Consider the following 55334-nt stretch of genomic DNA (forward strand, 5'->3'; position numbering starts at 1 on the left):
ACAGGCAGAAGACCGTCAGGTCGATCTGCAACTGGCGGCCGAACGCAGCGCCTCAAGCGCCAAGGCACAGCTGGACAGCGCCCAGGTCCTGCTGCGCGCGCTCAGCCCCGATGCGCTGGGCCCCTATTGCGCGCCGCGCCTCACCGCCCTCGTTGGACGGCTGGAAGGCTATGAAGGCCTCTATCGCATCAGCCCCACGGGCGAAGCCGTCTGCGCTTCCGGTCGCACGGACGGTCTGCGTTCCGGGGTCGCGCCTGCCGCACAAGCCACATGGTTCCAGCGTCTGCGCAATGGCGAGGAACTGGTCGTCGTGCGTGCGCCGGACAGCGCGGGCTACCAAGGCGCGCTAATCGTGGCGACCCGCGCCGAACGGCCGATGGGCCGGTTCGACGGGGCCATGGTCGCCGTCATTCCCCTGTCTGAGCTGCAACCCGACATCACGGACCCCGCCCTGCCCTCGGGCTCGCAAGCCGCGTTAACGGACGGCGCCGGCCGCATCCTGACCGCCAGCGACGCCGACGCCTTCCGCCTGTCTGACGGAGACGATATCGCTGGATGGGTCGCGCGGGCTCGTGATCAAGGTTCGGCCGTGTTCGAGGCCAAGGACGCGCAGAACCATCGCCGCGACTATGCCGGCGCGGCGCTGGCGGGCGGAGACCTCTATGCCCTGCTGTCGGCGCCGGCGCCCGGCCTGTTGTCTTGGGCGCGGCTCAATCCCATCGGCACGCTGCTGCTGCCGCTAGGCGCCTGGTTAACGGCCTTTGCGGCGGTGATGCTGCTGTCCGAACGCATCTTCATTCGTTGGCTGGACTATCTTGAGCGGGTCGCGGCCATCTATGCGCGGGGGCGGTTCTCGGTGCGGCCGTTGCAGGCGATGAACGCCCCGGCCGAAATCCGCACCATGGCGCGCACGCTGGACGAGATGGCCGAGGCCATAACCGTCCGAGATCGAGAGCTGACCGACGCCCTGGCGGAAAAGGACGCGCTGATGCGCGAAATCCACCACCGGGTGAAGAACAACCTGCAAATCATCTCTTCCCTGTTGTCGATGCAGCAGCGCGCCCTGACAGACGCCCCGGCCAAGGCGGCGCTGGGCGATACGCGTCAGCGCATCTCGGCGTTGGCCCTGATCTATCGCACCCTCTACCAGAGCAACGACATCCGCCACGCCGATGCGCGCGAGTTCCTGAACGAGCTGGTGGGCCAACTGGTCGCGAGCGAGGCGGGACGCGGGCCTGTCGTCATCAGTTCGGTGGACGCGGATTCCCTGCACGTCGATCCCGACAAGCTGGCGCCTCTTGCGCTGTGGCTGGTCGAGGCGGTGACGAACGCCCAGAAGCACGCCTTCGCCGGCAGAGGCGGCGAGCTGAAGGTCCGCTTCCGCGTCCAGGGCGAGAAATCGGTGCTGGAAGTCGAGGATGACGGACCGGGCGCGCAGGCCGGCGCCGAAGTCGGGGTTGGCCGCACCCTGATGAGCGCCTTCGCCAAACAGCTTCGCGGCGAGACCGAGTTCGATACGCCCCCCGGCGGCGGCACCATCGCCCGCATGACCTTCGCCACGCCGGAGGCCCTGGCGCCGGTCGATCCGGCGGACAAGGCGCCCATCAACGGAACCGGAGCCGTGACGTCGCGTTGATGTGGCAAGACCGGCGGAGTTTCACCCCGGCTAACCTCGGAGCTTTCCTCATGCGCAAGATTTTCGTTCTGGTCGCCGCCGCCGCCGCCCTGACCACCGCCGCCTGCAACACCGTTGAAGGCGTTGGCCGTGACACCCAAGCCGCCGGCTCGGCCGTGACCGGCGCCGCCCAAGACGCCAAGAACTAATATCGACGACCGCAGCCTCGGCTGCATCGTTGGACTTGCAAGGCCCCGCATCGTCGGGGCCTTGTTCGTTTCAGGATTGCGATAGGAGCTTCCCGTGAACCAGACCGCCCGCGACGCCGGCCTTGCGCTGCTACGCCAGCACGCCCTGATCGCCGGAGAGCCCATTCCTGCGAACGGCGCCGGGATCGCCGTCGACGATCCGGCGACGGGCGAGATCATCGGCCATGTCCCCGACCTGGGGGCCGCCGAGACAGAGCAGGCGATCGCGGCGGCGGCCGAGACGTTTAAGACCTGGTCCCGCAGCGACCCTCATGAGCGCGCCGCCGTCCTGCGCAAATGGGCCACGCTGATCGACGACAACGTCGAGGGGCTGGGCGCGCTGATGGCGCTGGAGAACGGCAAGCCGTTCGAGGAGGCCAAGGGCGAGGTGACCTACGCCAACGGCTTCCTGAAATGGTTCGCGGGTGAGGCCGAGCGACTGATCGGCGAAACTCAGGACAGTCCGCTGGGCCATCTGATCCTGACCTATCGCGAGGCGGTCGGGCCGTGCGCCCTGATCACGCCGTGGAACTTTCCCGCCGCCATGCTGACGCGGAAACTGGGCCCCGCCTTCGCCGCCGGCTGCACCGCCGTGGTGAAACCGGCCAGCCAGACCCCCTTCACCGCCATCGCCCTGGCCGAACTGGCCTATGAGGCGGGCCTGCCCAAGGGCGCCCTGTCCATCGTGACTGGCGACGCCGCGACCATCGGCAAGGTGCTGACCGACAGTCCCGAAATCCGCAAACTGTCCTTCACCGGTTCGACCGGCGTGGGCCGCAAACTGGCGGAACAGTGCGCCCCAACGTTGAAGCGGGTGTCGATGGAGCTGGGCGGCGCCGCCCCGTTGATCGTCTTCGCCGACGCAGATTTGGATCTGGCCGTGGCCGAGACCATCAAGGGCAAGTTCAGGAACTCGGGCCAGACCTGCGTCTGTCCCAACCGTGTCTATGTCGAACGTTCGGTCTCAGAGACCTTTGCCGAAAAGCTCGCGGCGGAAGTGGCCAAGATCAAGGTCGGCCCCGCCTTTGAAGACGGCGTCAAGGTCGGCCCCCTGATCGAGGACAAGGCCATCGACAAGGTCGAGAAGCACGTCGCGGCGGTCAAGGCCGACGGCGGCCGCGTCCTGACCGGCGGCGCGCGCCATGAACTGGGCGGCCGCTTCTTCCAGCCGACCGTGACCTTGGGCGGCGACGACGAACTGTTCCGCGAGGAGGAAACCTTCGGCCCGATGATCCCAGTCTTCGCCTTCGATACCGAGGACGAGGTGCTGAGTAAGGCTAACGCCAGCGATTACGGCCTGGCCTCCTATCTGTTCACCCGCGACCTGGACCGCGCCATGCGCTTTTCCCGTCGGATCGAGGCGGGAATGTGCGGGGTCAACACCGGCCTGATCTCCACCGCCGTCGCCCCCTTCGGCGGAGTGAAACAGTCGGGCTACGGCCGCGAGGGTTCGATCCACGGCATCGACGAATATGTGGACATCAAGACGGTGACGCTGGCGCTGAGATAACGCCAGGCGCGCAGGTCTGTAATTCGCCGCGCTTCTGCGGCATAAGCCCGCGATGAAGTTCCTCGACCAGGCCAAGATCTATATCCGCTCCGGCAACGGCGGCGGCGGTTCCGTGTCGTTTCGACGCGAGAAATTCATTCCCAACGGCGGCCCCGACGGCGGCGACGGCGGGCGTGGCGGCGACGTCTGGATCGAGTCGGTCGATGGGCTGAACACCCTGATCGACTATCGCTACCAGCAGCATTTCAAGGCCCAGACCGGCCACCACGGCCAAGGCCGCCAGATGCACGGCGGCAAGGGCGAGGACGTGCATTTGAAGGTGCCGGTCGGCACCCAGGTGCTGGACGAGGACAAGGAAACCGTCCTGCTGGACATGGACACGCCCGGCAAGATGGAACTGCTGCTGAAGGGCGGCAACGGCGGCTGGGGCAATGTGCGCTTCAAGGGGCCGACCAACCAGGCGCCGACCTACGCCAATCCCGGCCAGGAGGGCCAGGAACGCTGGATCTGGCTGCGGCTGAAACTGATCGCCGACATTGGTCTGGCGGGGCTGCCGAACGCGGGCAAATCGACATTCCTGTCGGCCGCCAGCGCGGCCAAGCCCAAGATCGCCGACTATCCGTTCACCACCCTGGCGCCGAACCTGGGCATGGTGGACCTGTCGCCGTCCGAGCGGTTCGTCATCGCCGACATCCCCGGCCTGATCGAGGGCGCCAGCGAGGGCGCCGGCCTGGGCACGCGCTTCCTGGGCCACGTCGAACGCTCGGCCAGCCTGATCCACCTGATCGATGGCACCCAGGACGACGTGGTCGAGGCCTACCGGATCATCCGGGGCGAGCTGGAAGCTTACGGCGAAGGCCTGGCCGACAAGGCCGAGATCCTGGCGCTGAACAAGATCGACGCCCTGACGCCGGAAGCCCGCGAGGAAAAGGCCGCCGAACTGGAGGCCGTCGCCGGGCGGCGGCCCATGCTGGTGTCCGGCGTGTCGGGCGAAGGCGTGCCCGCCCTGTTGCGCGCCGCCTGGGCCGAGGTGAAGAAGACGCGCGGCGCCCTGGCCGGCGACAGCGACGCGGACCAGATCAGCGGCTGGCAGCCCTGATCAGGCCTCCGGTGCTGGTTCCGACTTGGGCCGGGCCCTTTTCGGCGCATCGGTCTTCTTGGTCTCGTCGGCATAGGGTTCGCCGTCGCCGGACAGCAGGATCGCCATCCAGCGTGAGCCCCTGAACTCGGCCAGGATGGCCATGGCCATGACCGCCAGCGGCGTGGACAGGAACATGCCGACCACGCCCCACATCTTGCCGCAGAACGCCAGGGCCAGCAGCACCACCACCGGATCGATGTTCTGGTTGTCGCCCTGCATGCGAGGCTGGATCAGATTGCCGACGATGAACAGGATGGCTTGCAGCCCGATCAGCAGGATCAAGGCCGGCCAGTAGCTGGGAAACTGCACCAGGGCGAACAGCGGCGGCGCGAGGCCCGCAACGGCCCCGCCCAGCACGGGGATGAAGCCGACGATGAAGATGACGAAGGTCCAGAACTCGGCGTTCTGAAGCCCGACCGCGCGCATCAGAATCCAGGCCACGACGCAGATCATCGCCCCCGTCACCGACTGCACCCAGATATAGCCCTCGACCCCGCCGCGCACGCGCTGGAACACCGCCACCGCCTCGTCGCGCTGGGCCTTCTGGGGGAACATGGCGACGATCTTCTTTCGAAAGCCGACCTGTGAGGCCAGCAGGAACCCGAGATAGACCAGGACGAAGAAGGCGCCCGACGCCACCCCCTGCACCTGGAAGGCCATGGAGGTCAGATAGCCGCGCACATCGACGCCGTTGATCAGGTCCTGGGCCGTCGGCGGATTGTCGAGCCGGACCAGCCCATAGACGTCGCGGATGATCTGATCGATGCGCGGGCCGATGTTCTGGGACACGCCCGAGGCCTCGCCGAAGAAGCCGGCGGCGCCGTTCACGATGATGGCGATGGAGGCGAAGAAGGCCAGGACCACCAGGGTCAGGGCGGCGATCCCGGCCCAACGGTGGTTCAGCGGCGTTCGCGCCTCGACCGAGCGTTTCACCCCGTCGATCATGATCAACAGGAAGATGGCCATGGCCAGCGGGGTCAGGATGTCTCGCAGCCAATAGACGGCGGCGCCGGCCGCCACCGTGGCGATGACGCCTAGGGCGTTGCGGGACACGGCCGAGGACGGCATGGCGACGGGGCTTTTCATGTCTGTGTTGTCGAACCGCCCGGCTTCGGCGTCAATCACTGTTCCGACCGCGTTTGGAACGCGCTAGACCTTGGCCCGAGACGCCCATCGGAGACCTTCATGACCGACGCCCTGCCCGGCCTGTTCCTCGGCCAGTCCGACGCCGACCAGCCGGAAAGCCTGCTCTTCAACCGCGCCAACCGCCACGGCGTGGTCGCCGGCGCGACCGGCACCGGCAAGACGGTCACGCTGCAGATCATGGCCCAGGGGTTCTCCGACGCCGGGGTGCCGGTCTTCTGCGCCGATGTGAAGGGCGACCTGTCGGGCATTTCCCAGGTCGGAACCCCGAACGAAAAACTGGTCGCGCGCGCGACCGAGATGGGCCTGACCCTGACGCCCCGCGCCGCCCCGACCGTCTTTTGGGACCTGTACGGCCAGAAGGGCCACCCGATCCGCACAACCGTGTCCGAGATCGGCCCCGTGCTGATGGCCCGGATGCTGAACCTGAATGACGTGCAGGAGGGCGTGCTGACCGTCGTCTTCCATGTGGCGGACAAGGAAGGCCTGCTGCTGCTGGATCTCGACGATCTGCGCAGCCTCTTGGTCTATGTCGGCGAGAACGCAGAGCGGATCGGGCGCGAGGTCGGCAATGTCGCCCCTGCCTCCATCGCCTCGATCCAGCGCGCCCTGTTGCAGGTCGAGCAACAGGGCGGGGCCGCCTTCTTCGGCGAACCGGCGCTGAAGCTGGAAGACATGATCCGCGTCGGTCTGGACGGCCGGGGCCAGGTCAATGTGCTGGATTCGACCCGGTTGATGAACAGTCCGCGCCTGTATGCGGCCTTCCTGCTGTGGCTGCTGTCGGAGCTGTTCGAGCAGCTTCCAGAGGTCGGCGACCCGGAAAAGCCGCGCCTGGTCTTCTTCTTTGACGAGGCTCACCTGCTGTTCAACGACGCCCCGCGCGCCCTGCTGGAAAAGGTCGAACAGGTCGTCCGCCTGATCCGGTCCAAGGGGGTCGGCGTCTATTTCGTCACCCAGAACCCAGCCGACATCCCCGACAGCGTCCTGGCCCAGCTGGGCAACCGCATCCAGCACGCGTTGCGCGCCTATACCCCGTCCGAACAGAAGGGGTTGAAGGCCGCTTCGCAGAGTTTCCGCGTCAACGCCGCCTTCGACACGGCCGAGGCCATTCAGGGTCTAGGCGTGGGCGAGGCCTTGGTCTCGGTGCTGGACGAGAAGGGCGCGCCGACCATCGTGGCCCGCACCAAGATTCGCCCGCCCGCCTCGCGCCTGGGTCCCGCGACCGACGCCGAACGCGCCGCCATCATGGCCGCCAGCCCGGTGCGCGGCCTGTACGACCAGGTGCTGAACCGCGAATCCGCCGCAGAAATCCTGGCCAACCGCCACAGCGCCGCCGATCAGGCCGAGGCGGAGGCCCAGGCTCAAGCGAAGGCCCAGGCCGACGCCGCCAAGGCTGCGGACATTCAGGCGAAGGCCGACGAGAAGGCTGAAAAGGAACGGGCCAGGGAGCAGGCCCGCGCCGCACCGCGTCCTGCGCCCGCCCCGCGCGCCCGCGCCTCCAACCGTCAGACCCCGATGGAGGCCCTGACCAAATCGGTCCTGCGCACCGCCGGATCGACCCTGACCCGCGAACTGATGCGCGGCATCCTGGGCGGGCTGAAACGGCGCTAGGTCCGGAGCAGGGTCTTGCAACAGGGCGGGGGCGAGCGCATCTCCCGCCCATGTTCATCCAGACCGAACCCACGCCCAATCCGAACGTGCTGAAGTTCCTGCCCGGCCGCGACGTGTCGCCGACCGCCGCGCTGGAATACCGCACCATCGACGAGGCGACGGCCTCACCCTTAGCCGAAGCCCTGTTCGAGCTGGAAGGCGTCGACGGCGTCTTCTTCGGCGCGGACTATGTGTCCGTCACCCGCCAGCCCCAGGGGCCGGACTGGTCGGAGATGAAGGCGCCCATCCTGGGCGTCGTCATGGATCATTTCGTCTCGGGTCAGCCGCTGACGCGGGGCGCGAGCGCCGAGGCCGACGGCCATGCCGAGGACGACAGCGAGATCGTCGCCGAGATCAAGGCCCTGCTGGACAGCCGCATCCGCCCGGCCGTGGCCCAGGACGGCGGCGACATCCTGTTCGATTCCTTCGACGAATCGACAGGGGTTCTGAACCTGCGCATGCGCGGCGCCTGCGCCGGCTGCCCGTCGTCGTCGGCCACGTTGAAAGCGGGCGTCGAGCAGATGATGCGCCACTATGTGCCGGAAGTGACGCGGGTCGAGCAGACACTCTGATCGCCCAGGCGAATTCGTTCTCGCCAGACACGCTGGCGGGCGCCATCCTAGGTTGGTGCCCCGGTTCATTCCTGATCCTGAAGTTCTCCGCCTCGGCGAAGCCCTCGCCGCCCTGCGTCGCGAGCACGGCCTGTCGCAGGCCGAAGCGGGCGCCCGGGTCAACATGACCAGCCAGGGTTGGGGCCTGTACGAATCCGGGCGTCGCCCCGGCCTGTTCCGGCCCGACGTGCAACGCCGCCTGACTGGCGCGCTCGACTCCAGTCCCGACGCCCTGGCGCTGCTGGTGTCCGGCAAGGCCGAACCGCCGACGACACCTGTTTCGACCGGCGTGGAAGGCCGGGGGCGCGCCTTCGACGACGGACCGGGTACCCTGAACCGTATTCAGGTCGACAACCGAGATCTGTCGCCCTGGGCGGAACCGGGCGTCCAGTTGGAATACGAGCCGAATCTGTGGCCCCGACAAGGCCAGGGCTGCGTGATCGAGATGTCGGACGGAACCACGCGAGTGCGGCTCTTCGAACGGGCTGATGAGCGTGAGATGCACGTGCGCGGGGCCGGTGGGCTGGACCGAACCGAGACCATAAACCGCCGTCTGGTCGTGCGAACCTCCGCAATCGTCGCCCGACTGGAGCGATGAAACGAAAACGTTGCCTTCTCGGTTAGGTTGTGAAACTGTCCGCTTATGGACAAGGCTGACGTTAAAACACGCAGGACGGCTCGCGCGGTCGAGCCTCTTGATGCTCTTGTCGGCGGGCGGATCATGGCGCGCCGCACGGCGCTCGGCCTGTCGCAGACGGCGCTCGGCGAAATGGTCGGCGTCAGCTGCCAGCAACTTCAGAAATACGAAGGCGGACGAAATCGGATTTCGGCGGCGCGTCTGCATCGCCTCGCCCTGGCCTTGGGACTTCCGGTCGAGGCCTTCTTTCCCGATCGACCCGAGGCGAGCGACAATCCCGAGCTTGTATTGATCCGGTCCCTGGCCACTACGCCTGAAGGTCGCGCCATGGCCGACGGCTTTTCCCGCATCGACGACCGCGCCGTGCGCCAGGCCCTGACGCGACTGGTGGAGGTTCTCGCCAGAGCGGCCTAGAAGGCCGTTCATGAGACTTCTGGTAATCGATACGGCGCTTGGCGCCTGCACGGCGGCGGTGTTCGAGGACGGCCGCCCCCTGGCCGTGCGGTTCGAACCGATGACCAAGGGCCATCAGGAGCGTCTGGGCGGTCTGGTGCGTGATGTGATCGCCGAGGCCGGCGGCGCGTTCGACCGTCTGGACCGGATCGGCGTCACGGTCGGGCCGGGGTCGTTCACCGGCCTTCGCGTTGGACTGGCTTTCGCTCAAGGATTGGGCGCGGCGCTGGATCGGCCGGTGGTCGGCGTCTCGGCGCTGGACGCCCTTGCCGCCTCGCTGGACGAGGTCGCAGGCCCCGTCGCCGCCCTGATCGACGCCCGCAGGGGCCAGGTCTATGCGCGCATGTTTTCGGACGGCATTCCCCTCGGCCCCGACGAAGCCCTGTCGCTGGAAGACGCGGCGCGAAAAATCGCTGAACTCGGGCCTGACGTCCGGCTGGTCGGCAATGGTGCGGCCGTGCTGGTCGCCGGCTTCCCCCCGCTGAAGTTCGCCCAGCTGGACGACCGCGTCGCACCCTCTCCAGAGGCGCTGGCTCGTCTGGTCGCCGCCGCAAATCCCGCGACTCATCCGCCGCGTCCGCTCTATCTACGCGCGCCGGACGCCACGCCGCCCAGCCGCCTGCCCGGCCAGCCACGCCAAACCCTCGCATGACCGAAACCGATTCGGCCCTTCTCGCCGACATCCATGCGGAGGCCTTTGCTGCGCCGTGGAGCGAGGCGGAGTTCGCGGACCTGCTGGCCCAGCCCGGAGTCTTGGCCGTGGTCGAGGCCAACGGGTTCATCCTGATCCGCGTCGTGCTGGACGAGGCGGAGATATTGACCCTGGCGGTTCGTCCAAAGGCGCGGCGGCTAGGCTTGGGCGGGGAGTTGGTCGGGCGGGGCGCCGTGGCGGCGACGGCCGCAGGGGCGGCGCGCCTGTTCCTGGAGGTGGCCGAGGACAACACCGGCGCCCGCGCCCTTTATGACCGCGCTGATTTCAGCCAGATCGGCCGTCGAAAGGCCTATTACGCCCAGGCCGACGGGGGCCGGACCGACGCCTTGGTGCTGGCCCGCGATCTCTCTTCGGATCAGAGCAAGGTGGCGCTTCCCTGATGCCGCTCAAGCCCCTATTCTAGCGCCATGGACCGGATCGAAAAACTTTGCGCCGACCGCGGCATGCGTATGACCGAACAGCGTCGGGTGATCGCCCGCGTGCTGTCGAACGCCGACGACCACCCCGATGTCGAGGAACTGTACCGCCGCGCCTCGGCCATCGACCCCCACATCTCGATCGCCACCGTCTATCGCACCGTGCGCCTGTTCGAAGAGGCGGGCGTGGTCGAGAAGCATGACTTCGGCGATGGCCGCAGCCGCTACGAAGAGGCGGGCGACGACCACCACGACCACCTGATCGACACCAAGTCGGGCGAGGTGATCGAATTCTTCGACGCCGAGATCGAGCGGCTGAAGTCCGAGATCGCGGAGCGGCTGGGCTTCCAGCTGATCGGCCACAAGCTGGAGCTTTACGGCGTGGCGATCGAGGGCGCCGAGCCGTCCAAGCGCGAAGGCCTGATCTTCACCCGCCACGCCGCACGGGTCGATCCCGCCGACGTGGATGCAGGCTGACCACCTGTCTTGTCGCCGCACGTCCGGGCGATCATAAGCCCCGGATGACCGAGACACTGGCTCCACACGCCGAGACGATGGCCGCGCCCGAGAAGCGTCTGTTCATCAAGACCTACGGCTGTCAGATGAACGTCTATGATTCGGAGCGCATGGCCGATGTGCTGCGCCCGCTGGGCTATGCCGTCACAGAAGATGTGAAGGCTGCCGACTTCGTCATCCTGAACACCTGCCACATCCGCGAGAAGGCGGCCGAGAAGATCTATTCCGAGCTGGGCAAGCTGCGTGAGATGCGCGACGTCCGGCGCGAGACCGGCGGCGACCTGACCATCGCCGTCGCCGGCTGCGTCGCCCAGGCCGAGGGCGAAGAGATCATGCGCCGACAGCCCGCCGTGGACATCGTCGTCGGCCCCCAAGCCTATCACCAGCTGCCCGAACTGCTGACTCGCACGGCGCGGGCGCGGGGCGAGCGGATCGGCGCCGACTTCGCCCCCGACGACAAGTTCGACGCCCTGCCGGCCGCGCGCTTCACCGAGGGGCCGACCGCCTTCCTGACAGTGCAGGAAGGGTGCGACAAGTTCTGCACCTTCTGCGTCGTGCCCTATACGCGCGGCGCCGAATGGTCGCGGCCGATGGCCTCGGTGCTGGAAGAGGCGCGGCAACTGGCCGGGCGCGGCGTGCGCGAGGTCACCCTGCTGGGCCAGAACGTCAACGCCTATGACGGCGAACGGCCGGATGGACAGAAGGCGACCTTGGCCGAACTGGCCTACGCCCTGGCCGAGATCCCCGGCCTGGACCGCATCCGCTATACGACCAGCCACCCCAACGACATGGCCGACGAACTGATCGCCGCGCACGGCGAGCTGGACGCCCTGATGCCCTATCTGCATCTGCCGGTGCAGGCGGGGTCGGACCGAGTCCTGCGGGCGATGAACAGAAAGCACGGCCGCCAGAAATATTTCGACCTGATCGACCGCATCCGCGCCGCACGGCCGGATATCGCCATCGCGGGCGACTTCATCGTCGGCTTCCCTGGCGAGACGGACAAGGAGTTTGAGGACACCTTGGATCTGGTGCGCCGCGTCAACTATGCGGGGGCGTTCGCCTTCGCCTATTCGCCACGCCCTGGCACGCCCGCCGCCGGCATGGGCAAACAGGTCGAGCCGGAGATTGCCAAGGAACGGCTGCACCGGCTGATCGCCTTGCTGACCGAACAGCAGACCGCCTTCAACCTCGCCCAGGCGGGCCGGACCCTGAATGTGCTGTTCGACAAGCCCGGCCGACACGGCCACCGTCGCCAAGCGATCGGTCGATCCCCATATCTGCAATCGGTCCACGTCGATGACGCGGATCATCTGATCGGACAGATCGTTCCGGTCGAGATCGTTGCGGGCCAGCAGAACAGTCTGATGGGTCGTCTCATTTCCCAGCAAAAGGCTGCTTGATGGCGCGTGAGTCCGAATTCGTCCCGTTGAATGACGCCGAGCTGCGTGCGGTCGTCGGGCCGAACAGCCGTCACGTCGCCCTGATCGAGGACGCCTTCAAGGTGCTGGTCGAGGCGCCGGGCGGCGGTGTCTCGGTCAACGGCGGCACGCGCGACCGCACCGATGCGCGCCAGGTCATCGAGGATCTGGCCAAGCGCGCCGCCCTGGGCGCCGAAGTCACCGAGGCCGATGTGCGTGCAGCCCTGGGCCAAGCCCGGGGCGGCAAGGGCACGCCGGGCATGGCGGCGGCGGGCGTGTCGCTTCCGGGCGGCAAGCGTGGCTCCATCGTGCCCAAGACCAAGGCCCAGGCCGCCTATCTGGACATGCTGGGTCGGTGCGAACTCAGCTTCGGCGTCGGCCCGGCCGGCACCGGCAAGACCTTCCTGGCCGCCGCCTATGGCGCGTCGCTGCTGCGGCGGGGCCAGGTGGACCGTCTGGTCATCACCCGCCCTGCGGTCGAGGCGGGCGAGAAACTGGGCTTCCTGCCGGGCGACCTGAACGAGAAGGTCGATCCCTATCTGGCCCCGATCTGGGAGGCGCTGAACGACATCCTGGGCGCAGAAGACGTGCAACGTCGTCGCGACAAGGGCGAGATCGAAGCCGCCCCCATCGCCTTCATGCGCGGCCGCACGCTGAGCCACGCCTTCGTCATCGTCGACGAGGCCCAGAACACCTCGCGCCTGCAGATGAAGATGGTTCTGACGCGCCTGGGCGAGGGCGCGCGGATGGTGGTGACGGGCGATCCGTCGCAGATCGACCTGCTGAACCCGCGCGATTCCGGCCTGGCCCACGCGCTTCGCATCCTGGACGGGGTCAAGGGCGTCGGTATCCTGAAGTTCGAGGCGTCGGACGTGGTGCGTCACGCCATGGTCGAGCGGATCGTGCGCGCCTATGACGCCGACGCGGCGCAGGGCCGTCCCGCCCCGGATCTCGAAGACCCCGCATGATCGAAATCGAAGTCGAGGCCGAGGCGTGGACCGGCGCCCTGCCGGAAACCGAAGCGGTGGTGGACAAGGCGGCCAAGGCGGCCATGGGCGCCGTCCAGGGCGACATCGTCGTCCTGCTGACTGACGATGCGGCAGTGCGCGACCTGAACGCCCGCTTCCGCGACAAGGACAAGGCGACCAATGTTCTGTCCTTTCCCGCGCCAGAGAACGCCGCGCCGCATCTGGGCGACATCGTCCTGGCCTACGGCGTCTGCGCGGCTGAAGCCCAGACCCAGGGCAAGACGCTGGCCGATCATCTGAGCCATTTGGTCGTTCACGGCGTGCTGCACCTGCTGGGTCGCGACCACGAGGACGACGGCGAAGCCGAAGAGATGGAGGCCGAGGAGCGCGAAATCCTGGCCCAGATCGGCGTCGCCGACCCCTATTCCGCCGAGCAGGACTGACCGATGTTTCCCGACGCCCTGCTGGACCGTTTCGCCGCCCCGATCCGCGCCCTGCCCGACAAGAAGCGCGCCCTGACGTGGCGTCTGATCCGCATCGCCCTGGCGTTGGTGGCCGGCGCCGGGACGGCCTTCGCCCATCCGCCGTTCGGGGTGCTGATCGGCCTGTTGGGCTATCCGCTGCTGATGATCCTGTCGGAGCGGTCGGACACGGTGCGCGGCGCCTTCTGGATGGGCTGGCTGGCGGGGTTCGCCTATTTCTTCGTCGGCTGCTGGTGGGTGGCGGAGGCCTTTTTCGTCAATCCCGAACAGGCGTGGATGGCGCCCTTCGCCGCCAGCCTGTTGCCGGCCGGTCTGGGTCTGTTCTGGGGCGCGGCCTGTGCGCTTTATCGGCGATTTGCGCCGCTGGGCGCGGTGCGGGTGCTGTTGTTCGCCGCCCTGTTCTGCGCCGCCGAATGGCTGCGCGGCCATGTGCTGACCGGCTTTCCGTGGAACCCTGCGGGCGCGACCTGGCGCGCGGGCGGCGGCATGTCCCAGTTCGCCTCGGTCGTCGGCGTCTATGGGCTGAGCCTGGTGACGGTCGCCGCGACGGCGGCCTTCGCGCCGCTGATCGGTCCCGGCGCCAAGCGCAGCCGACTGATCTCCGCCGGCCTGGGTGCGCTGGCCCTGATCGCCGTCGGGACGTTCGGCGCCGTCAGGCTGGCGCAAGCCGACCTGCAGTTCACCGACACGGTCGTGCGGCTGGTCCAGGCCGATGTGAAGCAGGAGACCAAATGGTCGCCCGAGGCCTATCGCTCCATCGTCGATCGTTACGTGGCCCTGACGGGTCAGGCGGCGGCGCGCACACCCGATGTCGTGGTCTGGCCCGAAGGCGCCCTGCCCGCCTCGGCCAACGACGTCTTCGCCTCGGCCGACGCTGAGGCCATCGCCGGCGCCTTGCGGCCCGGACAGACCCTGCTGATGGGTCTGGCGCGCGGCGAGGCGGACCCGACGGCCCCGGAAGGCGGCCGCTATTACAACAGCCTGTTTGCCTTAGCCGACGAAGGCGGGACGGGGCTGAGGGTCGCCGCCGTCTATGACAAGCACCGGCTAGTGCCATTCGGCGAATATTTGCCGCTGGGCGGGATCATGACCAAGATCGGCCTGCGCAGCCTGGTGCATATGCCCAGCGACTTTTCCGCCGGGCCCACGCCGGCGCCGATCTCGTTCCCCGGCGCGCCGCCGGCCCAGGTGCTGATTTGCTACGAGAGCCTCTATCCCGGCTTCACGCCCGGCGCCGCGGGGCGGCCGGACTGGATCGTCAACGCCTCCAACGACGCCTGGTTCGGCGCCACATCCGGCCCGCGCCAGCATCTGAATCTGGCCAGCTATCGCGCCATCGAGACCGGCCTGCCCATTGCGCGGTCCACGCCGACGGGCATTTCGGCCATGATCGACCCCTGGGGCCGGATCGTGGACGGCCAACGGCTGGACCCCGGCGTCATGGGGGTGATCGACGCGCCGCTGCCGCGCCCGACCGGCATCACGTCATACGGTCGGTTCGGCGACTGGCCGTTCTTCTTGGCTGCTCTAACGGCGTTCCTCCTATCCTTGTGGCCGTTGATTTTACGATCTAGGGTTCGTTCGAATCGGTTGGCGATCTGAAGCAGGGGACCCCGGATGGCGCGTGACAAGGACGAGGATCCGCATCCCGTCGATCGCTATGTCGGCCGTCGCGTTCAGGAAAAGCGGCTGGACCTGGGCCTGACGCAGACCGCCCTGGCCAAGGCCGTCGGCGTCAGCTTCCAGCAGGTGCAGAAGTACGAGAAGGGCACCAACCGCGTCTCGGCCTCGAAGCTGTTCGAAATGGCCGACTTCATGAAGGTCGGCATCCCCTTCTTCTTCGACGGCTATGGCGGCGCCTCGGTCGGCGTTGCCGAAGAGGCGCCGGCCTTCGACCACGAACATCGCCCGACCAAAACCAGCGTCGAGATCACACGCCTTGCGCCACGCCTGCCGCCGCGCAAGCAGAAGCTGATCCTGGACATGATGCGCGACATGCTGGGCGACGAAGACGCCCAGAACTAGGGTCTAGCTGACGGCGACGATTTCCGCCGACTGACCCGCAACGATCACCTCGTCGCCGACCCGCTTGCCCACCACGGCGCGGGCCAGGGGCGAGACATGGCTGACGGAGCCGGCCGCCGGATCGGCCTCGTCCTCGCCGACGATGCGCCAGGTCTGGGCGCGACCGTCCTCGCGCTCGATCGAGACTGAGCCGCCGAACCGCACGGCGCCGTCGTCCTGCGTCGGCTCGACCAACTGGGCCGAGGCCCGCCGGGCGGACCAGTAACGCAGATCGCGTGTCGCACGCGCCATCGCCGTGCGGTCGCTCTCGATGGAGCCCTTCACCTGGGCGGCGGTATAGGCGGCGCGCGCGGACGCCAGTTCGGCCTCGATCATCGCCAGCCCTTCAGGTGTGACCAGATTGGGGTGGGGCGAGATCGGGCGGTCCGCCAGGTCGGCGGCGGTGGCCTCAAGATCTTCTTCACGGGTGAATGCAACGCTCATGGTACGGAACATAGCGACGCTGCTGCCTATAGCCAGCGCCGCCGCAAGCGCGCAAAGCGACGCCATGCAACAGTCCCCTCGCCTGACGCCCTCTCGAACTGTCCATGTGATCGGCGCCGGTCCCGCCGGACTGATGGCCGCTGAGCGGCTGGCGCAGGCGGGGGCGACCGTGGTGGTGCACGAGCGGATGCCGTCTGTCGCCCGCAAGATGCTGATGGCCGGGCGCGGCGGGCTGAACCTGACCCATTCGGAACCGCTGGACCGGTTCATGACCCGCTATGGACCCGCCCAGCCGATAGCCGCCGCCTGGATCGACCGGTTCACGCCTACCGACCTGACCGCCTGGGTCGAGGCCCTGGGTCAGGAGACCTTCGTCGGGTCCAGCGGCCGGGTGTTTCCCAAGGCGATGAAGACTTCTCCGCTATTGCGGGCCTGGCTGGCGCGGCTGGAGGGGTTGGGCGTCGATATCCGCACCCGCTCGCGCTGGACCGGCTGGCGCGACGGGGCGCTGGCGTTCCAGACGCCGGAAGGCGAACGACTGGAACGACCCGACGCCGTGGTTCTGGCATTGGGCGGCGCAAGCTGGCCGCGTCTCGGCTCGGACGGGGCCTGGGCGCCTTGGATCAAGGAGGTCGGAACCGAAGTCGCGCCGTTCCGGCCCGCGAACGTCGGGTTCGACGTCGCCTGGTCCGAGCTATTGCGCGACCGGTTCGCCGGCCAGCCGCTGAAGGGCGTCGCCATCACCCACGGCGACAAGACGGCGCGCGGCGAGGCGATGATCGCCCGCTACGGCATCGAAGGCGGCGCCGTCTACGCCCTGTCGGCCGTCCTGCGTGCGGCGGTCGAGGCGGATGGAACGGCGCAGATTCGCATCGATCTAAAGCCGGACGTGGCGACCGGGCGGCTGACCGAACGTCTGTCCCAGCCGCGCGGCAAGGCCAGCCTGTCGAACCATCTGCGCAAGGCGGTCGGGCTCGATCCCGCCGCCGTCGCCCTGCTGTACGAAGCCGGCCCCCTGCCCGCCTCGCCTCGCGCCATCGCCGAACGGATCAAGGCCATGCCGCTGACCCTGACGGGCGTGCAGGGGCTGGAGCGGGCCATTTCCTCGGCCGGCGGCGTGGCGCTGGACGGGGTGGACGAACGGCTGATGCTGAAGGCGCGACCCGGCGTTTTCGTCGCCGGCGAGATGCTGGACTGGGAGGCGCCCACCGGCGGTTATCTGCTTCAGGCCAGCTTCGCGTCGGGCGTGGTGGCAGCCGACGGCGTCATAGACTGGCTCGACAGCCGCGACTGAGGAAGGCAGGGTCGGGCGGTTCGATCAGGAGTTTCCGATGCGCCACACCCTGCATGCCGTTTCAGCCCTGGCCTTGATGATGGCCTGTTCCCCCGCCCTGGCGCAGGAGCCCGCGCCGAACATCGACGCCGCGCGGATGAACGAATCGGTGCGGGTCCTAGCGTCGGACGAATTCGAGGGCCGCGCCCCCGCCTCGCCGGGCGAGGAGAAGACCGTCGCCTGGCTGGTCGAACAGTTCCGCGCTGCGGGCGCCGAGGGCGGCGGGCCGGACGGCGCCTTCGTCCAAGTCGCCCATCTGTCGCGCACACGCCAGGACGGCCCGGCGACAGTCGCCGCGACCGTCGGCGGCAGGACGATCAGCCTGGAACGCGGACCGGACGTGCTTGTCTCCAGCGACCGCCCGACCGACCACATCACCGTGACCGACGCGCCCGTGGTCTTCGTCGGCTATGGCGCGACGGCGCCTGAGCGCCAGTGGGACGACTTCAAGGACGTGGACGTGCGCGGCAAGGTCATCGTCGTCCTGGTCAACGACCCCGACTTCCAGGCGCCTGAGGGCGATCCGGTGGCGGGCAAGTTCGACGGAAACGCCATGACCTTCTATGGCCGCTGGACCTACAAGTTCCAGGAGGCGGGCCGTCGCGGCGCCGCGGGCGTGCTGGTGGTGCATGAGACGGCCGGCGCCGGCTATGGCTGGTCGGTGCTGCAGAATTCGTCGGCCGCGCCCAAGTTCGACATCGTCCGCGCCGATCCCGACGCCGAGCGCGCGCCCTTCCAGGGCTGGATCCAGCGGGCCAAGGCCGAAGAACTGTTCACCGCCGCCGGCCTGGATTTCGCCGCGCTGAAGGACAGCGCCCGCCGCGCCGACTTCAAGCCCGTCGTCCTGCCCGGCCTGACCATGAGCGTGGATTTCGGCCAGATCGCCGACAAGGTGGAGACCAAGAACGTCATCGCCCGCATTCCGGGGTCGGAACGCCCCAACGAGACCGTGATGTACGGCGCCCACTGGGACGGCTACGGCGTCGGCACCCCGAACGCCCAGGGCGACAAGATTTATAATGCGGCGGTGGACAATGCGACCGGCGTCGCCGCCCTGCTGGAGCTGGCCCACGCCTTCGCCGACGGTCCGCGCCCCAAACGGTCGGTCGTCTTCGCGGCCTGGTCGGGCGAGGAGGCAGGCCTCTTGGGCTCGACCTACTACGCCGCCAATCCGGTCTGGCCGCTGGAAACGACGGTCGCCAACATCAACGTCGATAGCCTGCTGCCTGGCACCGAGATCGACCCCAACGTCGTCGTCATCGGCAAGGGCAAGAACCAGCTGGACGACGTTCTGGCGCGCCACGCGACCCAGGCCGGCCGCACCCTGATCGCCGATCCGGCGCCCCAGGCCGGGGCCTTCTATCGCTCCGACCACTTCCCCCTGGCCCTGCGCGGCGTGCCGGCCCTGTTCCCCGCAGCGGGCTTCACCGGCGCCAGCGCGGCCAGCCGGGACTATGTCCAGAACCGCTATCATCAGCCCACGGACGAATGGGACGCGACCTGGAAAATGGACGCCGCAGCCGCCGACACCGCCCTGATCTATGCCGTGGGACGTGAGCTGGCGGACAGCGATCAATGGCCGGAATGGAACGCGGGCGCCGAGTTCGGCCCGGCGCGCGATGCTTCCAAGGCCTCGCGGCGCTAGGTCAGAGTTCCAGCTGAAGCTCGGGCGCGGCGGCGGTCGTCGATGCGCCCAGCGGCAGGTGAAGGATGAAGGCGGCGCCCTTGCCAGGTTCGCTTTCGACCTCGGCCCAGCCGCCGTGCAGTTCGACCAGGGCCTTGACCAGGGCCAGGCCGACGCCGGGGCCGCCGCGTTCACGCCGCACGAAGCGGTCGAAGACGTGGGCCTGCAGGTGATAGGGGATGCCGCGCCCGGTGTCGGACACGGTCAGGCGGACCTCGGCTGCGCCGGTCTCGGCCTTCAGCTCCACCGCCCCGCCCTCGGACACGGCGCGGGCGGCGTTTTCCAGCAGATGATCCAGGGCCTGGCCGATGCGGTGCTCGTCGGCGCGGATCGGCTTGAGGTCGGCGGGACAGGAGACGGTCAGGGTCGCGCCGCGTCCCTCGACCCGCGCACGAACCTTCTCGGCCGCCTGGCTCAGCAGGTCGCTGACGCGCATGTCGCCCAGCGACAGCTCCATCTCGCCGGCGTCGATCTGGGCCATGTCCAGCACGTCGTCGATGGAGCGGGCCAGCTGGCTGGCGGCGATGCGGATGGCGCCGGCGTGCTGGCGACTGCGCTCGGGCAGGTCGCCCATGGTCTCCAGCAGTTCGGAATAGCCGACGATGGTGGTCAGGGGCGTACGCAGCTCATAGGAGACGCTGCCGACGAACTCGCGTTTCAGCGCCTGGCTTTCGGCCAGGGCCTGTTCGCGCTGGACCAGGGCCTGTTCCAGCCCGCGCCGGGCGGTCACGTCCGAGAAGGCCACCAGGGTCGCGCCGTCCGGCAGGGGGCGGGTCTGCCAGGCGGCCACGCGTCCATCGACGGTGCGGCCCTCGCCTGAGATCGCCACACGGCTTTCGGGATCGGGATCGGCGACCCGCGCCTTCAGCCCCAGCCACAGGGCCGGATCGGGCAGGACCGCCTTGCACAGTTCGGCCAAGGCGTCGAAGTCCGACGCCGCCGCGATCCGGTCGACCGACAGGTTCCAGAAGGTCTCGAACGCCTCGTTGTGCAGCCGCAGCCGCCCGTCCGAGCCGAACACGGCGACCGCGTCGTTCAGCTTGTCCAGGGTCGCGCGCTGGACCTGGATCTGGGCGTTGAACCGGCTGCGCAGCTTCAGTTCGTCGGTGATGTCCGAGAAGATCAGCAATATGCCGCCCAGCGGGTGGGGCTGGCGCACGACCCGCAGGGTGCGGCCGTCCGGCAGCGACCAGCTGTCGTCGGGCGAGGCCTCGGACGCGCCGTAGAATTCCAGCTCGCGCGCCTTCCAGCCCGCGTAATCGACGACTTCGGGCAGGCTGCGACGCTGGCGCAGGCGGTCCAGAAGCTCGGCATGGGTCGGGCGTTCGTCCAGCCACGCCGCGTCGATGTCGAACAGGGTCTGGAAGGCGGTGTTGTGGAAGGCCAGGCGCTTTTGCGGGCCGAAGATGGCGACGGCGTCGGCCAGGTGGTTCAACGTCTCGTCATGGGCTTCGACGTGGCGGCGCAGGGTGTCGCGCGTCTCTTCCGCCTCGGTCACCTCGATGGCGAAGGCGGTGACGGCGCCCCCGCCCGCCGGTTCGGCGATGATGCGCCAGGCGCGCCGCGCCCCCCCGCCGGTCGTCCAGCGGAAGCCTTCCTGGCGCACGCCAAGCCGCGCGGCCTCGGCGACCAGGGCGTCCGCCCCGCGGTCGAACGACAGGCCTTCCTCGATGGCGGCTTCTATGGTCTCGGCGTTGATCTCGGCCAGCCAGGCGCGGTTGGCCCAGGCCAGTTTGCCGGTCCCGTCCACGACCCAGGTCGGCATGGGCGAGGCGTCGCCCAGCATGGCCAGGCCGCTTTCGGTCGCATCGGCGCCGGTCAGGGTGAAACGCGACGCGGGCGACAGCCGCAGCCAGGCCGAACCGCCGGCGACCCGCCCCTCGATCCGCCACCGCTCGACATCGTCCAGGGCGACCAGACCTTCGAAAGCCTGGCCGGACTGCACCAGGGCCTCGATCAGGGCGTCGTGGGTGATCTTGAGCTTGGTCAGGACGGCGGCGCCGACCTCGTCGCTGTCGCCCGCCAACCGCGCGATCAGTTCGGCCGAGCCGATGGGCGCGCCGGCCGCCTGACCCTCCGGCGTCAGGGCCAGGCTGACATCATCGAAGGCGCGCAGCATGGCGTCGTGGCGGCTGAGGTCCGCCAAGGCCTCGATCCGCTCGCGCTCGGCCTGCACAGCCGTCTCATTCAGCCGTCCGCGCAGCAGCAAGGCCCAGGCGCTGACGGCCATGGCCAGTCCGGCTGCGCCCGCTGTGGCGACATAGGCGATGTCGGCCTCGGCCATTCGTGTCCCTGGAGAAAGGTCTGCGCCCCGATTCGGTAACCATACCCCAAGCGCGCGAAAAAGCGGCAGTCTCGTGATCGCGTCATCGCGCCCCGTTGCGCCGCCCCCTCGGGACCGCGATATCGCAGTCATGACCGACGCGATCGCCCCCTCCCTCGACGACTTCGCCAGGCTGGCGCAGGAGGCGTTCGACGCCCTGCCGGGGCCTTTCAAACAGGCGGCGGGCGAGGTGGTCATCCGCATCGACGACTTCGCCGACGAGGCGACGCTGGCGGAGATGGAGATCGAGGATCCGTTCGAGCTGACGGGCCTGTATCACGGCGTGGACATCGGTCGGCGCGACAGCCTGGGACCGGCGGCCGAGCCGTCACGGGTCTTTCTCTATCGCCGGCCGATCCTGGACGAATGGTGCGAGCGCGGCGACGTGGGGATCGGCGAACTGATCGCCCACGTCCTGATCCACGAGATCGGCCACCACCTGGGCCTGACCGACGACGACATCCACGCCATCGAGGACGACGAGGACTGAAGCCTACTTCGCCGCCGGATAGGGCGTCGTCACCGCGCCGGAGATCATGCCGGGGATGGCCTCGCCCAGGCCCAGCAGGATGAACTGGATCGCCAGGGCGCACAGGATCAGGCCCAGCACGCGCACGATGATGGCCATGCCCACCTCGCCCAGAAGGCGGCTGAGCGACCCGGTCAGGGCGAAACAGACGAAGGAGACGGCGCAGGCGGCGGTAATGGCGGCCAGCGACCCCATGGTCCCCGCATAACCCAGCTTTGCCGCCTCGCCCGCCTGGATGATGACGGCGGATATGGCGCCGGGGCCGATCATCAGCGGAATGGCGAAGGGCACGACCAGGCGCTGGAAGCGCCTACGGGCATAGCCGCGCACGTCCTTGGTGTCGGCGAGCGCGTCCTTGTCGGCGAACATGGCCAGGAAGTCGCCGCGCGCCATGTCCAGCCCCAGGAACAGCAGCAGAATGCCCCCCGCGATGCGGAACGCCGCCAGCGAAATGCCGAAGAACTGCAGCAGGCCCAGGCCCGTGAACAGGAAGAAGGCCAGGAAGACGGCGGCGAAGGCGCAGATCAGGGCCGAGACGGAAATCCGCTGACGCAGGGTCGCGCCTGCCGTGGCTGCGGCGAAGATCGGCAGATTGCCGATCGGGTCCAGCAGGGCGAACAGGGTCACGAACAGGTTGACACCCAAATCGACTGCGTTCATCGCCTGCCCTCGCCCTCAATCCAACACGCCGCCCTGCCGACGCGCCCTCATGTCCGGCATAGCCGCTAAGCGCGAGTCCGTCGATGACCCAGACCCATACCGCATCGCCCAATCGCTTGCCTAACGAACGGATCATCTGCGCCCTGGACGTGCCGACCCCGGCCGAGGCCGCCGCCCTGGTCTCGCGGATCGGCGACGCGGTGGGCTTCTACAAGATCGGGCTGCAACTGTTCGCGGTCGGCGGCATGGACCTGGCGCGCGAGCTGAAGGCGCAAGGGCGCAAGATCTTCCTGGACTGGAAGCTGCACGACATCGGCGCGACGGTGGAGAAGGCGACGGCCAACCTGGCCGACGCCGACTGCGATCTGCTGACCGTCCACGCCCGTCCGCAGGTAATGGCGGCGGCGGCGCGGGGCGCGGCCGGTTCGAACATGAAGGTGCTGGGCGTCACGGTCCTGACCAGCCTGACGGCCGAAGACTTGTCCGCCGACGACCACAGCCTGTCGCCGGCCGAACTGGTCGAGCTGCGCGTGCGTCAGGCGCTGGACGCAGGGATCCACGGCGTCGTCTCCAGCCCGCATGAGGCGGCGCGCGCCCGCGCCCTGGCCATCGAGGCGGGGCGGCCGGACTTCCTGATCGTGACGCCGGGCGTGCGGCCGGTCGGCGCGGCGCTGGACGACCAGGCGCGGGCGGCGACCCCGCAGGCGGCGCTTCAGGCCGGCGCCACCCATCTGGTCATCGGCCGGCCGATCACGGCGTCGGTCGATCCCCGTGCGGCGGCGCAAGAGATCGCACAGCAAATCGCCCTGATCTGAGACAGACCAGGGCGACCTTTTCGTTTTCGGTTTTCTATCGCGAGGCGATCAGCCCCGCTCGCCCGGCTCCTGGGCATAGCCGTGGCGCGGCGGCGCGTGGGGCGCGGGCGCTTCGGGCGGCGGCAGGTCGCCGTAATATCCCGAAGGCGGCGGAGGAGGGGGCGGAGGCATGGTGTTCACCTCCGGCGGGGCCACATAGACCTGGGCCGGGGCGACGTTGACCGGCGCGGACTGTACATAGACCGGCGACTGATCGACATAGACCGGGCCGCCCGTCTCGATTTGAGGCGGCGCCATGTTGACCTGGCCGGGGGCGACCTGGATGCGTTGCGGGCCGATGTTGACCGGGGCCGACTGCACATAGACCGGGGCCTGATCGACATAGACGGGACCACCCGTGTCGATCTGCGGCGGGGCCATGTTCACCTGAGAGGCGGCGACCTGGACGCGCTGAGGCCCGATGTTGACCGGCGGCGCCTGCACATAGATGGGCGGTTGCTCGATATAGGTGGGCGAGCCCATCTCGATCTGTGGCGGGGCGAAGTTCACCTGCGACGGCGCGACATAGATGCGCTGCGGCGCGACCTGCACCGGCGGCCCCTGGACATAGACCGGCGGCTGATCGACGTAGCTCTGTTCGTAACGCTGCTCATAGCGTTGTTCGTAACGCACCGGCGGGCGAACGGGCGGGCGGCAGTTGCAGTCGGCCGGGCGGCCCTGCTGATACGGACGCCAGCCGATATAGTCGCGGCCAAAACCATAGACGGGATAGCCGACCGGCGCGCTGACCGGGGGACGGCCGACCAGGACCGAGGTCGTGCTCACGCCGCCGCCGTATCCACCGCCGTAATAGCCGTCCGAATAGCCGCCACTGCCGACATAGGTCGTGCCGCCGCCGACGTAGCCGCGCTGGAAGCTGGATGAGCTGGAATAGGACCGGGCGTTGATCGCCGAATAGCTGGAGGCGCCCGCATAGGCGTTCGCATTGGCGTTGGCGTAGGCTCCGCCGTTCACGTTCACATTGACGTTGTGGTTGGCGTTGTAGTTGCCGCCGCCGTAATGGCCGCCACCGCCTTGGTAGCCGCCTCCACCGCATCCGCCGCCGCAGCCGCCGGGTTGACCGCCATGGCCGCCGCCATAGCCGCCGCCGTGGCCTCCGGGCCCTCCGGCGAGAGCGGGCGCTGCCGAGAGCAGCAGAGCCGCCGATGCGGCGGTAAGTATCGACTGTATCGTCACGGGACAGACTCCTCTGAGTTGTCCCGACACTGGCAAGTCCGGCGCCTGTTTCTTAAGGCGTGGTTAACCTTTGCGCCCGTCGCAGCAGGCTCGGCGGGTCAGAAATCGACCGCCAGACCCTTCTTCTCCCAGTCGCCGAAACGGGTCGGCTCGGGACCGGTCGGACCGCCATATTCCGTGTCCGCCTGAACCGCCTCTTGGCCCGCGCGACGATCGGCCGCCTCCTGCAGCGCACGACGGGCGGCCTCGCTGAGGGGGCGTTCGGGCGTGGCGTGGGGCACGTCGGCGTTGAAGGCGGGGGCGGCAGAGGCCGTTTCGGCGTCGTTGTCCGGGCCGGGGGTGGGATGTTCGGTCACAGGGCGGCTCCCTTGAGGCTTGATGCGCCTTCTCTCAAATAGAGGATCAAACCCGTGACGCCAGACACAGCGGCCGGATCGGGTGACGGAACCGCGATGAATCACCTGAAGACCTTCATCCTGCTGGCGGCGATGACGGCCCTTTTCGCAGGGGTCGGTTACCTAATTGGACGCGGCCCGGGCATGGCGATCGCCCTGCTGCTCGCAGGCGGGATGAATCTGTTCAGCTACTGGAACGCCGACAAGATCGTGCTGAGGATGTACCGGGCCCAGCCGGTCGACGAGCAGCACCCCAACGCCGTGGTCCGAAACTATGTCGCCGACGTGCGCCAGATGGCCCGCGACGCCGGCCTGCCCCAACCCCAGGTCGCGATCATTCCCAACGACCAGCCCAACGCCTTCGCCACCGGTCGCAATCCCGAGAACGCGGCCGTCTGCGCCACCACCGGCCTGCTGGACATGCTGACGCGCGAGGAGGTGCGCGGGGTGATGGCGCACGAACTGGCCCATGTGAAGAACCGCGACACCCTGATCATGACGGTGACGGCGACCATCGCCGGCGCCATCGCGGCCCTGGCCAACTTCGCCCTGTTCTTCGGCGGCGGAGACGACCGTGAACGGCCGGGCGGGATCATCGGAACCCTGGCCCTGATGATCCTGGCGCCCATGGCGGCCGGCCTGGTGCAGATGGCGATCAGCCGGGGCCGCGAATACGAGGCCGACCGCGTCGGCGCCGAGATCGCGGGCGATCCCCAGGCCCTGGCCAGCGCCCTGCAGAAGATCGACGCCTACGCCAAGCGGATCACCAATCAGACGGCCGAGCGCAATCCGGCCTCGGGCCAGATGTTCATCATCAATCCGCTGGCGGGTCGCGGGGCCGACAACCTGTTCTCGACCCACCCGGCGACGCTCAATCGCGTCAAGGCGCTGCTGGAGTTGGGCGCCAAGATGGGGATGCAGCCGCGCCCGCGAACGCCGGACCTGGCCCAGCCTCGGCCCGCCGCCGGCTTCACGACCTCGACCACCGGCGTTCCCGCGACGCCGACGGAGCCGCGCGGCCCCTGGGGCTGAACATGGGGCTGAACATGGGGCTGATCGTCGCGGCCTGAACACGGTTTGCGGTTTGCACTCCGTAGGCGGATCGCATCAGATGCGCCCCTGCTTAGATCAGGGGAACCCATGTCGCGTCTGCTCGCCTTCGTATCCGCCGCCGCCCTTCTCGCCACTCCCGTCGCCGCCCAGTCGGTGGACCGCGTCGCCGTCAACGGGATCATCGACCAGGGGCTGAACCACAGCCAGGTGATGCAGACCGCCGCCTATCTGACCGACCGGATCGGCGGGCGGATGACCAACTCGCCGCAGATGCGCGAGGCCGAACGGTGGGCTCAAGCGCAGTTCACGAACTACGGCCTGTCCAACGTTCGCGCCGAAGGATTCGAGTTCGGCCGAGGCTGGTCCATCGTCCGCTCCAGCGCCCGCATGACCGCGCCGCGTCCGCTGGACCTGCGCGCCATTCCGGTGGCCTGGACGCCTTCGACCAATGGGACCATCAGCGGCGGCGTCATCGTTGCGCCCATCTCCAAGGTCGAGGACTTCGACAAATGGCGCGGCAAGCTGTCGGGCAAGATCGTCATGCTGTCCCAGCCGGGCACGGGGTCCGAGCCGACCGAGCCGGCCTTCCGCCGCTGGACCAGCGCCGAGCTGGCCGAGCGCAACGTCTATAACCAGCCACAGCATTCGCCGGCCGCCATCGAACGCTCGCTGAAGACCGCCAACTTCGCCAATGAACTGGACGCCTTCCTGGTTGAACAGGGCGCCCTGGCCTGGGTGCGGATTTCCCAGCGTGACGGCGGCCTGCTGCACGGCACGGGCTACACCTATCAGGTCGGCGCCACGCCGAAACTGGCGGGGATGGAGCTGGCGGCCGAGGACTATCGCCGCCTGGCGCGCCTGGCCCTGACCGATGCGCCGCCGACGCTGGAGCTGAACAGCGAGGTCCGATTCCACGACGAGGACGTCAACGCCTACAACATCCTGGCCGACATCCCCGGCACGGCCCGCGGGACCGAATACGTCATGGCCGGCGCCCACCTGGACAGTTGGGTCGCCTCGGACGGGGCCGTGGACAATGCGGCAGGCAGCGCGGTGGTCATGGAGGCCGCGCGCATCCTGAAAGCCCTGAACGTGCGGCCCAAACGCACCATCCGTTTCGCGCTGTGGAACGGCGAGGAACAGGGCATTCTCGGCTCGCTGGCCTATGTGGACCAGCATCTGGCGACGCGTGCGCCGTCGAACGATCCGGCGATGGCGGGCTTGGCGAACAATCGCACCTGGCGCAGCCGCTGGCCCGTCGAGCCGCGCGCGGGCTATCGCGACCTGGTCGCCTATTTCAACCTGGACAACGGTTCGGGCAAAATCCGCGGCATCAACGCCGAGGGCAATGTCGCCGCCGCCCCGATCTTCCAGGAATGGCTGGCGCCCTTCGCCAGCATGGGCGCGACGACGGTCTCGCTGCGCAACTCGGGCGGCACCGATCACGTCTATATGCAGACGGTCGGCGTGCCGGGGTATCAGTTCATCCAGGACCCGCTCGACTATTCCAGCCGCCTGCACCACACCAGCATCGACAGCTATGACCATCTGAAGGCCGAGGACCTGCGTCAGGCGGCGGTCATCCTGGCCAGCTTCCTGCTGAACGCCGCCAACCGCGACGAGCCCCTGCCGCGCATGCCGCTGCCCACCCAGCCGACGCCGAGCGATCCGTTCGAATATCCGGCGGTGGACTGACTGACGCCATCCCTCTCCCGGTGGGAGAGGGCTTGAGCACACGGCGGCGCAGCCGTCGTCCTTGTGCGAAAGGGTGAGGGTTCGGTGGTGCGATCTGGCCCACCATCCGCCCCTCATCCGGCCCTTCGGGCCACCTCTCCCAAAGGGAGAAGGGCTCATAAAATCACCCCCGCTCGACGCACATCGCCACGCCCATGCCGCCGCCGATGCACAGGGTCGCCAGACCCTTCTTGGCGCCCGACCGCTTCATCTCGAACAGAAGCGTGGTCAGGATGCGCGCGCCCGAGGCGCCGATGGGGTGGCCGATGGCGATGGCGCCGCCGTTGACGTTGACCTTGGCCGAATCGAGACCCAGCTCCTTGACCACGCACAGGCTTTGGGCGGCGAAGGCCTCGTTGGATTCGACCAGGTCCAGGTCGGCGACACTCCAGCCCGCCTTCTCCAGCGCCTTCTTGGACGCCGGGATCGGCCCCGTGCCCATGATCGACGGATCGACGCCCGCCGTGGCGTAGGAGGCGATGCGGGCCAGCGGCTCCAGCCCGCGCGCCTTGGCCTCGTCCGCGCTCATCAGCACCAGGGCGGCCGCTCCGTCGTTCAGTCCGGATGCATTGGCGGCGGTGACGCTGCCGTCCTTGGCGAAGGCGGGCTTCAGCTTCTGCATCAGCTCCAGCGTCGCGCCGTGGCGGATGTACTCGTCCTTGTCGACCGTCACGTCGCCCTTGCGGCCGGGAATGACGACGGGAACGATCTCGTCATCGAACTTGCCGGCGGTCTGCGCGGCCTCGGCCTTGTGCTGGCTGGCCAGACCGAATTCGTCCTGGGCCTCGCGGCTGATCGACCATTTGTCGGCGATGTTCTCGGCCGTCTGGCCCATGTGATAGCCGTTGAAGGCGTCCCACAACCCGTCCTTGACCATGGTGTCGACCAGGGCGACGTCGCCCATCTTGTGACCGTTGCGCAGGGCCTGGGCGTGCGGCGCCTGGCTCATGCTCTCCTGGCCGCCGGCGACCACGATCTTGGCGTCGCCCAAGGCGATCTGCTGGGCGGCGATGGCGACGGCGCGCAGGCCCGAGCCGCAGATCTGGTTCAGGCTCCAGGCAGCGGCCTCCTTACGTACACCTGCGCCGACGGCGGCCTGGCGCGCAGGGCCTTGGCCGGCGGCGGCCTGAAGCACATGGCCTAGGATCACCTCGTCCACCTCGTCGCCCGAGACGCCGGCTCGCTCCAGCGCCGCCTTGATGGCGATCTCGCCCAGTTTCGACGCCGGCAGGGACGACAGGGCGCCCAGGAAAGAACCGACCGGCGTGCGCGCGGCGGAAACGATGACGACGTCGGTCATGGGATTTCACTCTCTGCTGAATAGGTCTGCGTGGCCGTTTTGCCGCATCGCAGCGTGTTCGTCACCTGCGACGATAGGAGCCCGGCCGGATTCAGCCAATCGTCATCCTGTCGGCGCATTATCCGGGAACGATAGACGCGATCCACGGATTGGAAGGCCATGCTTCGCACGCTGAAACGTCTCGTCACCCACGTCTGCACGCCGGACGAGCTGGACATGATCGAGCACTATCCGACCCGCGCCGAGAAACTGGCGGACCTGTGGGTCCATGTCGTCGGCCTGATGCTGGCGGCGGTCGGCGGCATCATCCTGGCGGGTCTGGCAGGCGTCTATACGGGCATCGGCGGCGTCATGGCGACGGCCATATACGCCCTGTGCCTAGTCGGCATGCTGACGGCCTCGACAATCTACAACTGGACCAACCCCTGCGCCGCGCGCCCCGTGCTGCGGCGGCTGGACGAGGCAGCCATCTTCCTCATGATCGCGGGCAGTTACACCCCCTTCACGACCCAGCGGTTCGAGGGGATGTGGTCCATCGGCTTCACCACCCTGATATGGACTCTGGCCTTCCTGGGCGCCGGGGTGAAGCTGTTCGCGCCGCGCATCTCGGACAAGTTCTGGAGCGGCGTCTATGTCGTCTTCGGCTGGCTGGCGGTCGCGGCCCTGAAACCGATGGTCGAGACGGTGCATCCCGTCGCCCTGGCCCTGCTGGTCATCGGCGGCCTGATCTACACCGCCGGCGTCTTCGTCTTCGTCAGCCCGCGCGTGAAGTTCCGCCGCGCCATCTGGCACGGATTCGTCGTCACCGGCGCGACGGTGCACTGGACAGCGGTGCTAGTGGGCGTCGTCCTGGCCCCGGCCATGAGCCACGGCTGATCCGTCCGCGCCCGGCGCATTGACGCCCCCTCTGGCGCTTCGCGGCACAAGGGGGGATAGTGATGCGTTGCAACATCGCGAGAGCAAGCGTGGCTGACGAAAAAACCAAGGGTGGAAACAAAAACGAGGCGAATGCAGTCGTCATCAAGAAGTATGCGAACCGCCGTCTCTACAATACGCGGACCAGCACCTATGTGACGCTGGAAGACTTGGCCGCCATGGTGCGCGAGGGCGTGGATTTCGTCGTCTATGACGCCAAGACCAACGACGACCTGACCCGCCAGATCCTGACCCAGATCATCTTCGAGGAAGAAAGCCGGGGCGAGGCCTTGCTGCCGGTGCAGTTCCTGCGCCAGTTGATCGGCTTTTACGGCGGCTCGATGCAGGGGGTTCTGCCCTCCTATCTGGAGATGTCGCTGGCCAACTTCGGCCGCCAGCAAGAACAGTTCGCCAGCCAGATCGGCCGCGCCTTCGGAACCGGCTCGGGCGCGACCCTGATCGAGGAGACGGCCAAGGCCAATATGGCCATGTTCGAGCGCGCCATGCAGATGTTCCCGGCCTTCGGCTATCCGCGCGCCGAACCAACGGCGACGCCCGAAACCAAATCCGAAGCAGCTCCGTCCGCCGAGGCGCCCGACGCCCTGGACGAAATGCGCCGCCAGATGGACGAGATGCGCCGCCAGATCGACAAGTTGGCGGGCGCCAAGCCCAAATGACCGACCGGATCCAGGCTGTGGGTGGGCCGGAGCGCGTGGATCGTCGCGAAGGCGACCGCCGCGAACGCGAGCGGCGCGCCCAGTCGGCCTCGCGCGCCCTGGTGCCGGTCGATGCGCCCGAGGTCGTCGAGCCTCAGCCTGCCCCGGCAAGAGCTGCCGTCCTCCCGGCGATCGAGCCGGGCGCCGCCGCCTTCGTCGCCCAGCAGATGGGCCAGAGCGGCCAGAAGCGCGGCCTGCGCGGCGGCCCGCCGGTGCTGGATGCGGCGCGCTCCGCCTATCTCGGAACCGAATATTCCGGCGCGGCCGAGCGTCGTCCGGTTGCAGGCAAGGCGGCCAAGACCGACATCTGATCCGGCGGCACGAGGTTTGCTGAAGGCGCGGGCAGATCGCCCTCAGCCGGACCTGCCCATGCCCGCCGCCTTCGCCCTCGCCGCCAAATTTTTCGACGTCGCCGTGGTGGCCCTGATCTTCACGGCTTTTTCTTAGGGCCTACCGGCCTTCGGCCTGCTTGAGGCCGAGAATCTAACCCAAGTTCGTCACCCTCGGGACAAGCCCGAGGGTGACGGGCATGAATCAGGTTCCGAAATCGAAATCCTTTCGCGACGAAATGATCGTCACGATGAAGCCGGCCAGCACGTCCAGCAGGATCATGATCACGATCAGGAAGAAGGTCGAGGTCGCAAAGCCCGGCAGCAGCAGGAACTCCACCAGCACGGCGATGAACAGGATCATCGACAGGGCGTGATTGATGATGGCGACGCGCTGGCTGGACGTCGACTTCACCAGCTCGAAGAACAGCAGGATCAGGCCCAGGAACAGGATCAGGTCGCCCGAACCGATCGTCCACTGCGCGCCCGAAGTCATGGTGATCGAGAACAGAGGATCGCGCAGCAAGGCGTCCGCCTGAACGACCGCGCCGCCGCCCGATCCGCCGAACAGCACCACGATATTGTAGAGCACCACGGGGATCAGCAGCAGCGGAATGGCGATCAGCATGGTCGGTCCCTCTTCGCGTCCGACCTCACGGCCACGCTTGTTCATCATGAATAGCGCCGTTCTTCGTCGCCCGCCATCGCTGGCTCAGTCCTTGGGGAAACCGCCCGCACGGCTGAGCGCCGACGGCGCCGGCCGACCGATGGCCTCGCCGATCCAGCGCGCCGTGGCGATCAGGGCGTCTAGATCGTAGCCCGTCTCGAACCCGCCGCGCGCCAGCATATAGACCAGGTCCTCGGTGGCGATATTGCCCGTGGCGCCCGGCGCAAACGGACAGCCGCCGATGCCGCCGACCGAGGCGTCCAGCACGTCGATCCCGGCCTCGACCCCGGCATAGGCGTTGGCCAGGCCGGTGTTTCGGGTGTCGTGGAAATGCAGGCGCAGGGTCGCGTGCGGCGCGACCTTCTTCGCCGCCTCGACTTTTCGCGTCACCGCCCAGGGATCGCCCGCGCCGATGGTGTCGGCCAGGCCGATCTCGCCCACGCCCAGTTCGGCAATGGCCCCGACCATGTCCGCGACCTGATCCACCGAGACCTCGCCGTCGAACGGACAGCCCCAGACGCAGGAGATCATGGCCGACAGCGACGGCGCGCCCTCTGACGCCTCCGCATTGTGCCGCCGCGCGACGATCTCGCCCAGCATGGCCAGTTGGTCCTTCACCGCCAGCCCCTGGTTCTTCAGGCCGAAGCCATCGGTGGCGGCGAGCGAGACATTGACCTCGTCCACCCCGGTCGCCAGCGCCCGGTCATAGCCCTTGCCGTTCAGGACCAGGCCGATGCGGCTGCGTCCCGGCTCGCGCGGCAGGGCGGCCATCACCTCTTCGGCGCCGGCCATCTGCGGCACATATTTGGAATGGACGAAGGAGACGGCCTCGATCCGTTTCGCCCCCGCCCCTTCCAGCCGTCGCACCAGATCGGCTCGGACGGCGGGCTCCAGAACGGCCTTTTCGTTCTGCAAGCCGTCGCGCGGACCGACCTCGACGATCTGGATAAAGCGGCCCATCACGAACCCCCTGCGCCGCCGCCGGACCCGTTTCTGGGCGGCGGCGCATAGACGGTCAGGTTCATCTCGTCCCCGCCAGAGTAGTTGTAGCCGCGCACCACGCCCACGGCGCGGCCCGACACGCCCAGCCGCCCGGCGGCGGCGCGGAAGGCGTCGGCGTCGCGCGCCTCGACGATGGCCGGTCGGCCCTCGGCCAGGGCGCGGGCGGCGCCCTCGGCGTCCGTCAGATCGGTGTCGCGTCCGGTCAGGAAGACGAAGCTGGGCTCATGGAAGGTGGTGATGGCGACCGGGCCGGGGGTGCGACCCTGTCGCGGGTGCAGATCGGCCGCCTCCAGCGTCTTCTCCAGCTGGGGGGCGATGGCCAGGGGGCGCAGCTGCCGGATCGTGCCCGCCAGCGCCCCGTGCGCCACGATGCCGAAGGCCAGCGAGGCGACCAGGGCCGCGACCGGCGCCCGGTTCAACAAAAGGAAGCCGCCCATGGCCGCCGCCGCCAGGGTCGTGACCACGGTCAGGGCGGCCCAGGTCTGGGCCGTCGAGGTGCCATAGACCGTCAGCCCATAGACGGTGATGCCGATGATCAGCAGGCCGGCGAAGGCCGCCAGAGCCGCGCCGGTGATGCGCGAGACCTTGCCGATCGGCCGCGCCAGGGCGGCGGCGGCCAGCAGGGCCAGCGCCCCGAAGGTCGGCAGGGTGTAGTGCCACAGCTTGGTCGGGGCCAGTTCGAACATCAGCCAGCCGGGAACCAGCCAGCAGACCAGGAACCGAATCGCCGGCTCGGCCCGCCGGCTCCAGCCGGTCGAGACGGCGGCGGGGAGCAGCAGGGTCGAGGGGAAGAACAGCAGGGGCGCCAGCAGCAGATACATGCCGGGGAAGCCCGAATGGCTTTCGTGCGCGCCGGCGATCTTGGGCGCCAGGTCGCCGCCGATGGCCTCGCGCCAGAAACCTCCGTCGGTGGCGATGGTGATGGCGATGGCCCACGGCCCGACCATCAGGGCGACCAGCGGCAACCCCCAGCCCCAGCCGAGGCGATAGAGCCATTTCACGTTCCGGTCCCAGATCGACAGGGCGATGATGGCCAGGGCGATGACCAGAAACCCGATCGGTCCCTTGATCAGGATCGACAGCCCGATGCCGATCCAGAACAGCAGCTTGTGCAGCCGGATCGGTCGTTCGCCGGCCTTCGTCGCCATATAGATGCGCGCCAGCGCCGCCATGGCCAGGGTCGTCGCCCCACACAGCATGGCGTCGGTCTTGGCGATCCCCGCCTCGGTCGACAGCAGGAAGGTGGCCCCCATGATGGCCCCGCCGAAGAAGCCGACCCGGCCGCCCAGCATGGCCGACCCGGCCCAGGCCACGGCCCAGGCCGCCAGCATCGCCCCCAGCAACGACGGGATGCGATAGGGCGCAATCTCGCGGTCCTCGACGTCCGAGGTCAGGCCGACGGCGACGGCCTGCATCCAGTAGATGCCGACCGGCTTCTTCCAGCGCGGCTCGTCCTGATAGCGGATGTCGACATAGTCGCCGCTTTCCAGCATCTGGGACGTGGCCTGGGCGAAGCGGCTCTCGTCGCGGTCCAGCGGCGGCAGCAGCAACAGGCCGGGCAAGCCCGCGATCAGCGTCAGCAGGGCCGCGAGGAGCGGCCCTCGCCAGCCGGCGATGCGGCCATCCAGATCAAAAGTCTTCATTCCAGACTCCTTACACGGCGACCGCGCCGTCGTCAGCCGTCTCCCCTAAGCCGTCGTTATCCTCTATGGAGCGGCGATGACCGTCGAGACACCCGAGATTTCCGTCGTCGTTCCCGTCCATGACGAGGCCGGCGCCGCCGTGCCCCTGGCGCGCGAGATCGCCGCCGCCTTCGACGGACGATCCTACGAGATGATCTTCGTGGACGACGCCTCCAGGGACGCCACCCTGGCCGAGCTGAAAGCCGCCATGGCCGAACTGCCGGCCCTGCGCGTCCTGGCCCACGGGACCAACGCCGGGCAAAGCCGCGCAGTCCGCACCGGCGTCCTCGCCGCCCGCGCGTCCATCGTGGTGACGATGGACGGCGACGGCCAGAACCCGCCCGCCGATGCGCCCCGCCTGGTCGACGCCCTGCTGGCCGCCCCCGCCGACGTCGGCCTGGTCGGCGGCCGTCGCGCCAAGCGTCAGGACACCGAAGCCAAGCGCCAGGCCTCGATCTGGGCCAACCGCATCCGCCGCAAACTGCTGGGCGACGACGCCGACGACACCGGCTGCGGCCTGAAGGCCTTCCGCCGCGATGTCTTCTTGCGCCTGCCCTACTTCGATCACATCCACCGCTACCTGCCAGCCCTGATGATCCGCGAGGGGTTCAGGAACCAGTACCTCGACGTGGACCACCGCCACCGCGAGGTCGGCCGCTCGAAATACACCAACTGGGGCCGGCTGCGGGCGTCCTTCTCGGACCTGCTGGGCGTCATGTGGCTGAAGACCCGCTCGCGCCGGCCCGGCGCGATCTCGGAGTTTTGAGAAAACTTCACCTCCCCATCGGCCAAGGCCGATGGGGAGGACAGATCGCGTAGCGATCAGGAGGGGGCGACTCGGACTGGGGTGATGACCCCGCCGGCTTCTGACACCCGGTCGCCCCCTCCTGGCCCTCGCTGACGCGATCGCCTGTCCTCCCCGTTCGCCTTCGCGAACAGGGAGGTGAGCCAAACAAAAAGGGCGGGACCTTGCGGTCCCGCCCTTCTGCATTGCAGCGTCGGATGGCTTGGACTTAGAAGTCCATGCCGCCCATGCCGCCCATTCCACCCATGTCAGGGGCGCCGCCGGAGCCGCCCTTCTTGGGGGCGTCGGCGACAGCGGCTTCCGTGGTGATCAGGATGCCGGCCACCGAAGCGGCGTCTTGCAGGGCTGTGCGAACGACCTTGGCGGGGTCGATGACGCCCATCTTGACCAGGTCGCCATATTCTTCGGTCTGGGCGTTGAAGCCGAACGAGGCGTCTTCGTTTTCCAGAACCTTGCCGACCACGATCGAGCCTTCGACGCCGGAGTTTTCGGCGATCTGACGGATCGGAGCCTGCAGGGCGCGACGGATGATCGCGATGCCGGCGTTCTGGTCGGCGTTGTCGCCCTTGACGTCGGCCAGGATCTTGGAGGCCTTCAGCAGAGCAATGCCGCCGCCCGGAACGATGCCTTCGTCAGCCGCGGCGCGCGTGGCGTTGAGGGCGTCGTCGACGCGGTCCTTCTTTTCCTTCACTTCGACTTCGGTCGAACCGCCGACGCGGAGAACCGCGACGCCGCCGGCCAGCTTGGCCAGACGTTCCTGCAGCTTTTCCTTGTCGTAGTCGGAGGTGGTGTCTTCGATCTGGCGCTTGATCTGGGCCACGCGGGCTTCGATCGCATCCTTCTCGCCGACGCCTTCGACGATGGTGGTGTCGTCCTTGGTGATGGTGACCTTCTTGGCCTTGCCGAGCATGTCGATGGTGACGCTCTCAAGCTTGATGCCCAGGTCTTCCGAGATGACCTGGCCGCCCGTCAGGATGGCGAGGTCTTCCAGCATGGCCTTGCGGCGATCACCGAAGCCCGGAGCCTTGACGGCGGCGACGCGCAGGCCGCCACGCAGCTTGTTGACGACCAGGGTCGCCAGGGCTTCGCCCTCGATGTCCTCGGCGATGATCAGCAGCGGACGGCCCGACTGCACCACGGCTTCCAGGATCGGCAGCATGGCTTGCAGCGAGGTCAGCTTCTTCTCGAACAGCAGGATGAGCGGCTCTTCGAGTTGAACCTCCATCTTGTCGGCGTTGGTGATGAAGTAGGGCGACAGGTAGCCGCGGTCGAACTGCATGCCTTCGACGACGTCGACGGTGGTGTCGGCGGTCTTGGCTTCCTCGACGGTGATGACGCCTTCGTTGCCGACCTTGGCCATGGCCTGGGCGATCAGTTCACCGATTTCGCTGTCGCCGTTGGCCGAGATCGTGCCGACCTGGGCGATTTCCGAGTTGTTCGAGACCGGCTTGGACTTGTCCTTGATCTCTTGCAGAACCAGCGTGACAGCCTTGTCGATGCCGCGCTTCAGATCCATCGGGTTCATGCCGGCGGCGACGGCCTTGAGGCCTTCTTGCACGATGGCCTGAGCCAGGACGGTCGCGGTGGTGGTGCCGTCACCCGCCTTGTCGTTCGTCTTCGAAGCGACTTCGCGGATCATCTGGGCGCCCATGTTCTCGAAGGCGTCTTCCAGCTCGATCTCTTTGGCGACCGACACGCCGTCCTTGGTCGAGCGCGGGGCGCCGAAGGACTTCTGGATCACGACGTTGCGGCCCTTGGGACCGAGCGTCACCTTGACGGCGTTGGCGAGCACGTTGACGCCGCGCAGCATCTTGTCGCGCGCGTCAGTGTTGAAATGTACGATTTTAGCGGCCATGCGGGCAGCTCCTATCTAGATGGATTGATTGAAGAAACGCGAACGTCGGGTGCTTAGGACAGCACGCCCAGGACGTCGGATTCCTTCATGATGATCAGGTCGTCGCCGTCGATCTTCACTTCCGTGCCCGACCACTTGCCGAACAGGATGCGGTCGCCGGCCTTCAGTTCCAGGGCGTTGACCTTGCCGGATTCGTCACGAACGCCGGGGCCGACGGAGACGACTTCGCCTTCCTGCGGCTTTTCCTTGGCGGTGTCGGGGATGATGATCCCGCCCTTGGTCTTGGATTCTTCTTCAACGCGCTTAACCAGCACGCGGTCGCCGAGCGGACGAAACGCCATCGGTTCTCTCCTTATGTACCCCCGGACGGGGGCGACTTGAAAACGGTGGGTCAGCCTCTCTTCGATCACCGTTTTGGCAGCCGACCGGTGAGAGTGCTAACGCGACCGGGAGGTAGTCAGAGCAGGGGCCAGCGTCAAGCGCGCCATCGCCGGCCGTCTGCGAAACATCCGCGACAAATGAACCGAAAATGAATGACGGGCTCCGGGGCTGTTCAAGCGGGGGCTGGCAGAACCGTTTCAACGCTGGATGCATTTCCCTTGTCGGAAACGCCGAACCGGCCCGAAAATAAAAGGAGACGATCATGTCCAAGTTGCTGAAGATCACCGCCGCCGTCGCCGCCCCGGTCGTCGCCATGAGCCTGATGGCCGCCCCGGCCTCGGCCCAATCGCGTGATCGCGACGACACCGGCCGCAACGCCCTGATCGGCGCCGCCGTCGGCGGTCTGGCCGGCGCCATCTACGGCAACGGCGACGGTCGCTACATCGCCGGCGGCGCCCTGGGCGGGGCGGCCATCGGCGCCGTGGCCTCTTCGAACCGTGGTTCGGGCTGCGAATATTATCGCGGCGGCCAGTGCTACCGGAACCAGGGCCACTGGGAGCGTGAACACGGCATCAACAGCCGGGACTCGCGCTACGAACAGCGCCGCGACTACCGCGATTATCGCCGCGAGCAACGCTATGACCGCCGCGACGATCGCCGGGATTACCGCCACGACCGCCGCTGGTAATCGCGCGACGATCTGAAGACAATGAAGGGCTCGGCCGCAAGGCCGGGCCCTTTCTTCGTCAGCCCATCAGCCGCGTCATCAGGGCCGCCGTGGACGGATCCAGGTCTGCAGACGACCCCCCGGCGTCCACGTCCTTCAGGATCGCCTTGGCCAGCACCTTGCCCAGTTCGACGCCCCATTGGTCGAAGCTGTTGATGTCCCAGATCACACCCTCGACGAAGGTCTTGTGCTCATAAAGCGCCAGAAGCGCGCCCAGGGTCTCGGGCGTCAGACGGTCCATCAGGATGGCGGTCGAGGGGCGGTTTCCGGTGAAGGTGCGGTGGGGCGCCAGACGGGTCGCTTCCTCTTCCGACAGGCCCTGGGCCAGGCCTTCCGCCTTGGCCGCCTCGGTCGTCTTGCCCAGCATCAGGGCCTGACCCTGAGCGAGCGCATTCGACCAAAGGGGCGATTCCGGCGCGTCGGCGTGGGTCTTGGCGACGATCACGAACTCTGCGGGGACGATCTGCGGTCCCTGGTGAATCTGCTGGAAGAAGGCGTGCTGGCCGTTGGTGCCCGGCTCGCCGAACACCACCGGGCAGGTCTGGCGCGTGACGGGGGTTCCGTCGCGATGCACCCGCTTGCCGTTCGACTCCATCTCCAGCTGCTGCAGGAAGGACGGCAAGCGGCGCAGGGCATGGGCGTAGGGGGCCACGGTGCGGGCGGGCCGGTTCAGGCCGTCGACGTTGAACACCTGGGCCAGTGCCAGAAGGATCGGGGCGTTCTGCTCAAGCGGAGCCGAGACGAAATGATTATCCATAGCGGCGGCGCCCGCCAGCATGGCTTCGAAGGCGTCCCAGCCCAGGGCGATGCCGCACGACAGGCTGACCGCCGACCACAGCGAATACCGACCGCCGACCCAGTCCCTGAAGGCGAAGGTGCGGCCGCAGCCGAAGGCCGCCGCCTTGTCCGGCGCGGCCGTCACCCCGATGAAGTGTTTGGTCATTCCTTCGCCCGGCAGGGAGGCGGCCAGCCAGGCCTTGGCCGCCTCGGCGTTGGCCAGGGTTTCCTGGGTGGTGAAGGTCTTGGACACGACCACGACCAGGGTGGTCTCGGGGTTCAGGCCGGTCAGGGCCTCTGCCATGTCGCGCGGATCGATATTGGCGACGAACCTCAGGTCGATGGCCGGGTCCAGAGGACGCAGCGCATCCCAGACCACGCGCGGCCCCAGGTCCGACCCGCCGATGCCGACGTGGACGATGGCCTCGAACTTTTTGCCCGTGGCCCCCGCCTCGGCGCCCGAGCGCACGGCGTCGGCATAGGCTTTCATGTCCGCCCGAACGGCGTCCACCTCGGCCGATACCGGTTCGCCCAAGGCATGGAAGTCGGCGCCCGGCGCGGCGCGCAGGGCGGGGTGCAGCACCGCACGCCCCTCGGTCAGGTTGACGGCCTCGCCGGCGAACAGGGCGGCGCGTCTTGCCTCGACATCCGACGCACGGGCCAGATCCAGGCAGGCGTCGAAGGCGGCTTTCGTCCAGCTCTGTTTCGACAGGTCCAGATAAAGCCCCGCCGCCTCGACCGACATCCGCGCCAGCCGATCAGGATCGGCGGCGAACTGATCCGCGATCCGGGTCTGGCCCGCCTCGACGGCGGTGCGATCGAATGTCTTCCAGGCGTCGTCGCGGCTCATGGCGTCCTCGGTCGATGATGTGGGCGTTGGAGAGGGTAAACACTCGTTTACGGGTCGGCGGTATTTAGGTTCAACGTCCTAGCGGACGGTGAAACAGGAAGTCATCCCCATGTCTTGCGGCCTCGCGCTTTCGATCGCCCTGGCGATGTCCAATCCCGCCGTCGCCTTGGCGGCCGATCAGCCGCCGGCCGCCGTCGGCGCGCCGATCTCTGTGGCGGGCGAGCCCCTGTTCGCCGACATCATCTCGCGCTCGACCAGCCTGAAGGCCATGGTCGACGGCTGGGCCGCCGCCAAGGCCGCCGACGACGCCGCCTTCTTCACCAGCCAGGCCTTCACCGGCTTCAAGGCCCAGGCCGAACAGCTGGCCGCGCTCGACATGCAGGGTCACCTGATCCTGAAGGAACGCGGCACCGACGGCGACCTGAAATGCATCCTGCGCGGCATCTCCGAGGACATGCCCAAGAAGGTCCAGGCCGTTCAGGCCGCCGCCAACCCGGCCGAACGCGCCACAGCCCTGTCGGAACTGTCCTATCTGCTGAACGACAACGTCGAAGTCATCACAGCCCCGCCGCAGCCGGAAGTCTGACGCCGTCTAGAGGGCGTTCAGCGTCTCCAGAACGCCCTTGCCGTAGCGATCCAGCTTGGACTGGCCGACGCCGGATATGGCGCCGAGGCTGTTCAGGTCGCCCGGTTCCGCCTGGGCGATTTCCAGCAGGGTCTTGTCCTGGAAGATGACATAGGGCGGGACATGCTGTTCGGAGGCGCGGTCGCGGCGCCAAGCGCGCAGGGCCTCGAACCGGGCGCGGACGTCGGCGTCCATGGTCTCCAGCGCGGCGTTACGGCCCTCGCCGGTGCGGTCGCGGCGATTGCGCGGATTGCCCGAGCGGGTGCCGGCGTCGAAGCCGGCGGGCACGCGGCGAACCTCGATCTTGCGTTCGGCCTTGTAGACGGCGCGCACCGCCTCGCCGTCGCCCAGGCCGACCAGGGGCTTGCCGTCGTTCGGATCCTCGACCAGCAGGCCTTCGAACAGCAGGTGATCGACGATGTCGCGCCAGCCGTTGGGCGAGATGTCGGCGCCTATGCCCCAGGTCGACAGCTGTTGCTCCCACGGCTGGACCGCCTTGGTCCGGCCGGTCAGGTGATCGACGATCCGGCCCCGGCCGAACCGGCCGCCCAGCCTCTGCACCGCCGCCAGCGCCTTCTGGGCCGGGACGGTCGCGTCATAAAGCTGGGGCGGGTCGCCGCAGATGTCGCAGACGCCGCAGGGCTCCGCATCGGTCTCGCCGAAATAGCGGCGCACGGCCTGGGCGCGACAGACGGCGCCGTCCAGCATGGCGAACAGCTGGCGCGCCTTGCGCACCTGGACCTGTTTGACCTCCTCGGCCATCGGACGGCTGTCCAGCCGGCGCAGGGCCCAGGCGATGTCGGACGGGCCGTACAGGGTGATGCCCTCGGCCGGTTCGCCATCGCGGCCGCCCCGGCCGATCTCCTGCCAATAGGCCTCCAGGCTGCCCGGCGGATCGGCGTGGATGACGAAGCGCACGTCGGCCTTATCGACGCCCATGCCGAAGGCGATGGTGGCGACCATGACGGCGCCCTCCTCGGCTAAAAACCGCTCCAGGCGACGGTCCCGCTCCTTGTTGTCCATGCCGGCGTGATAGGCGATGGCGTTGGTCCCGGCGTCGCGCAGCGCCTGGGCCACGCGGTCACAGCCGTCGCGGCTGCCGCAATAGACGACGCCCGGCTTGCCGCGCCGCTCGCGCACCAGTTCGATGACGCGGGCGTCGGTCTTGGCCCGCGAGGCGCTCTCCTTGCGCTCGGCCGAGAGTTGGAGGTTCGGACGGGCGAAACTGTCGACGAAGACCTTGGCCTGTTCCAGTCGCAGCGAGCGTAGGATGTCGTCGCGGGTGCGGGCGTCGGCCGTGGCGGTCACGGCGATGCGCGGCACATGGGGGAAGCGCTCGGCCAGCAGACCCAGGTTGCGATAGTCGGGGCGGAAGTCGTGGCCCCATTGCGAGACGCAGTGGGCTTCGTCGATGGCGATGAGGCTCAAGGGCAGTTCGGCCAGACGATCCATCATGGCCCCGGCCGCGAGGCCTTCGGGCGAGACGTAGAGCAGGTCCAGATCGCCGGAGCGGGCCGCCGCCCAAATCGCCGAACGGTCGTCCATCGAGACGCCGGAATCGAGACGTGCGGCGGCGACGCCCTGTTGCTTCAACGCCTCGACCTGGTCGGTCATCAGGGCGATCAACGGCGAGACAACCAGGCCCAGGCCGGGGCGCAGGATGGCGGGAATCTGATAGCAGACGCTCTTGCCGCCGCCAGTCGGAAGGACGGCCAGCACGTCGCCGCCGGACAGGATCTGCTCGACCACCTGCCCCTGCATGCCCCGGAAATCGGCGTGTCCCCAGACGCGCGACAGCAGGGCCCGCGCGTCGTTCAGGTCAGGCGTATCGGTCGAGGAGAACTGGGGCTGCGTGGCCGGCATCCTTAAGCTGTGCACTCTTTGTTCCCATATGCGAAGTCCCACCGGCCGCGAAAGCGACCGGCGGCGACATCAGATGGGGATGGTTCAGTGGGCCAAGTCAGTGAGCGGGGGCTTCGGCGAACTGGCCGCCGACGCGGTAGCGCCACAGATAGGAAGGCGCGATGGCCGCCATGCCGGCCGGATGATCGATGCCCAGGTCGCCAAGGCCCAGAGCGTCGGGGGCGACGACATTGTCCTTCTCCAGCATCAGCACCTGATCGCGCGTCAGCGGCGGGGTGACGCCGACGAACCGGCTCAGTTGCAGCAGCGCCCCCAGGGGTTTGGCGACGGCGAAGGGCACGGGGACCAGCATCCGGTCGCGGCCGGTCTCGCGGCGCACCAGCTCCAGCACTTCGCGGAAGGTGTAGAGGCTGGGCCCGCCCAGTTCGAAGGTGCGGCCCGCCGCATCGACGCGGGTCACGCCGCGCGCGATGGCTTCGGCGACGTCGCCGACATAGACCGGCTGGAACTTGGTCTCCCCGCCGCCGATCAGCGGCAGGACCGGCGACATCGTCGCCATGGCGGCGAAGCGGTTCAGGAAGCCGTCGCCAGCGCCGAACACCAGCGACGGGCGCAGGATCACCGCGTCGGGATAGACGGCGCGCACCGCCCCTTCGGCCTTGGCCTTGGTGCGGCCGTAGGCCGAGGGACTGGCGGCGTCGGCGCCGATGGCCGATATCTGGACCAGACGCTGGACGCCCGCCGCCCTGGCGGCCGAGGCGATGGTCGCCGCCGCCTGGGTATGGACGGCGTCGAAGCCGCGCTTGCCGCCCGCGTCGTGCAGGACGCCGACCAGATTGACCACGGCGTCCGCGCCGCGCACGGCGGCGGCCACGTCCTCGGCGCTGGTGATGTCGCAGCGCATGAACTGAATCTGGCCCGGATCGCCCAGCGGCTGGATCTCGATGGCCAGGACCGGGTTGCGCACGGCCACGCGAATACGCCAGCCGCGACGCGCCAGGGCGCGCACCGCCTGCGACCCGATAAAGCCCGATCCTCCGAAGAGAGTCACGACGCCGGGGGCGAGGTCAGCCATGGGGAAAGCTCCAGTCGAAATCCGTGTCGGCGGGATAGACGATAGGGCGCCGCACCGCAACGCGGGCGTTCACGGCGACGCTGGCGATCCGCCCGTCGCCGCCCATCTGATACGGATGAAGCTTTTCACCATCGGTTACGAAGGCGCGACCCAGGCGGAGGTGATTGCGCGCTTGAAGACGGCGGGGGTCGAGACCCTGGTCGATGTCCGCGCCGTCGCCGCCTCACGCCGGGCCGGCTTTTCCAAGACGATCCTGGGCGAGAGCCTGAAAGCCGAAGGGATCGACTATGTCCACCTGCGCGGCCTGGGCACGCCCAAGGCCGGCCGCGACGCCGCGCGCAAGGGCCGGATCGCCGAGATGCGCACCATCTTCGCCGATCACCTGGCCGAGCCTCAGGCCCAGATGGAATACGAGCGGCTGAAGGCGCTGGCGGGCGAGAAACGCGTGGCCCTGCTGTGCTTCGAGGCCGACCACGCCGGCTGCCACCGCGCCGTCCTGGCCGAGCGGCTAGCGGCCGAGGACGGCGCGACGGTGGTCAACCTATAGGATCAGAACCGGGCAGCCCCGAGCCCTCTCCTCCCCATGAAATGGGGAGGTGGCGCGGCGCGCCTTCGCGCCGTGACGGAGGGGCTATTCGACGCCTCGCAGGCGTCCGTGGGACTTCAAGAGCCCCTCCACCACGCTGCGCGCGGTCCCCCTCCCCGCTTCGCAGGGAGGAGACCATCTCACTTACGGACGGCCGACCAGTTCGTCGACCGAACCGCTGGTCACCGGGTGATACAGAGGCCGGGCCTCGGCGTAGATGCGGCGGGCGATGGGGCGGCCCCAGTCGCCTTCGTTCCACAGGGTCTGGAACAGGGGCAGGACGAATTTGCGGCGGCCCTGGCTGGTCAGGAAGGTCTCGGCCGTGGCGATGGCGGGCTGATAGCGGTGGGCCAGGGCGATCTGAAGCCAGCCGAACGTCAGTTCGCTGTTGCCCTCGTTGGCCAGGTTCAGGGTGCGCTCCAGATCGGCCAGCTGCGCATTGGTCAGCCAGTCGGCGCCGGCAGCCATGCCCTCGGGACGCCAGCCCAGGAAACGCTGGCGCTGCTGGGTGTTCCAGTCGGCCCACGGAATGGCCGAGGCCGGGCCCTTGTCCTTGAAGAAGGCGACGGCGGCGGCGTCCACGGGCGTGAAGGCGTTCGACACCGGGGCCACGGCGTTCGACGGCAGGCCGGGCTGATAGACCCAGTTGTCGAGCTGCAGTTCGGATTCCAGCGCCGCGTCGCCCTGCACCAGATTGGTGCGGATGTCGTCCAGGAACATGGCCGTGGTCATCGGGCGATAGGCGTTGCGGTCGAAATAGCCGCGCAGCCAGGCGTCGAACTTATCGCGCCCGACGACGCGCTCGATGGTGCGCAGGAAGGCCGAACCCTTGTCATAGGCGATGGTGTTCATGCCGTCGTCGGGGTCGCGACCCATCAGGTCCAGGTGCAGACGCGTGTCGTCGGCCGGCAGGGACTTCAGCTCGTCCTGAAGCCCGTCCCAGCTCAGCACCTGTTCCTGAACCGCGCGGTCATAGCCGTAGACCGACTCCATGATCCGGTTCTCGAAATAGGTGGTGAAGCCCTCGTTCAGCCAGAAGTCGTTCCAGGTCGCGTTGGTCACCAGATTGCCCGACCAGCTGTGCGCCAGTTCGTGCGCCACCAGGGACACCAGCGACTGGTCGCCGGCGATGATGGTCGGTGTGGCGAAGGTCAGTTTGGGGTTTTCCATCCCGCCGAACGGGAAGCTGGGCGGCAGGACCAGCAGGTCGTAGCGGCCCCAGCGGTAGGGGCCGTACAGCTTCTCGGCCGCGTCCACCATTTCGGCGGTCGGCTCCAACTCGGCGGCGGCGGCGCGCAGGCGGCTGGGCTCGGTCCAGACCCCGGTCCGCTCGTCGAAGGGCGCGAAGGCGATGTCGCCGACGCCGATGGCGATCAGATAGGGCGGGATCGGATTGTTCATCCGGAAGCGCCAGGACTTCATTCCGTTTGCGGCCGGCTCGCCCTTGGGCGTCAGCTGGTCGGCGCTCATGACCACGGTCAGGTCGGCGGGCGCGGTGATGCGGGCCGAATAGGTCTGACGGATGCCGGGGCTGTCCTGGGTCGGAACCCAGGTGCGGGTCAGGATGGCCTGGCCCTGGCTGAACAGATAGGGTTTCTGGCCGCCCGCCGTCTGGGTCGGGTTCAGCCATTGCAGGGCCGCCGCGTCGGGACGGGTCGAATAGCGGACCGTGATCTTGCGCCGTTCATTGGCGGCGAATGCCGGGAAATAGACGGTCAGGGGCTGGCCCTTGATGGCGTCGTTTTCGCCGACAACATAGCGCAGGGGCTGACCCGCGGCGTCGCGCACATCCTGGATGTCCAGGTTGCGGATATCCAGGATCACCTCATTGGCGCCGGCGACCGCCAGGATGTCCAGGGTCGCCGTGCCCGACAGGGTCTTGGCCTCGAAGTTCGCGGTCAGGTCCAGGGCCACATCGACGACGCGGGCGATCTCGGGCCGTGCGTAGGTGTGGCTGTCGATCGCGTCCGGGCCGGGCGCCGGGGCGATGGCGGGCGGCGCCAGGGAAGCTCCGGTCGTGGTGGAGCAGGCGCTCAGCCCCATTGCGGCGGCAAGGGCGAGGGCGGAGACGAGACCGAGAGCTTTGCGCTTCATCGAGGCTTTCCTGGGCTGACCGTAACGATTGGCCGGAGAACGCGCGGAAACGCCGAAAAGATCAAGTCTCGCTATAGGCTTGAACGACCGGCGGCAGATGGTGGGCCCGGAACAGTCGTCCCCGCTCGGCGAACAGCACCCAGCCTAGGGCGATCAAACCAAAGACGGTGAAGCCCACCGACATGGGTATGGTCGTGCCGTTGAACTGCTGACCCACTGCAAAGCCCAGCAGCGAGCCGACGATGGTGGAGATGAAGCCCTGGATCGAGGCGGCGGTGCCGGCGATCTTGCCCATCGTCTCCATGGCCATGGCGCCGAAGTTGCCGGCCAGCAGGCCGAAACAGAACATGGTCAGGGTCTGCAGCACGGCGAAGGTCCAGATCGATTCATGTCCGCTGATCGCCACGCCGGCATGGACGGCGGAGATGGCGGTGAAGCCGATCAGGGCCGTGTGCGAAATCTTGCGCGACCCCAGTTTCACCACCAGCCGCGCATTGACGATGGAGGCCACGGCGATGCCGCCCGCGATCAGGGCGAAGATGGCCGGAAACGCCGCCTCGGCCTGGAAGACATCGGCGAAGATCTGCTGCGACGAGTTGATGAAGCCGAACAGAGCCCCGGTGATGGCCGTCATGGCCAGGGTGTAGCCGACGGCCGTGCGGTCGGTCAGGGCGATCTTGTAGGCCGCCGTCAGACGCTTGAACTGGATCGGCAGACGATCCTCGGGCTTCAGCGTCTCGGGCAGGCGCAGGGTCGCCCAAACGATCAACGCCACGCCGATCAGGCCCAGGCCTGCGAAGATCCAGCGCCACGGCCCGACCAGCATGATCAGTTGCCCCAGCGACGGCGCCAGGATCGGCACGCCCAGGAAGACCAGGAAGCTGAAGGACATGACCCGCGCCATGGTGCGGCCCTCGTAGCGGTCGCGCACGATGGACACGGCCAGCACGCGGGTGCAGGCGCTGCCCAGCCCCTGGCCGATACGCGCCAGGATCAGGGTGTCGAAGGTCGGCGCCAGGGTCGCCAGCAGGCTGAACACCACATAGACGCCCACGCCGAACAGCAGGACGGGCTTCCTCCCAAACCGGTCCGCCAGCGGGCCGTAGAACAGCTGGGCCCCGCCGAACCCGAGCAGATAGGCGGTCACCACCCACTGGCGGTCGTTGTCGGTCGCCACATTCAGGTCCGCGCCGATGTGCGGCAGGGCCGGCAGCATCGAGTCGATCGCCAGGGCGTTCAGCGCCATCATCAGGGCGATGAGACAGACGAACTCGACGAAGCCGAGCTCCTTCTTGGCGGGCGCTGACGCGAGGGAAGAAGACATTTGGGCCAGATGCGCCGTCAGGCGCCGATCTGCAACCGTCGCCCTGTCATAAATTGCTGCAATGCAGCGATACCGAGGTTGAACGCCAGGCGCCTCGCCAAAGCCAAGAAGCTTCGCTAGAGGAAGTCATGACAGAACAGATGACAGCACAGGCGGCGCTGGACCGCCTCGAAACCCTCTACACCCAATCCGTGACCAACCTGCGCGACGCCGTGCGGGATTTCGTCAACACCGGCGCGCGGCCCGATCCGCTGAAACGCGCCGAAGGGGTGTTCGCCTATCCCGAACTTCGCATCCGCTGGGACGGGGATCGCCCCCAGGACCTGGAGCCGCGCGCCTACGCCCGGCTGTCGAAACAGGGAACCTACGCCACCACCATTACGCGGCCTGACCTGTTCCGCCCCTATCTGACCGAACAGCTGGGCCTGCTGGAGCAGGAATATAATGCGACCTTCGAGGTCGCGGTGTCCAAGCAGGAGATCCCCTTCCCCTATGTGACGGACGGGCTGGAGGTCGCGCTGGACCGGTCGATGACGGCCGCCCTGGCGCGCTGGTTCCCGACCACCGATCTGGCCCATATCGGCGACGAGATCGCAGACGGCCTGTTCGAGATGGGCGGCGACTTCCCCCTGTCGCACTTCGACGGCTTGCGGACCGACTTCTCGCTGGCGCGGCTGAAACACTACACCGGCACGCCGGTGGATGACGTTCAGTCCTATGTCCTGTTCACCAACTACAATCGCTATGTCGACGAGTTCGTGCGCTGGGCCATCGAACAGCTTCAGACGCCGGGCTCGCCGTATGAGACCCTGTCCTGCGCCGGCGGCGTGGTCATCACGCGCGACACGCCCAACCCCGAGGCGGCGATCAGCGACACGGCCTGGAAGAAGCACCAGATGCCGGCCTATCACCTGACCGCGCCGGGCCATAAGGGCGTGACCCTGGTCAACATCGGCGTCGGCCCGTCCAACGCCAAGACGATCACGGATCACCTGGCCGTCACCCGCCCGCACGTCTGGCTGATGATCGGTCACTGCGGGGGCTTACGCGCCAGCCAGACCATCGGCGACTATGTCCTGGCCCACGCCTATCTGCGCGACGACCATGTGCTGGACGCGGTCCTGCCGCCGGACATCCCGATCCCGTCGATCGCAGAGGTCCAGCGCGCCCTTTACGACGCCACCAAGTCGGTCAGCGGCATGCCGGGCGACGAGGTCAAGCTGCGCCTGCGCACCGGCACCGTGGTCACCACCGACGACCGGAACTGGGAGCTGCGCTATTCCAAGTCGGCGCTGCGCTTCAACCAGAGCCGCGCCGTCGCCATCGACATGGAAAGCGCCACCATCGCCGCGCAAGGGTATCGGTTCCGCGTCCCCTACGGGACGCTGCTTTGCGTGTCGGACAAGCCGCTGCACGGCGAGATCAAGCTGCCGGGTCAGGCCAACCGCTTCTACGAAGGCTCGATATCCGAACACCTTCAGATCGGCATCCAGGCCGTGGACCTGATGCGCAAGGAAGGCCCGCGCCTGCACTCGCGCAAGCTTCGCGCCTTCGACGAGCCGCCGTTCCGGTGATCACGACCGTCTCCTCCCCACTTGTGGGGAGGGGGACCGCGCGAAGCGTGGGGGAGGGGCTCTTAAAGTCCCACAAGCGCCTGCGATGCGGTGAGAACCCCTCCGTCACGGCGCGAAGAGCGCCGCGCCACCTCCCCATAAAATGGGGAGGAGACAGGTTCAAATCGCCGCCTTCTCCAGCGCGCCCGGCTCGACAGGGCTGGGCGCGGTGGCGGCCTTTCGAGTGTCCTGACGACGGGGCAGTCGCCAGATCTGGTGGGAGCGATAGCTTGAGCCATCCCAGGCCAGGGCCGTGACCGTGATGGTCTTGGCGTCCCAGTCGATCTGGTTGAAGCCTGGCGGCGCCCCCCGCTCGCGGTGCGACAGGGTCCCGCATCCGACGGCGTAGGAGCAGCGGTCGGCCAGCGGGATCGGCATGGCGAAGGGGACATGGACGTGGCCCGTCATGATCAGATCGACGCCGGCCTCGGCGAAGATCAGCGCGGCCTCGTCGCCGCGCTTGACGTCGCCGGTCATCGGCGTGCCGACCATTTCGATCAGCGGATGGTGGCAGGCCAGGATTCTCAGCGTGCCGATCGGCGCCTGGCGCAACGCCTCGGCCGCGCGCCGCGTCTGATCCAGGTCGATGACGCCCTTGGACCAGTTGGGTCGCGCCTGCCAGCCGCGCGCCGTGACCACGCCACGCACCATGACGTCCTTGCCCAGGAACTGACCGTCATGCGCCGGAAAGCCCGTCGCGGTCTCGAACGCGCGCCACGGATGAAGCACCCGCGCGACGGCGTCCCAATAGGGCACGTCGTGATTGCCAACGATGACGAAGCGCGGTTCGGGCATGGCCCGCATCCATTCGCCGGCGGCCGTGAACTCGTCCGGGAACCCTTTCTGGGTGATGTCGCCGGTGATCAGCACCAGGTCGTTGGGCGTGGCGTGGGCGTATTCCAGGGCGGCGGCGCAGGCGTGTTTGTGTTCGCAACCGAAGTGAACGTCGGAAAACTGGAGAATACGACCCACTAGATGCTGTCCTCGGCCGAAGGCGGCCGTGGCGCCAGGGCCTTGAAGGCCTTGGGCACGAAGCGGATGACGGCCTCGGGCTTGAGCAGCAGCGGCTCGCCGTCGATCACGGCGGGGATCTTGGAGCGCGCGCGCACCTCGATCAGCTTGGCCGGCCGGGTCGAGACGGCCGGGTCCTGGCGCCAGTCGCTGAACAGGGCCGTGGCGGCGAGACGGAAGGCCTGGGTCGTGTCGCTGGGGTCCATGGCGGCCGCCTCCAGTCCAATGGGATCTTCCATCGCCTTGGAGATCATCGGGCTGATGAGCACAAGCGCCTCGGTGCGCCGTTTCTCGCCGCCGTCCAGGCTGAAGCGCAGCCGACCCGAGAAGGCGCGTTTCAACGCCCGCCGCCCATATTGCCAGGCCAGCTTGATCTTGCCGGTCCGCATGGCCTCGCGCGCCGGCGCCCACAGGGCGGGCGACCCCAGGATGGCCGCGCAGTAGAAATATTCGCCCTGGACCTCGCCGCCCGAGACGGCCTGGGGCTCGCCCTCCTCCAGCGCGCGCTTCAGGGCCAGCTTCCAGTCGGCCGTGCCATACAGCGCCTTGGGCAGCATATTCATGGTCCCGCCCGGCAGGGGGGCGATCATCGGACCGTTGGGGCTGGCCTTGGACGCCACCGAGCGTGCGGTGCCGTCCCCGGCCAGGACGAAGATCACGTCGGGTTTGGCGGCGAAGGCGTCGGCGATGATCTGATCGAAGTTGCCGCCCTCGAACGTCATGACCTGCGCCTTCAGATCATAGCCGGCCAGGATCGCCTCGGCCTCGTCGGCGGCGCGCGGCCCGACGCTGCCCGAGAGGGGATTGACCAGCATCACGGCGTGTTTCAGCGCCGCGTGAGGCGTCAACGCAGGCCGTTCGGCGGCGTCGGGGTTCGATAGGGAGACGTCTGTCATGGCGGCCGAACGCCTCGAAGCCACACCGCGTTCCGCACAAGCGTGACCATATTCTGTCTAGTGTTCGGGGAACCCAAGCTGCACCGATACGTTTGGGGCTTAGGGGCAGACACCCAGGGACAAAGGATTTCACCATGAACAAGGCGATTATCGCGATTGCCGGCGCCGGCCTTCTGGCTTCGGCCTGCGCTAGCGACCCGTACGGCTATAACAACGGCGGCACCAACCAGACCGTTCGCCAAGGCGCCATCGGCGCCGGCCTCGGCGCTGTCGCCGGCGCCATCATCGGCAACAACGTCGGCGGCGGCAACGCAGCCACCGGCGCCCTGATCGGCGGCGCCCTGGGCGGCGCAGCCGGCGCGGTCCGCGGTTCCAACCAGGATCGCAACAACCAGCAGCGCTACCGCGACAATCAAGGTCGTTACTATTACTGCTACGATAATCGCCAGGACGAGTGCTACTGGGACAACGGTCAGCGCCGTTATTGATCACTGATCAGATGCCGGTCGCGAAAGTCAGCGACCGGCGCTAGGTTGAAGGGGCGGCTTGTCGAAGGACGGGCCGCCTCTTTTGCGTAATGGGCCGGCGAAGCCGGGGAGGGCTGTGATGAAGCGATCGACTGGGCTGGCGATGCTGGCGATGGGACTGCTGGCGGCGTGCGCGCCGACGCCGAAGCGGACGGCGCTGGTGGTCGGGGAATCGCCCTGCGTCTCGGGCCGGTTCGACGTCTATTTCGTGGAGAACCAGGCGCGACTGACCGACGCCGCCACGGTGTTGCTGCAGACCGCCGCCGAAAAGGCCAAGGAATGCCGCGTGAACCATGTTCGGGTGCTGGGCCTGGCCGATGCGACCGGCACGGTCGAGGCCAATCTGAGCCTGTCGCAACGCCGTGCGCTTGCCGTGGCCGACGCTTTGACCCGCGCGGGCATGCCGGCGCCGGCTTTTGAAGTGAACGCCGCCGGCGATGCGGGCGCCGTCAACGCCTCGGGCGCGGACGAACTGCTGCGCCGCCGCGCCGAGGTGTTCATCGAGACCTCGCCGCGTTGATCTGCGCGCCAGAACTGCGGCGATGAGGTGATGGCGCGGGGGCGACCGAGGGACTAGGTTGCGGCCGCCTCCAACGTCGGAAATCGCCCTTTGCGTCCCCTCGTCTTTCTCGCCGGTCTGTTGCTGTGCCTGCTGTCGCTCTCGACGGTTCAGGCCCAGCCGGTCCAGAGCCAGCCTTCCGGCCTCGTCGCCTTCGGCCCGCAAAGGACCGCGCGGATCGAGGCCGAACTGGTCCCGATGTCGCAGTGGGTCGCGCCTGGTTCGACCACCGTGGTCGCCGTGCGCCAGAAGATCGCGCCGGGCTGGCACACCTATTGGCGCAATCCGGGCGACAGCGGCGGGGCGACCAGCCTGGTCTGGACCCTGCCCGACGGCGTCACGGCCGATCCGATCCTGTGGCCCCTGCCCAGCCGCCAGCGGCTGATGAGTCTGATGAACTACGGCTATTCGGGCGCGGTCCTGCTGCCCGTGCCAATCCATGTACCGGCGTCAGCGCGGCCGGGCGAGGTGCTGACCCTGACGACGGACGTGCTGTTCCTGGTGTGCAGCGACCAGATGTGCGTGCCCGAGCCGCTGACCCTGTCGCTGGCCCTGCCGGTGCGCGACGGCGCCGCGCCGCTGGCGAAACCGTGGGGCGGCGACATCGAACGGCTGGTCGAGACCGCGCCGCGCCCGGCCGGCATCGAGGCGCGCGTCACGGCCGAAGCCGGCAAGCTGACCCTGACCGCGACGGGCGGACCTCTGGCCGGCGCGGACATCGGCCAAGTCTATTTCTACCCCTATGAGGGCGGACGGATCGACCATGCCGCCGCCCAGCCGGGAACCCGAGGCCCCAACGGCGTGAGCGTGACGCTGACCTCCGGTCGAGAGGCGGCGTCTTCGCCCCTGAGCGGCGTCCTGGCGACCGACAAGGGCGCGTGGGAAATCACGGCCCAGCCCGGTGCGCCGCTGGCGGGCGCGCAGGGACAGGGCGCATTGGCGCCGCTGGACGAGGCGACATCGGCGCCGGCCAGGACAGGCGTGCTGGTCTTTCTCCAGGCCCTGGGTCTGGCCCTGCTGGGCGGGTTGGTGCTGAACCTGATGCCCTGCGTCTTCCCCGTCCTGGCGATGAAGGCGGCGTCGCTGTCGGCGGCGGCGCACGATCCAGCGCGGGCGCGGCGCGACGGCCTGGCCTTCACCGCCGGGGTGCTGGTCAGCTTCCTGGTGCTGGCGGGGGCGCTGCTGGCGCTGAGGGCGGCGGGTCAGGCGATCGGCTGGGGGTTCCAGCTTCAGTCGCCGGGCGTGGTCGCGGCCCTGGCCCTGGTCATGCTGCTGGTCGGGCTGAACCTGTCGGGCGTCTTCCATGTCGGGGCGGGGATGCAGAACGCCGGGTCGGGGCCGCTGTCGCGCCTGCCCGGAGCGGCGGGCGCCTTCTTCACCGGAGTTCTGGCCGTGGTGGTCGCGGCGCCCTGCACCGCGCCCTTCATGGCGGCGGCCCTTGGCGCGGCCCTGGTCCTGCCCTGGCCTATGGCCTTGGCGGTCTTCCTGATGCTGGGGCTGGGTCTGGCCCTGCCCTATCTGGCGATCAGCCTGTCGCCGGGCCTGCTGTCGCGCCTGCCCCGGCCGGGCGTGTGGATGGAGCGGCTCAAGGGCCTGCTGGCCTTTCCCATGTACGGGGCGGCGCTGTGGCTGTTGTGGGTGTTCACGCGACAGGGCGGGGTCGATGCCCTGGGTCTGCTGCTGACGGCGGCGCTGCTGCTGGCCTTCGCCGCCTGGCTGCTGGGTCTGGCCCAGGCCGCCCGCCAGCGAGGCGAGCGGCCCGTGCTGGCCACGATCTGCGCGACCGTCGCCGGCGTCATGGCCATTGGGTTGGCGGGCGCTGCAGCGGGCGCCGCGCGCGAGGCCGACGCCGCGCCCCAGGGCGAGAGCGGCGCGCTCGCCGCCCAGCCCTGGTCGGCGGCGGCGGTGGCCCAGGCGACGGCGGCGGGACGGCCGGTGCTGGTCAACCTGACCGCCGACTGGTGCGTGACCTGCAAGATCAACGAGCGTGCGGCCCTGTCTTCGCCCCGCGTCGCCAAGGCGATGACGCAGGCGAACGCGGCCTATCTGGTCGGCGACTGGACCCGCCGCGACGATGCCATCACGCGCGAACTGCAAGCGCACGGCCGTTCGGGGGTGCCGCTGTATCTGCTGTATCGCCCAAGTCAGGCCGAGCCGGAAATCCTGCCGCAACTGCTGACCGAGGGCGTCGTGATCGACGCGCTGGAGAATTAGACGGCCAAGTCGAAGGTCATTCCAAACGTCCGTCACCCTCGGGTTCGTCCCGAGGGTCCACCTTCAGGCGTGCTCGACCGCAAGGTGTTTCAGAATGCAGTCTGACCCGTCGGCTGCTGAGTCCGAACAACCGTAGGCCCTCGGGACGAGCCCGAGGGTGACGGAGTTGTAGGTTAGGATCAGCTCAGGAAGCGCTGTACCGCCGCCAGGAAGCGCTGCGGCTGTTCGATCATCACCTGGTGCTGGGCGCCTTCGATTCGCTCGAACCGGGCGGTGCGCGGCAGGCCCTGGAAGCCGTAGCGATACAGGCCCTCCAGCCGATTGCGGGGACTGTCGGCGTCGCGGGTCCAGCCATAGACCACAGTCACCGGGGCGTTGATCTGGGACAGGCGCGGGCGCAGGTCCACAGTCAGGGCTTCATACAGCCCCTGGGCCAGGACGCGCCGGTCGCCGCCCTGAAGGCCCAGCCCCTGGAACACCATGTCGCCGGCCAGACCCATATCGACGCCAAAGGCCGCGACCTGGGACTTGAGCGCCTGGTCGCCGAACAGCAGCAGGGCCTGATAGCCCAGCCGGGCCAGGGGCTCGATCTGGGCCGAGGTGGCGCGGGCGTCCACCAGAGACGGGAAGAAGGGCGAGGAATCGACCACCATCACCCGCCCGATCCGTTCACCCATGTCAGCGGCGACGCGCAGGGCGATCTGACCGCCCAGCGAATGGCCGATCACGGCGGGGCGGTCGATCCGCTGCTCGCGGATATAGCGTTCGATCTCGCTGGCGGCCGGACCGGCGAGGCCGCCGCCGACATTGTCCCCGATGTCGGTTTCGCCGAAGCCGCGCACGGTGACCAGATGCACGCGGTAGCGGTCGTCCAGCCGATCCGCCGTCGAGCGCCAGGCCGATCCTGTCGAGCCCAGGCCGGGGATGAAGATGATGTCCGGCCCGGTCCCGCGCGTCTCGACGATGATGCGGCTGGAACTGAAGGCCGGCGCCTGTACCGGCAGCCGACCCTGAACTTGAGCTTGAACCTGGGCCTGGGCCTGGGCCGCAGGGACGAAAACGAACAGGGTCGCGACAAGCGAAACGAAGAGACGGATCATCATTCGCCCCTAACGCCCGATCACGGCGATCGGTTGACGGCGCGCTTG

The 55334-nt window shown here is 68.2% G+C and carries 53 protein-coding genes (1 of these 53 cut by a window edge); 33 read left to right on the plus strand and 20 right to left on the minus strand.

Features of this window, described 5'->3' with window-relative positions; all coding sequences use genetic code 11:
• The 4 genes from ACP69V_RS14640 to obgE all read left to right on the plus strand — a co-directional run.
• Nucleotides 1-1636: the 3' portion of a sensor histidine kinase gene (locus ACP69V_RS14640; RefSeq protein ID WP_426024503.1), read on the plus strand. The gene continues 65 nt to the left of window position 1, outside the view; the window shows 1636 of its 1701 coding nt (coding positions 66-1701); the start codon falls outside the window, past its left edge; the stop codon is at nt 1634-1636.
• A 50-nt stretch (nt 1637-1686) separates the two neighbouring features.
• The gene (locus tag ACP69V_RS14645) at nt 1687-1824 is read left to right on the plus strand and encodes an entericidin A/B family lipoprotein (RefSeq protein WP_184279633.1); all 138 of its coding nucleotides are present in this window, start codon (nt 1687-1689) and stop codon (nt 1822-1824) included.
• Between the two features lie 94 nt (nt 1825-1918).
• Nucleotides 1919-3373, plus strand: coding sequence for an NAD-dependent succinate-semialdehyde dehydrogenase (locus ACP69V_RS14650; RefSeq protein ID WP_426024504.1), 1455 nt, complete (start codon nt 1919-1921; stop codon nt 3371-3373).
• A gap of 52 nt (nt 3374-3425) precedes the next feature.
• The gene (obgE, locus tag ACP69V_RS14655) at nt 3426-4472 is read left to right on the plus strand and encodes a GTPase ObgE (protein ID WP_426024505.1); all 1047 of its coding nucleotides are present in this window, start codon (nt 3426-3428) and stop codon (nt 4470-4472) included.
• Here the strand turns inward: obgE and ACP69V_RS14660 are convergent, their stop codons facing one another.
• Nucleotides 4473-5639, minus strand: coding sequence for an AI-2E family transporter (locus ACP69V_RS14660; RefSeq protein ID WP_426024506.1), 1167 nt, complete (start codon nt 5637-5639; stop codon nt 4473-4475).
• Between the two features lie 60 nt (nt 5640-5699).
• Between ACP69V_RS14660 and ACP69V_RS14665 the strand changes: the two genes are divergently transcribed.
• From ACP69V_RS14665 to ACP69V_RS14720, 12 genes are all read left to right on the plus strand, one after another.
• A complete protein-coding gene (locus ACP69V_RS14665) occupies nt 5700-7268 on the plus strand; it encodes a helicase HerA-like domain-containing protein (RefSeq protein WP_426024507.1) in 1569 nt (522 codons plus the stop codon).
• Nucleotides 7269-7318: 50 nt separating this feature from the next.
• The gene (locus ACP69V_RS14670; RefSeq protein WP_426024508.1) at nt 7319-7879 is read left to right on the plus strand and encodes a NifU family protein; all 561 of its coding nucleotides are present in this window, start codon (nt 7319-7321) and stop codon (nt 7877-7879) included.
• A 55-nt stretch (nt 7880-7934) separates the two neighbouring features.
• Entirely contained in the window at nt 7935-8516 is a 582-nt protein-coding gene (locus tag ACP69V_RS14675) for a helix-turn-helix domain-containing protein (protein WP_426024509.1), read from the plus strand.
• A 123-nt stretch (nt 8517-8639) separates the two neighbouring features.
• On the plus strand, nt 8640-8969 hold the full coding sequence (locus ACP69V_RS14680) for a helix-turn-helix domain-containing protein (protein ID WP_426024510.1): 330 nt from the start codon (nt 8640-8642) through the stop codon (nt 8967-8969).
• A 10-nt stretch (nt 8970-8979) separates the two neighbouring features.
• Nucleotides 8980-9660 carry a tRNA (adenosine(37)-N6)-threonylcarbamoyltransferase complex dimerization subunit type 1 TsaB gene (gene tsaB, locus ACP69V_RS14685; protein ID WP_426024511.1) on the plus strand — a complete coding sequence of 227 codons (681 nt, stop codon included), beginning with the start codon at nt 8980-8982 and terminating at the stop codon, nt 9658-9660.
• Nucleotides 9657-10100 (plus strand): GNAT family N-acetyltransferase, encoded by a 444-nt coding sequence (locus tag ACP69V_RS14690; RefSeq protein ID WP_426024512.1) that lies wholly within the window; start codon nt 9657-9659, stop codon nt 10098-10100. Before tsaB ends, ACP69V_RS14690 begins: the two co-directional genes overlap by 4 nt.
• A 27-nt stretch (nt 10101-10127) precedes the next feature.
• Nucleotides 10128-10613: a Fur family transcriptional regulator gene (locus tag ACP69V_RS14695; protein WP_426024513.1), complete on the plus strand. Its 486-nt coding sequence runs from the start codon at nt 10128-10130 to the stop codon at nt 10611-10613.
• A gap of 44 nt (nt 10614-10657) precedes the next feature.
• Nucleotides 10658-12055 carry a tRNA (N6-isopentenyl adenosine(37)-C2)-methylthiotransferase MiaB gene (gene miaB / locus ACP69V_RS14700; RefSeq protein ID WP_426024514.1) on the plus strand — a complete coding sequence of 466 codons (1398 nt, stop codon included), beginning with the start codon at nt 10658-10660 and terminating at the stop codon, nt 12053-12055.
• The gene (locus ACP69V_RS14705) at nt 12055-13041 is read left to right on the plus strand and encodes a PhoH family protein (RefSeq protein WP_426024515.1); all 987 of its coding nucleotides are present in this window, start codon (nt 12055-12057) and stop codon (nt 13039-13041) included. The genes miaB and ACP69V_RS14705 overlap by 1 nt, the downstream gene beginning before the upstream one ends.
• The gene (gene ybeY / locus ACP69V_RS14710) at nt 13038-13484 is read left to right on the plus strand and encodes an rRNA maturation RNase YbeY (protein ID WP_426024516.1); all 447 of its coding nucleotides are present in this window, start codon (nt 13038-13040) and stop codon (nt 13482-13484) included. The genes ACP69V_RS14705 and ybeY overlap by 4 nt, the downstream gene beginning before the upstream one ends.
• A gap of 3 nt (nt 13485-13487) precedes the next feature.
• On the plus strand, nt 13488-15125 hold the full coding sequence (gene lnt, locus ACP69V_RS14715) for an apolipoprotein N-acyltransferase (protein WP_426024517.1): 1638 nt from the start codon (nt 13488-13490) through the stop codon (nt 15123-15125).
• A gap of 15 nt (nt 15126-15140) precedes the next feature.
• Nucleotides 15141-15548 carry a helix-turn-helix domain-containing protein gene (locus tag ACP69V_RS14720; protein ID WP_426024518.1) on the plus strand — a complete coding sequence of 136 codons (408 nt, stop codon included), beginning with the start codon at nt 15141-15143 and terminating at the stop codon, nt 15546-15548.
• A 3-nt stretch (nt 15549-15551) separates the two neighbouring features.
• Here ACP69V_RS14720 and greA read toward each other — a convergent pair whose 3' ends face one another.
• On the minus strand, nt 15552-16031 hold the full coding sequence (greA, locus tag ACP69V_RS14725) for a transcription elongation factor GreA (RefSeq protein ID WP_201304371.1): 480 nt from the start codon (nt 16029-16031) through the stop codon (nt 15552-15554).
• A 64-nt stretch (nt 16032-16095) separates the two neighbouring features.
• Here greA and ACP69V_RS14730 point away from each other — a divergent pair, with 64 nt between their 5' ends.
• Complete coding sequence (locus tag ACP69V_RS14730) at nt 16096-17325, plus strand: NAD(P)/FAD-dependent oxidoreductase (protein ID WP_426024519.1); 1230 nt, start codon at nt 16096-16098, stop codon at nt 17323-17325.
• Nucleotides 17326-17362: 37 nt separating this feature from the next.
• The gene (locus tag ACP69V_RS14735; protein WP_426024520.1) at nt 17363-19009 is read left to right on the plus strand and encodes a M28 family metallopeptidase; all 1647 of its coding nucleotides are present in this window, start codon (nt 17363-17365) and stop codon (nt 19007-19009) included.
• Nucleotide 19010: 1 nt separating this feature from the next.
• On the opposite strand, the gene ACP69V_RS14740 is transcribed toward ACP69V_RS14735, so the two are convergent.
• Nucleotides 19011-21332, minus strand: coding sequence for an ATP-binding protein (locus ACP69V_RS14740; protein WP_426024521.1), 2322 nt, complete (start codon nt 21330-21332; stop codon nt 19011-19013).
• 130 nt (nt 21333-21462) lie between these two features.
• On the opposite strand from ACP69V_RS14740, the gene ACP69V_RS14745 reads away from it, so the two are divergent.
• Complete coding sequence (locus ACP69V_RS14745; protein ID WP_409716712.1) at nt 21463-21861, plus strand: metallopeptidase family protein; 399 nt, start codon at nt 21463-21465, stop codon at nt 21859-21861.
• A 3-nt stretch (nt 21862-21864) separates the two neighbouring features.
• Here ACP69V_RS14745 and ACP69V_RS14750 read toward each other — a convergent pair whose 3' ends face one another.
• Nucleotides 21865-22560, minus strand: a complete 696-nt coding sequence (locus tag ACP69V_RS14750) for a MarC family protein (protein WP_135194479.1) — start codon at nt 22558-22560, stop codon at nt 21865-21867.
• 83 nt (nt 22561-22643) lie between these two features.
• Between ACP69V_RS14750 and pyrF the strand changes: the two genes are divergently transcribed.
• Nucleotides 22644-23375, plus strand: a complete 732-nt coding sequence (gene pyrF / locus ACP69V_RS14755; protein WP_426024522.1) for an orotidine-5'-phosphate decarboxylase — start codon at nt 22644-22646, stop codon at nt 23373-23375.
• Nucleotides 23376-23423: 48 nt separating this feature from the next.
• Here pyrF and ACP69V_RS14760 read toward each other — a convergent pair whose 3' ends face one another.
• Nucleotides 23424-24611, minus strand: coding sequence for a hypothetical protein (locus ACP69V_RS14760; RefSeq protein ID WP_426024523.1), 1188 nt, complete (start codon nt 24609-24611; stop codon nt 23424-23426).
• A gap of 98 nt (nt 24612-24709) precedes the next feature.
• Nucleotides 24710-24967 (minus strand): DUF1674 domain-containing protein, encoded by a 258-nt coding sequence (locus ACP69V_RS14765; protein ID WP_426024524.1) that lies wholly within the window; start codon nt 24965-24967, stop codon nt 24710-24712.
• A 96-nt stretch (nt 24968-25063) separates the two neighbouring features.
• Here ACP69V_RS14765 and htpX point away from each other — a divergent pair, with 96 nt between their 5' ends.
• Together htpX and ACP69V_RS14775 are read left to right on the plus strand one after the other, a co-directional pair.
• Nucleotides 25064-26038, plus strand: coding sequence for a zinc metalloprotease HtpX (gene htpX / locus ACP69V_RS14770; protein ID WP_426024716.1), 975 nt, complete (start codon nt 25064-25066; stop codon nt 26036-26038).
• 108 nt (nt 26039-26146) lie between these two features.
• Nucleotides 26147-27754 (plus strand): M20/M25/M40 family metallo-hydrolase, encoded by a 1608-nt coding sequence (locus tag ACP69V_RS14775; RefSeq protein ID WP_426024525.1) that lies wholly within the window; start codon nt 26147-26149, stop codon nt 27752-27754.
• A 163-nt stretch (nt 27755-27917) separates the two neighbouring features.
• Here the strand turns inward: ACP69V_RS14775 and ACP69V_RS14780 are convergent, their stop codons facing one another.
• Complete coding sequence (locus tag ACP69V_RS14780; protein WP_426024526.1) at nt 27918-29093, minus strand: acetyl-CoA C-acetyltransferase; 1176 nt, start codon at nt 29091-29093, stop codon at nt 27918-27920.
• A 159-nt stretch (nt 29094-29252) separates the two neighbouring features.
• Between ACP69V_RS14780 and trhA the strand changes: the two genes are divergently transcribed.
• From trhA to ACP69V_RS14795, 3 genes are all read left to right on the plus strand, one after another.
• Nucleotides 29253-29969 (plus strand): PAQR family membrane homeostasis protein TrhA, encoded by a 717-nt coding sequence (gene trhA / locus ACP69V_RS14785; protein WP_426020583.1) that lies wholly within the window; start codon nt 29253-29255, stop codon nt 29967-29969.
• 89 nt (nt 29970-30058) lie between these two features.
• The gene (gene phaR / locus ACP69V_RS14790; RefSeq protein WP_426024527.1) at nt 30059-30685 is read left to right on the plus strand and encodes a polyhydroxyalkanoate synthesis repressor PhaR; all 627 of its coding nucleotides are present in this window, start codon (nt 30059-30061) and stop codon (nt 30683-30685) included.
• A complete protein-coding gene (locus ACP69V_RS14795; RefSeq protein WP_426024528.1) occupies nt 30682-31035 on the plus strand; it encodes a hypothetical protein in 354 nt (117 codons plus the stop codon). Before phaR ends, ACP69V_RS14795 begins: the two co-directional genes overlap by 4 nt.
• Nucleotides 31036-31258: 223 nt before the next feature.
• Here ACP69V_RS14795 and ACP69V_RS14800 read toward each other — a convergent pair whose 3' ends face one another.
• From ACP69V_RS14800 to ACP69V_RS14810, 3 genes are all read right to left on the minus strand, one after another.
• Nucleotides 31259-31681, minus strand: coding sequence for a hypothetical protein (locus ACP69V_RS14800; protein WP_135195569.1), 423 nt, complete (start codon nt 31679-31681; stop codon nt 31259-31261).
• Between the two features lie 84 nt (nt 31682-31765).
• Nucleotides 31766-32680, minus strand: a complete 915-nt coding sequence (locus tag ACP69V_RS14805) for a hydroxymethylglutaryl-CoA lyase (protein ID WP_426024529.1) — start codon at nt 32678-32680, stop codon at nt 31766-31768.
• Nucleotides 32680-34365, minus strand: a complete 1686-nt coding sequence (locus tag ACP69V_RS14810; RefSeq protein ID WP_426024530.1) for an ArnT family glycosyltransferase — start codon at nt 34363-34365, stop codon at nt 32680-32682. Before ACP69V_RS14810 ends, ACP69V_RS14805 begins: the two co-directional genes overlap by 1 nt.
• Nucleotides 34366-34441: 76 nt before the next feature.
• On the opposite strand from ACP69V_RS14810, the gene ACP69V_RS14815 reads away from it, so the two are divergent.
• The gene (locus tag ACP69V_RS14815; protein ID WP_426024531.1) at nt 34442-35170 is read left to right on the plus strand and encodes a glycosyltransferase family 2 protein; all 729 of its coding nucleotides are present in this window, start codon (nt 34442-34444) and stop codon (nt 35168-35170) included.
• A gap of 247 nt (nt 35171-35417) precedes the next feature.
• Here ACP69V_RS14815 and groL read toward each other — a convergent pair whose 3' ends face one another.
• Both groL and groES read right to left on the minus strand, forming a co-directional pair.
• The gene (gene groL / locus ACP69V_RS14820; RefSeq protein ID WP_159847482.1) at nt 35418-37064 is read right to left on the minus strand and encodes a chaperonin GroEL; all 1647 of its coding nucleotides are present in this window, start codon (nt 37062-37064) and stop codon (nt 35418-35420) included.
• 53 nt (nt 37065-37117) lie between these two features.
• Nucleotides 37118-37405: a co-chaperone GroES gene (gene groES, locus ACP69V_RS14825; RefSeq protein ID WP_008259448.1), complete on the minus strand. Its 288-nt coding sequence runs from the start codon at nt 37403-37405 to the stop codon at nt 37118-37120.
• A 302-nt stretch (nt 37406-37707) separates the two neighbouring features.
• Between groES and ACP69V_RS14830 the strand changes: the two genes are divergently transcribed.
• Nucleotides 37708-38133: a hypothetical protein gene (locus tag ACP69V_RS14830; RefSeq protein ID WP_135194467.1), complete on the plus strand. Its 426-nt coding sequence runs from the start codon at nt 37708-37710 to the stop codon at nt 38131-38133.
• Nucleotides 38134-38191: 58 nt separating this feature from the next.
• On the opposite strand, the gene pgi is transcribed toward ACP69V_RS14830, so the two are convergent.
• Nucleotides 38192-39799, minus strand: a complete 1608-nt coding sequence (gene pgi / locus ACP69V_RS14835; protein ID WP_426024532.1) for a glucose-6-phosphate isomerase — start codon at nt 39797-39799, stop codon at nt 38192-38194.
• Between the two features lie 109 nt (nt 39800-39908).
• On the opposite strand from pgi, the gene ACP69V_RS14840 reads away from it, so the two are divergent.
• On the plus strand, nt 39909-40385 hold the full coding sequence (locus tag ACP69V_RS14840) for a hypothetical protein (RefSeq protein WP_425981706.1): 477 nt from the start codon (nt 39909-39911) through the stop codon (nt 40383-40385).
• 6 nt (nt 40386-40391) lie between these two features.
• On the opposite strand, the gene recQ is transcribed toward ACP69V_RS14840, so the two are convergent.
• Both recQ and ACP69V_RS14850 read right to left on the minus strand, forming a co-directional pair.
• The gene (gene recQ, locus ACP69V_RS14845; protein WP_426024533.1) at nt 40392-42287 is read right to left on the minus strand and encodes a DNA helicase RecQ; all 1896 of its coding nucleotides are present in this window, start codon (nt 42285-42287) and stop codon (nt 40392-40394) included.
• Between the two features lie 97 nt (nt 42288-42384).
• Nucleotides 42385-43362, minus strand: coding sequence for a complex I NDUFA9 subunit family protein (locus tag ACP69V_RS14850; RefSeq protein WP_426024534.1), 978 nt, complete (start codon nt 43360-43362; stop codon nt 42385-42387).
• Here ACP69V_RS14850 and ACP69V_RS14855 point away from each other — a divergent pair.
• Nucleotides 43361-43909, plus strand: coding sequence for a DUF488 family protein (locus tag ACP69V_RS14855; RefSeq protein WP_426024535.1), 549 nt, complete (start codon nt 43361-43363; stop codon nt 43907-43909). The two genes, ACP69V_RS14850 and ACP69V_RS14855, sit on opposite strands and share 2 nt — an antisense overlap.
• 183 nt (nt 43910-44092) lie before the next feature.
• On the opposite strand, the gene ACP69V_RS14860 is transcribed toward ACP69V_RS14855, so the two are convergent.
• Together ACP69V_RS14860 and ACP69V_RS14865 are read right to left on the minus strand one after the other, a co-directional pair.
• Nucleotides 44093-46042, minus strand: coding sequence for a M1 family metallopeptidase (locus tag ACP69V_RS14860; protein ID WP_426024536.1), 1950 nt, complete (start codon nt 46040-46042; stop codon nt 44093-44095).
• 61 nt (nt 46043-46103) lie between these two features.
• Nucleotides 46104-47366, minus strand: coding sequence for a multidrug effflux MFS transporter (locus tag ACP69V_RS14865; protein ID WP_426024537.1), 1263 nt, complete (start codon nt 47364-47366; stop codon nt 46104-46106).
• Between the two features lie 128 nt (nt 47367-47494).
• On the opposite strand from ACP69V_RS14865, the gene ACP69V_RS14870 reads away from it, so the two are divergent.
• Complete coding sequence (locus ACP69V_RS14870; protein ID WP_425981694.1) at nt 47495-48940, plus strand: AMP nucleosidase; 1446 nt, start codon at nt 47495-47497, stop codon at nt 48938-48940.
• 159 nt (nt 48941-49099) lie between these two features.
• Here the strand turns inward: ACP69V_RS14870 and ACP69V_RS14875 are convergent, their stop codons facing one another.
• Both ACP69V_RS14875 and ACP69V_RS14880 read right to left on the minus strand, forming a co-directional pair.
• Nucleotides 49100-49951: a metallophosphoesterase family protein gene (locus tag ACP69V_RS14875; RefSeq protein ID WP_426024538.1), complete on the minus strand. Its 852-nt coding sequence runs from the start codon at nt 49949-49951 to the stop codon at nt 49100-49102.
• Nucleotides 49951-50886 (minus strand): diacylglycerol/lipid kinase family protein, encoded by a 936-nt coding sequence (locus tag ACP69V_RS14880; protein ID WP_426024539.1) that lies wholly within the window; start codon nt 50884-50886, stop codon nt 49951-49953. The genes ACP69V_RS14875 and ACP69V_RS14880 overlap by 1 nt, the downstream gene beginning before the upstream one ends.
• A gap of 134 nt (nt 50887-51020) precedes the next feature.
• On the opposite strand from ACP69V_RS14880, the gene ACP69V_RS14885 reads away from it, so the two are divergent.
• The 3 genes from ACP69V_RS14885 (at nt 51021) to ACP69V_RS14895 (ending at nt 54186) form a co-directional block, all read left to right on the plus strand.
• Nucleotides 51021-51374 carry a glycine zipper domain-containing protein gene (locus ACP69V_RS14885; protein ID WP_135194456.1) on the plus strand — a complete coding sequence of 118 codons (354 nt, stop codon included), beginning with the start codon at nt 51021-51023 and terminating at the stop codon, nt 51372-51374.
• Nucleotides 51375-51492: 118 nt separating this feature from the next.
• The gene (locus tag ACP69V_RS14890) at nt 51493-51933 is read left to right on the plus strand and encodes an OmpA family protein (RefSeq protein ID WP_426024540.1); all 441 of its coding nucleotides are present in this window, start codon (nt 51493-51495) and stop codon (nt 51931-51933) included.
• 90 nt (nt 51934-52023) lie between these two features.
• The gene (locus ACP69V_RS14895) at nt 52024-54186 is read left to right on the plus strand and encodes a protein-disulfide reductase DsbD family protein (protein WP_426024541.1); all 2163 of its coding nucleotides are present in this window, start codon (nt 52024-52026) and stop codon (nt 54184-54186) included.
• A gap of 179 nt (nt 54187-54365) precedes the next feature.
• Here ACP69V_RS14895 and ACP69V_RS14900 read toward each other — a convergent pair whose 3' ends face one another.
• Nucleotides 54366-55286, minus strand: a complete 921-nt coding sequence (locus tag ACP69V_RS14900) for an alpha/beta fold hydrolase (RefSeq protein ID WP_426024542.1) — start codon at nt 55284-55286, stop codon at nt 54366-54368.
• Between the last annotated feature and the right edge of the window lie 48 nt (nt 55287-55334).

The organism is Brevundimonas sp. PWP3-1b1 (assembly GCF_049896065.1).
Lineage (GTDB): Bacteria > Pseudomonadota > Alphaproteobacteria > Caulobacterales > Caulobacteraceae > Brevundimonas > Brevundimonas intermedia_B.

What these genes read in the sequence shown, in the direction of transcription:
- pyrF (WP_426024522.1), top strand. Translation starts at nt 22,644, where the DNA reads ATGACCCAGACCCATACCGCATCGCCCAATCGCTTGCCTAACGAACGG.
- ACP69V_RS14670 (WP_426024508.1), top strand. Translation starts at nt 7,319, where the DNA reads ATGTTCATCCAGACCGAACCCACGCCCAATCCGAACGTGCTGAAGTTC.
- ACP69V_RS14810 (WP_426024530.1), bottom strand. Translation starts at nt 34,365, where the DNA reads ATGAAGACTTTTGATCTGGATGGCCGCATCGCCGGCTGGCGAGGGCCG.
- miaB (WP_426024514.1), top strand. Translation starts at nt 10,658, where the DNA reads ATGACCGAGACACTGGCTCCACACGCCGAGACGATGGCCGCGCCCGAG.
- ACP69V_RS14775 (WP_426024525.1), top strand. Translation starts at nt 26,147, where the DNA reads ATGTCGCGTCTGCTCGCCTTCGTATCCGCCGCCGCCCTTCTCGCCACT.
- ACP69V_RS14860 (WP_426024536.1), bottom strand. Translation starts at nt 46,042, where the DNA reads ATGAAGCGCAAAGCTCTCGGTCTCGTCTCCGCCCTCGCCCTTGCCGCC.
- ACP69V_RS14830 (WP_135194467.1), top strand. Translation starts at nt 37,708, where the DNA reads ATGTCCAAGTTGCTGAAGATCACCGCCGCCGTCGCCGCCCCGGTCGTC.
- ACP69V_RS14865 (WP_426024537.1), bottom strand. Translation starts at nt 47,366, where the DNA reads ATGTCTTCTTCCCTCGCGTCAGCGCCCGCCAAGAAGGAGCTCGGCTTC.
- groES (WP_008259448.1), bottom strand. Translation starts at nt 37,405, where the DNA reads ATGGCGTTTCGTCCGCTCGGCGACCGCGTGCTGGTTAAGCGCGTTGAA.
- ybeY (WP_426024516.1), top strand. Translation starts at nt 13,038, where the DNA reads ATGATCGAAATCGAAGTCGAGGCCGAGGCGTGGACCGGCGCCCTGCCG.
- lnt (WP_426024517.1), top strand. Translation starts at nt 13,488, where the DNA reads ATGTTTCCCGACGCCCTGCTGGACCGTTTCGCCGCCCCGATCCGCGCC.
- htpX (WP_426024716.1), top strand. Translation starts at nt 25,064, where the DNA reads ATGAATCACCTGAAGACCTTCATCCTGCTGGCGGCGATGACGGCCCTT.
- ACP69V_RS14645 (WP_184279633.1), top strand. Translation starts at nt 1,687, where the DNA reads ATGCGCAAGATTTTCGTTCTGGTCGCCGCCGCCGCCGCCCTGACCACC.
- ACP69V_RS14690 (WP_426024512.1), top strand. Translation starts at nt 9,657, where the DNA reads ATGACCGAAACCGATTCGGCCCTTCTCGCCGACATCCATGCGGAGGCC.
- ACP69V_RS14840 (WP_425981706.1), top strand. Translation starts at nt 39,909, where the DNA reads ATGTCTTGCGGCCTCGCGCTTTCGATCGCCCTGGCGATGTCCAATCCC.
- ACP69V_RS14750 (WP_135194479.1), bottom strand. Translation starts at nt 22,560, where the DNA reads ATGAACGCAGTCGATTTGGGTGTCAACCTGTTCGTGACCCTGTTCGCC.
- ACP69V_RS14815 (WP_426024531.1), top strand. Translation starts at nt 34,442, where the DNA reads ATGACCGTCGAGACACCCGAGATTTCCGTCGTCGTTCCCGTCCATGAC.
- ACP69V_RS14720 (WP_426024518.1), top strand. Translation starts at nt 15,141, where the DNA reads ATGGCGCGTGACAAGGACGAGGATCCGCATCCCGTCGATCGCTATGTC.
- ACP69V_RS14890 (WP_426024540.1), top strand. Translation starts at nt 51,493, where the DNA reads ATGAAGCGATCGACTGGGCTGGCGATGCTGGCGATGGGACTGCTGGCG.
- ACP69V_RS14855 (WP_426024535.1), top strand. Translation starts at nt 43,361, where the DNA reads ATGGGGAAAGCTCCAGTCGAAATCCGTGTCGGCGGGATAGACGATAGG.
- obgE (WP_426024505.1), top strand. Translation starts at nt 3,426, where the DNA reads ATGAAGTTCCTCGACCAGGCCAAGATCTATATCCGCTCCGGCAACGGC.
- ACP69V_RS14880 (WP_426024539.1), bottom strand. Translation starts at nt 50,886, where the DNA reads ATGACAGACGTCTCCCTATCGAACCCCGACGCCGCCGAACGGCCTGCG.
- ACP69V_RS14850 (WP_426024534.1), bottom strand. Translation starts at nt 43,362, where the DNA reads ATGGCTGACCTCGCCCCCGGCGTCGTGACTCTCTTCGGAGGATCGGGC.
- ACP69V_RS14745 (WP_409716712.1), top strand. Translation starts at nt 21,463, where the DNA reads ATGACCGACGCGATCGCCCCCTCCCTCGACGACTTCGCCAGGCTGGCG.
- ACP69V_RS14730 (WP_426024519.1), top strand. Translation starts at nt 16,096, where the DNA reads ATGCAACAGTCCCCTCGCCTGACGCCCTCTCGAACTGTCCATGTGATC.
- greA (WP_201304371.1), bottom strand. Translation starts at nt 16,031, where the DNA reads ATGAGCGTTGCATTCACCCGTGAAGAAGATCTTGAGGCCACCGCCGCC.
- pgi (WP_426024532.1), bottom strand. Translation starts at nt 39,799, where the DNA reads ATGAGCCGCGACGACGCCTGGAAGACATTCGATCGCACCGCCGTCGAG.
- ACP69V_RS14900 (WP_426024542.1), bottom strand. Translation starts at nt 55,286, where the DNA reads ATGATCCGTCTCTTCGTTTCGCTTGTCGCGACCCTGTTCGTTTTCGTC.
- ACP69V_RS14800 (WP_135195569.1), bottom strand. Translation starts at nt 31,681, where the DNA reads ATGCTGATCGCCATTCCGCTGCTGCTGATCCCCGTGGTGCTCTACAAT.
- tsaB (WP_426024511.1), top strand. Translation starts at nt 8,980, where the DNA reads ATGAGACTTCTGGTAATCGATACGGCGCTTGGCGCCTGCACGGCGGCG.
- recQ (WP_426024533.1), bottom strand. Translation starts at nt 42,287, where the DNA reads ATGCCGGCCACGCAGCCCCAGTTCTCCTCGACCGATACGCCTGACCTG.
- trhA (WP_426020583.1), top strand. Translation starts at nt 29,253, where the DNA reads ATGCTTCGCACGCTGAAACGTCTCGTCACCCACGTCTGCACGCCGGAC.
- ACP69V_RS14885 (WP_135194456.1), top strand. Translation starts at nt 51,021, where the DNA reads ATGAACAAGGCGATTATCGCGATTGCCGGCGCCGGCCTTCTGGCTTCG.
- ACP69V_RS14795 (WP_426024528.1), top strand. Translation starts at nt 30,682, where the DNA reads ATGACCGACCGGATCCAGGCTGTGGGTGGGCCGGAGCGCGTGGATCGT.
- ACP69V_RS14740 (WP_426024521.1), bottom strand. Translation starts at nt 21,332, where the DNA reads ATGGCCGAGGCCGACATCGCCTATGTCGCCACAGCGGGCGCAGCCGGA.
- ACP69V_RS14735 (WP_426024520.1), top strand. Translation starts at nt 17,363, where the DNA reads ATGCGCCACACCCTGCATGCCGTTTCAGCCCTGGCCTTGATGATGGCC.
- ACP69V_RS14705 (WP_426024515.1), top strand. Translation starts at nt 12,055, where the DNA reads ATGGCGCGTGAGTCCGAATTCGTCCCGTTGAATGACGCCGAGCTGCGT.
- ACP69V_RS14680 (WP_426024510.1), top strand. Translation starts at nt 8,640, where the DNA reads ATGGCGCGCCGCACGGCGCTCGGCCTGTCGCAGACGGCGCTCGGCGAA.
- groL (WP_159847482.1), bottom strand. Translation starts at nt 37,064, where the DNA reads ATGGCCGCTAAAATCGTACATTTCAACACTGACGCGCGCGACAAGATG.
- ACP69V_RS14695 (WP_426024513.1), top strand. Translation starts at nt 10,128, where the DNA reads ATGGACCGGATCGAAAAACTTTGCGCCGACCGCGGCATGCGTATGACC.
- ACP69V_RS14870 (WP_425981694.1), top strand. Translation starts at nt 47,495, where the DNA reads ATGACAGAACAGATGACAGCACAGGCGGCGCTGGACCGCCTCGAAACC.
- ACP69V_RS14805 (WP_426024529.1), bottom strand. Translation starts at nt 32,680, where the DNA reads ATGGGCCGCTTTATCCAGATCGTCGAGGTCGGTCCGCGCGACGGCTTG.
- ACP69V_RS14780 (WP_426024526.1), bottom strand. Translation starts at nt 29,093, where the DNA reads ATGACCGACGTCGTCATCGTTTCCGCCGCGCGCACGCCGGTCGGTTCT.
- ACP69V_RS14665 (WP_426024507.1), top strand. Translation starts at nt 5,700, where the DNA reads ATGACCGACGCCCTGCCCGGCCTGTTCCTCGGCCAGTCCGACGCCGAC.